The following is a 57,489-nucleotide window of genomic DNA, read 5'->3' on the forward strand; positions in this document are numbered from 1 at the left end:
ATCTCCAGCATCGCCCGGAGCAACCCCGCCGCATACGTCTCGGTCACCCTCCCCGACGCAGCGAAAACCCCCTTCATCGCCGCACCCGATCCAGCAGATGACCCACGATGTGATCCGCGACGTCCACCCGATCCGCGAGGGCGGACTGAAAACCGGAGAACTCGACCCGGTGATTGACCTCCAGGACCAGCAGGCGGCCGTCCCGGTCCTCGATGAGATCGACACCGGCGATGTCGGCGCCGACGGCCGTGGCCGCGGCGACGGAGAGCTTGCCGATCTCCGGAGTGACCTCGCAGGGCCGGGCCTGCCCGCCAAGGGCCACGTTCGTCCGCAGGGACTCACCCGTCCGGTACACGGCCCCCAGCACCTGACCACCGACCACGATCACCCGGATGTCCCGGCCGGGCTTGTCGATCAGCTCCTGCACGTACCCGAGATGGGACTGCGGGCCAGGCAGCGCGGCAACGTACTCGAGTACGGCCTCCGCACCGGCCCGGTCAGGCAGAGGAACGACCAGCCGGCCCCACGAACCGACCAGCGGCTTGATCAGAGCCGGATACCCGATCGAGTCCAGAGCGGCCAGCGCGGCCTGCGGCGTGAGAGCGAGCGCGGTACGCGGGGTCGGCACCCCCGCCGCCTCCAAGGCCACGGTGGAACGCCATTTGTCACCACACACCTCGGTGGCGTCCGCGCTGTTGACCACATCGACCCCCGCCGCGGCGAGGCAGCGGGCCGCGTACACCGCGCGGACCTGACCGATCTCCCGGTTCAACGCGAGATCCCAGGGCAGGCCACGCTCACCGGCCACGAACCACTGACGCCGGGTATCCACGTGCTCGAAAGGGATCCCGCGTCGGTCGAAGGCGTCGAACAACCTCTTCTCGTCCGCGCCGACCCTGCTGGCAAGCACCGCGATCCCGCAGTCACCCGGGCGCTCTGGTGTCGCTGACACGTGACCTCCGTACTAGGACCGCTGATAACCCCGGACGGCACAACCGACCTGCCGCATGGAAAGAAGCTACGAGCGGGACCGTCCCCCGGGCGTCCGCGACAAGTTCAGTGACCAGGACGCACTCCGCTGACCCGCCCGGGTACGGCTGCAAGCTCCGATTACCCGGCACGGTCCGGGCCGTCCGCCGACGGCGCTGACGTGGCTGACGCAGACGTGGAGGTAGGTGCACGTGGATCGCTCACCTGCGGCAGGGTGCGCACAACGCGAAAGGACCCGGTCAAATGATCTTGACCGGGCCCTCACGTGTACCGCCGTTGACCGGCGGGTTCATCGATGAGCCGCTTTCGGGATTCGAACCCGAGACCTACGCATTACGAGTGCGTTGCTCTGGCCATCTGAGCTAAAGCGGCACGTGCTGACCGCACCATGGTGCGACCGGCGACGACGGTAAGTCTACACAGTTTCCAGGGGTGCTCCGAACCGGCGATCGACAGGGCGTTCCGGGAGGTCAGAGGCAGCGCTTCCCCTCCGGGGGGACGGTGCCACGGAGCAGATAGGCGTCGACCGCCGCGTCGACGCAGTCGCTGCCGCGGCCGTAGGCGGTGTGGCCGTCGCCGTCGTGGGTCAGGAGCCGGCCGGAGGAGAGCTGACCGGCCAGGGCCTCGGCCCAGACGTACGGGGTGGCGGGGTCACGGGTGGTGCCGACCACCAGGATCGGGGCGGCGCCCTCGGCCTCGATGCGCCGGGCCTCGCCGGTGGGGGCGACGGGCCAGTAGGCGCAGTTCAGCGCGGACCAGGCCATGGTCTCGCCGAAGACCGGCGAGGCCTTCTCGAAGTCCCGCAGCGACGCGCGCACCTCCTCCGGCGAGGAGAACGCCGCGGGCAGGTCGAGGCAGTTCACCGCGCTGTTGGCGAACATCAGGTTGGAGTACCGGCCCTCGGTGTCCCGTTCGTAGTAGCTGTCGGAGAGCGCCAGCAACTGGGTGCCGTCCTTGTCCCGGCGGGCGGAGTCGAGCGCTTCCCGGAGCTGGGGCCAGGCGCCCTCGTCGTACATGGCGGCGATCACCCCGATGGTGGCCAGCGACTCCGTCAGCTCGCGTCCGTCCGGGTCCTCGGCCTTCAGCGGCTCGGCGTCCAGCTTCTCGAAGAACGCCTTCAGCCCCCGCCCCACCCCGGCGGGGGTGGCCTTCCGGCCGCCGATCGGACAGTCCGACTGCCGCACGCAGTCGCGGGCGAACGCCTGGAAGGCCGTCTCGAAGCCGGCCGTCTGGTCCAGGTTCAGCCGGCGGGCCGGCAGCGACGGGTCCATCGCGCCGTCCAGCACCAGGCGGCCCACCCGCGACGGGAACAGGCCGGCGTACGTGGCGCCCAGGAAGGTGCCGTACGAGGCCCCGACGTAGTGCAGCTCCTTGTCGCCGAGCACCGCCCGCACCACGTCCATGTCACGGGCCGTCTCCACCGTGGAGACGTGGCGCAGCACCTTCGCGGAACGGCCGCCGCAGCCCTCGGCGAAGGTCTTGAACGCCTCCACCAGGGAGTCCGCCTCGGCGCCCCCGTCCGGGGTGAAGTCGGTTCCGGTGTAGGCGTCCATGTGCGGTCCGTCGAGGCAGTCGACCGGCTCGCTGCGGGCGACCCCGCGCGGGTCGACGGCGACCATGTCGTACCGGGCCCGGACCTCGGCGGGGTAACCCAGCGCGGCGTAGCCCTGCAGGTAGTCGACGGCGGAGCCGCCCGGGCCTCCGGGATTGACGAACAGCGAGCCCAGCCTGCGGCCCGGCCCCGTGGCCCTGGTCCGCGACACCGCGAGCCGCACCTCGCCGGCCTCCGGCCGCGCGTAGTCGAGCGGCGCGCGCACCGTCGCGCACTGGAACCCGGGCGCGCCGCACGAACGCCAGGAGGGCTTCTGCTCGTAGAAGCGGGCCAGTTGCGGCGCCACCTCGGCGGGGAGGGCGGCGAGCGCGGGGCGGGTGCCCGGGTCGCCCGACTGCTCCTGCTTCGCGGCGCAGGCCGTCAGCAGGAGTGCGGAGGCGGTGACGACCGCTCCGGCCAGGCGCGCGGCCCGCCAGGGACGGGGCACGGAACGAGAGCTGCGGCTGATCTCCACCCGGCCACGGTAACTCTCCGCAGCCATGCTCACGCCCTGTGCCATGGATGTCGCCCGCACGGGCTAACCGTCACGCAGCGCCATGGTCATCGCCTCGACGGCCAGCAGCGGCGGCACGTTGCGGTCGAGTGCCTCGCCGCAGGCGCCGATCGCCTCTATCCGGCGCAGCGTCGACTCGGGGGTCCCGGACCGGGCCAGCCGCTGCAGCGCGTCCTCGGCGTCCGCGTTGGCGAGCGCCACCCGCGTGCCGAGCTGGAGGGCGAGCACGTCGCGGTAGAAGTTGGTCAGGTCGGTCAGCGCCAGGTCCAGGCTGTCGCGCTGGGTGCGGGTGCGGCGGCGCTTCTGCTTGTCCTCGAGGTCCTTCATCACGCCGGCCGTGCCCCGGGGGAGCCTGCCGCCCTGGGCCGCGCCGAGCGCCGCCTTGAGCTCCTCGGTCTCCTTGACGTCCAGCTCCTCGGCCAGCACCTTGGCGTCGGCGGCCGCCGCGTCCACCAGCTCCTGCGCGGCGCGCAGCGCCCCGCCCACGTCGCCCACCCGCAGCGGCAGCTTGAGCACGGCGGCCCGGCGCTCGCGGGCCGCCGGGTCCACGGCCAGCCTGCGGGCGCGGTCGACGTGGCCCTGGGTGGCGCGGGCCACCGCGTGGGCGGTGCCGGGCTCGATGCCGTCGCGGCGGATCAGCAGGTCGGCGACGGCCTCGACCGGCGGGGTGCGCAGGGTCAGCAGCCGGCAGCGGGAGCGGATGGTGGGCAGCACGTCGTCCACGGACGGCGCGCAGAGCATCCAGACGGTGCGCGAGGCCGGCTCCTCGACCGCCTTGAGGACGGCGTTGGCCGACTTCTCGTTGAGCCGCTCGGCGTCCTCGACGAGGATCACCTGCCAGCGGCCGCCCGCCGGGGCGGTGTACGACTTGCGCACGGTGTCGCGCATGTCGTCGACCAGGATCTGCGCGCCGGTCGCGACGACGGTGGAGACGTCGGCGTGGGTGCCGATGAGGGCCGTGTGGCAGCCGTCGCAGAAGCCGCAGCCGGGGGCGCCGCCGAGAGCACGGTCCGGGCTGACGCACTGGAGCGCGGCGGCGAAGGCGCGGGCCGCCGCCTCCCGTCCCGCGCCGGGCGGGCCGGTGAACAGCCAGGCGTGCGTCATCTTGGACGCGGCAGGGGCCGGAGCGCCCTCGCTCGCGGCCGTGACCAGCGCGTCGGCGTCGCGCGCCGCGGCGTCCAGTTCGGCGATGACCCGCTCCTGGCCCACCAGGTCGTCCCATACGGCCACGGGCACCGCCCTTTCGTTCACGTCGTACCGCCGCCTCCATTGTGCGGGTCGGCTAGGACAGCCGGTGCCCGGCCGGTGGGGGCGGCCTCCCGTCTCCCCGCCGGCCGCGCCCACGGCCGCGCCCGCCGCGGCGCCCCACCGCCCGCGCACGCCCCCCGCCTGCGGTGTCCCCTCCGCCTGCGCACGCCCTTCGCCTGCGGCGTCCCCTCCGCCTGCGCACGCCCTTCGCCCCTCGCCCGGGAGGAGCGCCGCCTCGCCTGCGGCAACCCGCCCGCACGCGTACGCCGCCCCGGCCGGGTGTCGGGCACCTGGCGAGGCGGCGTACCTGAGCGGGCGGGGGTCAGCGACGGCGGCCGCGACGGCCCTTGCCGTCGCCGCCGTCACGCTCGTCGTACGGGCCGAGCAGCTCGTCGGCGAGGCTGGGCAGGTCGTCCATCGGCGTCTCCTCCGCCCAGTCGGGGCGACGGCGGCCGTCCCTGGCACCGCCCTCCGCGCCGACCTGCGGCAGCTCACGGGTGACGTCCGCGTCGCGCGGGATCTCCCGGGTGACGTCCGGGTCCGGCTGCTCGATCCGGGGCAGCACCGCCGTCTCGTCGGCCGGCCGGCCCACCTGGGGGATCTCCATCGTCGCGTCGTTCTCGGCGACCCGCGGGATCACCGTGGTCTCCTCCTGCGGGGAGACCACCGGCGTCGGCACGGTCAGCGCCTCGTCGTCCGGCGCCTTCGACATGCTCACGCGGTCCTGCGGGCCCCGGTCGTCCTCACGGGCCTCGTCGCGGGCCTCGTCGCGGGACGGGGCCGGTGCGGGCTCGGGCGCCTTGGACATCCGCACCGCCTGCGAGGTCTTGGCGGCCTCGGCGGCCGTCGCCGCGGCCTCCGCGAGGCGGCGGGCCTCCTCGGCGCGCAGCAGGGCCTCCTCGGCCTGCCGCTGCTTCTCCATCCGCCGGGCCTCGGCCTCGGCGCGCAGCCGGGCCTGCTCCGCCTCGCGGTTGCGGCGCTCGACCTCCTCCTCGCGGCGGCGGGCCTCCTCGGCGGCCCGGGCCTCCTCCTCGGCGAGCAGCCTGGCGCGCTCCTCCTCGGCCTTGCGGCGGGCCTCGGCCTCCCGGCGACGGGCCTCCTCGGCCTGCCGCTCGGCCTCACGGCGGCGCGCCTCCTCCAGCTCGCGGCGCTGACGCTCCTCCTCCTCGGCGCGCAGGCGGGCGAGCTCCTCCTGACGCTCACGCTCCAGGCGCTCCTCCTCGGCCTTGCGGGCGGCCTCCTCCTCGGCCCTGCGCCGCGCCTCCTCCTCGGCCTTGCGACGGGCCTCCTCACGGGCCTTCTTCTCGGCCTCGGAGAGCGGCAGCATCTGGTCGAGACGGTGCCGGACGACCGTGGTGACCGCCTCCGGCTCCTGGCCGGCGTCGACGACGAGGTAGCGCCCCGGGTCGCTCGCGGCCAGCGTGAGGAAGCCGGACCGCACCCGGGCGTGGAACTCGGCGGGCTCCGACTCCAGCCGGTCGGGGGCCTCGGTGAAGCGCTCGCGGGCGGTCTCGGGGGACACGTCGAGCAGCACCGTCAGGTGCGGGACCAGCCCGTTGGTCGCCCAGCGGGAGATGCGGGCGACCTCGGCGGGCGACAGGTCGCGGCCGGCGCCCTGGTAGGCGACGGACGAGTCGATGTAGCGGTCGGAGATGACCACGGCGCCGCGCTCCAGCGCGGGACGGACCACGGTGTCGACGTGCTCGGCACGGTCGGCGGCGTACAGCAGCGCCTCGGCGCGGTGCGAGAGCCCGGCGCTGGAGACGTCCAGCAGGATCGAGCGCAGCCGCTTGCCGACCGGAGTGGCGCCCGGCTCACGGGTGAGCACCACCTCGTGGCCCTTGGCGCGGATCCACTCGGCGAGCGCCTCGGCCTGGGTGGACTTGCCGGCTCCGTCGCCGCCCTCCAGGGCGATGAAGAAACCGTTCACCGCCGGCGCGGCGGTGGGCTCGTCACCGCGGACGGCGTCGCGGAGGTCGTGGCGGAGCGGGATGCCGGACCGGTCGTCGGTCTTGGCCAGCACCAGCGCGGCGACCGGCAGCAGCAGCGCGCCGACCAGCATGAGGACGAACGAGGCGCAGCCGTGCGCGAAGACGAACTTGCCGCTCTCCATCCGGTGCGGGCCGATCGCCGCGGCCAGCAGCGGGGCGGCGACGGCGGCCAGGCCGATGGTGGCGCGGACCACGGCGTGCAGGTGGTCGGTGAGCCGTGGGCGGCGGTACTCCTCGGTCTCCTGGTCGAGCAGGGTGTGCCCGGTGTTGGCGGCGATGCCCGCGCCGACGCCGGCGAGGGCGGCGGTCAGCAGCATGGTCGCCATGTCGGGGACGAGGCCGGTGGCCAGCAGCGCGATGCCGGTGAAGGTCAGGGCGAGGGCCAGCAGACGGCGACGGGAGAGCGCGGGCAGCACCTTGGGGGCGAGGCGCACACCGGCCACGGTGCCCCCGGTGAGGGCGAGAACCAGCAGGCCGTAGGCGACCGGGCCGCCCCCCAGGTCTATGGCGTGCAGCACGGCGACGGCCACCGAGGCGGCGATCGCGGCGGCGACCGAGGCGCAGGCGACGATCAGCAGCGGGATGGCGCCGGTGCGGCCCTTGTCGGGGCCGGAGCCGCTCCGCGGGCGGCGCAGGCCCTCCAGCGGTGAGCGGGCCCGCGGAGTGCGGGTGGTGGGCAGCTCCAGCTGGACCAGGACCGAGACCGACGCGGCGAACAGCCCGGCCGCGACGAACGAGGCGAGCGCGGCCTGGTGCTGGGCGAACCAGTCGAGGCCGGCGCCGAGCAGGTTGCTGATCAGCGTGGCGAGCACCAGCGCCGCGGCGGCCAGCGGCAGGGCGCCGACGGTGGTGCGCAGCGAGAGACGGCGCAGGGCGTCCTGGTGGTCCGGCAGCGGCCGGATGCTGGCGCCCTCCGGGGGCGGGGGCGGCAGCAGCGCGGGGGCGGCGGAGGCGCGGCAGATCGTCCACAGCCGCTCGGCCACGCCGGTCAGGAAGACCGTCACCATCAGCGCGGCCACCGCGCCGCCGGGGGTCCAGTCGATCCACAGCGGGGCCAGGATCAGCAGGACCAGGCGGAAGCCGTCGGCGCCGACCATGGTCCAGCGCCGGTCCAGCGGCCCCTCGGCCGCGGTCAGAGCGGTGAGCGGTCCCAGCAGAACGGCGCCGAAGAGGAGGGTCGACAGCACGCGTGCGCCCAGCACGCAGGCGACCGTGAGGGCGACACCGCGGGATCCGCCGCCGAAGGTGCTCTCGGAGACCGCCGCCTGGAGTGCCAGCAGCACCAGGACCAGCAGGGCCAGGAGGTCACCGGTTCCGGAGACGAGGTGGGCGCTCCACAGTCGCTTCAGCTGCGGCCTGCCCAGCAGGGACCGCACGGCCCGTTCGCGTGAATCTGCGACCAGGGCGTCGTCGGGGTCCGGGGAGTGGGCCGTTGTCTGCTCGGCTCGCGTCATGCGTTCAGCCTATCGGGACGCGCCGACGCCACGGGCCCGGCCTCCGAACGCGTGCGGCGTCGCGCGCACGTGCGGAAACCGGGCCCCGGGCCGGCATGGTCGGTCGGGTCCGGGGGTTCTATCGGGGGTACCGGGCGTCGACGGCTCTGCGCCGTCCGCCCAGTTCCCTCGATTCCCGGTCCCGGGCGGGTCAGTCCTCGAGGGGCGGTTCTGCCGCCGTCTTCTTCGAGGCGGTGGACGCCGTGGTCTTCTTCGCCGCCGTCTTCCTGGCCGCGGAGGTGGTGGTCTTCTTGGCCGCCGTCTTCTTCGCGGCGGTCTTGGTGGCCGTCTTGGTGGCCGCCTTCTTCGCCGTGGTCTTCTTGGCGGTCTTCTTCGCCGTCTTCTTGGCGGGGGCCTTGGCCCGCTTCTCGGCGAGCAGCTCGAACCCGCGCTCCGGTGTGATCGTCTCGACGCTGTCGCCGGAGCGGAGGGTCGCGTTGGTCTCGCCGTCGGTGACGTAGGGACCGAAGCGGCCGTCCTTGATCACGGCCGGCTTGCCGCTGACCGGGTCGTCGCCCAGCTCCTTCAGCGGGGGCTTGGCCGCGGCCCGTCCACGCTGCTTGGGCTGGGCGTAGATCGCCAGCGCCTCCTCCAGCGTGATGGTGAAGAGCTGGTCCTCCGCCTGGAGGCTCCGCGAGTCCGTCCCCTTCTTCAGGTACGGGCCGTAGCGGCCGTTCTGCGCGGTGATCTCCACGCCCTCGGCGTCGGCGCCGACCACACGGGGCAGCGACATCAGCTTGAGCGCGTCGTCCAGGGTGACCGTGTCCAGGGTCATCGTCTTGAAGAGCGACGCCGTGCGCGGCTTGACCGCGTTCTTGCCGGTCTTCGGAGTGTCCTCGGGGAGCACCTCGGTGACGTAGGGGCCGTACCGGCCGGCCTTGGCGACGATGGGGCGGCCCGTCTCCGGGTCCTGACCCAGGTCGCGGTCCCCGCTGGGCTGGGCGAGCAGTTCCTCGGCCAGCTCGACGGTGAGCTCGTCCGGCGCGAGGTCCTCGGGGACGTCCGCGCGCTGGTGGCCCTCGGCGTCCTTCTCACCGCGCTCGACGTACGGGCCGTAGCGGCCCACCCGCAGCACGATGCCTTCGCCGACGGGGAACGAGGAGACCTCGCGGGCGTCGATGGCACCGAGGTCGGTGACGAGCTCCTTGAGCCCGCCGAGGTGGTCGCCGTCCCCGTTGCCCGCGTCCGCCGCCCCGCTGCCGCCGGCCGTCCCGCCGGTCTCGCCGAAGTAGAAGCGCCGCAGCCACGGCACCGACTCCGCCTCGCCGCGCGCGATGCGGTCGAGGTCGTCCTCCATGCGGGCGGTGAAGTCGTAGTCGACGAGGCGGCCGAAGTGCTTCTCCAGCAGGTTGACCACGGCGAAGGACAGGAAGGACGGCACCAGGGCCGTGCCCTTCTTGAAGACGTAGCCGCGGTCGAGGATGGTGCCGATGATCGACGCGTAGGTCGACGGACGGCCGATCTCGCGCTCCTCCAGCTCCTTGACCAGCGACGCCTCGGTGTAGCGGGCGGGCGGCTTGGTCGAGTGGCCGTCGGCGGTGATCTGCTCGGCGCTCAGCGGGTCGCCCTCGGAGACCTGCGGCAGCCGGCGCTCACGGTCGTCGAGCTCGGCGTTGGGGTCGTCGGCGCCCTCCACGTAGGCCTTCATGAAGCCGTGGAAGGTGATGGTCTTGCCGGAGGCGCTGAACTCGGCGTCGCGGCCGTCGGAGGCGGCGCCGCCGATCCGGACGGTGACGGAGTTGCCGGTCGCGTCCTTCATCTGGGAGGCGACGGTGCGCTTCCAGATCAGCTCGTAGAGCCGGAACTGGTCGCCGGTGAGACCGGTCTCGGCAGGGGTGCGGAAGCGGTCGCCGGAAGGGCGGATCGCCTCGTGCGCTTCCTGCGCGTTCTTGACCTTGCCGGCGTAGGTGCGCGGCTTGTCCGGCAGGTACTGGGCGCCGTACAGCTGGGTGACCTGCGCGCGGGCGGCGGCGACCGCGGTCTCCGACAGCGTGGTGGAGTCCGTACGCATGTAGGTGATGAAGCCGTTCTCGTACAGCTTCTGGGCGATCTGCATGGTCGCCTTGGCGCCGAAGCCGAGCTTGCGGCTGGCCTCCTGCTGCAGCGTCGTCGTCCGGAACGGGGCGTACGGCGAGCGGCGGTAGGGCTTGGACTCGACCGAGCGGACCTGGAAGCGCGTGTTCTCCAGCGCCGCCGCCAGGGCACGGGCGTTCGCCTCGTCGAGGTGGAGGACGTTCGCCGTCCTGGCCTGACCCCGGGAGTCGAAGTCGCGGCCCTGGGCGACCCGCAGGCCGTCGACCGCGGCGAGGCGGGCGACCAGCGAGGAGGGGTCGGACGAGTCCGAGGGTCCGGCCGCGCCGGAAGCCTGGGCGAAGGTGCCGGTGAGGTCCCAGTACTCGGCGGAGCGGAAGGCGATGCGCTCGCGCTCACGCTCGACGACCAGGCGCGTCGCCACCGACTGCACGCGGCCGGCCGACAGGCGCGGCATGACCTTCTTCCACAGCACGGGGGAGACCTCGTAGCCGTAGAGGCGGTCCAGGATGCGGCGGGTCTCCTGGGCGTCGACCAGCTTCTTGTTCAGCTCGCGCGGGTTGCGCACGGCCTGCTGGATGGCGTCCTTGGTGATCTCGTGGAAGACCATCCGCTTGACCGGGACCTTGGGCTTGAGCACTTCCTGCAGGTGCCAGGCGATGGCCTCGCCCTCGCGGTCCTCATCGGTGGCGAGGAAGAGCTCGTCGGACTCCCGCAGGAGGTCCTTGAGCTTCTTGACCTGGGCCTTCTTGTCGGCGTTGACGACGTAGACGGGCTGGAAGTCGTGATCGACGTCCACCCCGAGGCGCCGGACCTCGCCGGTGTACTTCTCGGGCACCTCCGCGGCGCCGTTGGGAAGGTCGCGGATGTGCCCGACGCTCGCCTCGACGATGTAGCCAGGGCCCAGATAGCCCTTGATCGTCTTCGCCTTGGCAGGCGACTCGACGATGACGAGTCGGCGGCCGCCCTGTGCGGTCTCGCTGGTCGGGGACAACTTCTGCTCTTCTCTCCGGTCGACGCGGGGTCTTCCCCGAGGTGCTCCGGCACCCCGGGTTCGGGTCATGTGACGCTGCGGAGTGTGACGGTACATGCCGCCCCCGTGTCAAACGGGAAAAGCCCGCAACGGCCACTCGAACGGTAACCCGACTACCGTCATTCCTGCCGCCCGGACTCCCGAGCCGGACCGGTAAGCGGCCGGGCGGCACGCGCCACCCGTCCTCCTGGCCTGCGGCGGCGCACGGATCCGGCGTCCCCCGCGGGCCGCGCCTCAAACACCATGCCGCCCGGGAACCGGCGTCACGCCGCGCCGGTCAGGAGGCCGGCTCGAGGAATCCCTGCTCGATCAGCAGCCGGATCTGCGCGGGCGTGCGGTCCCGCAGGAGCACCGGGTCCTCCCCCATGAGCTGGGCGATGGCGTCCAGGATCCGGCCCGCACTGAGCGATCCGTCACAGACGCCGGCGAATCCGGCGCCCACGGTGTCCACCTGGGCGGCCCGGCGCATGCCGCGGTTCTGGCGGAGCACCACGTGCTCGGGGTCCTCGGCCCCGGGCAGCCCGACCTGCTCCTGCAGCACTTCGCCGGCCAGCCGGAAGTGCGCCTCCAGCAGTGCCGCGTCGTCGTTGCTCCGCAGGTAGTCCACCCGGTCGAAGTGGGCCCGCACCGTCTCGCCGAGCGGCTGCTCGATCGGGTGCGGCCACTCCTCGACGGTGACCGACGGGTCGGCCTCGGCCGCCGCGCTCCGGCGCAGGGTGATCCAGCCGAAGCCGACCGACCGCACGTCACGGGCCTCGAACTCGTCGAGCCAGGCGTCGTACCGGGCCTGGTACTCGGCGAGATCGCCCTGGTGGTCCCCGGCGTCGCGCAGCCACAGCTCGGCGTACTGCGTGACGTCCTGCACCTCACGCTGGACGATCCAGGCGTCGCATCCCCACGGCACCCAGGAGGCCAGCCGACTCTGCCAGTCCTCCCCGTCGACGTGCTCCCAGTTGGCGAGGAACTGCGCGAAACCGCCCTCGTTCAGCCGGGGGCCGGACTGCTGGACCAGGGTGCGGCAGAGGTCGTCGCCGCTCATTCCGCCGTCCCGGTAGGTGAGGCGGGCTCCCGGGGAGATCACGAACGGCGGATTGGAGACGATCAGGTCGTATCTGTCCTGCTCAGGCAGCGGCTCGAAGAGCGAGCCCTCGTACAGCTCGGCAGCCGGCGCTCCCGAGAGCGCGAGGGTCAGCGCGGTCACGTGCAGGGCGCGCGGGTTGAGGTCGGTGGCCGTCACCCGGGTGGCGTGCCCGGTCGCGTGGAGTGCCTGGATCCCGGAACCGGTGCCGAGGTCGAGGGCGGTGGCGACCGGGGTGCGCACGGTGACACCGGCCAGGGTCGTGGAGGCGCCGCCCACGCCGAGGACCACGCCCTCCTCCTTGCTGCCGATGCCACCGGCCCCGCCCACGGCACAGCCGAGGTCGGACACGATGAACCAGTCCTCGCCGTCCGGCCCGCCGTACGGCCGCACGTCCACGGTGGCGGCGACCTCGTCGCCACCGGCCGGCCGCAGCCATCCGGCGTCCAGGCAGTCCTCCAGCGGCAGCACCTCGGCCGCCCGCCCGCCCGCGACGGGCTGCTGGAGGAGGAACAGGCGGACCAGTATCCGCAGCGCCGAGTCGCCGCGCGTGGCGCGCAGCGCGGGGACGGTCTCGGCCCGCGCCAGCGCCGCGTAGGCCGGGGCGCCGAGCAGCTCGAGCAGCCCGTCGGCGGTGAAGTCCGCCGCGAGGAGGGCTTCCCGAAGACGCGCCGTGGTGTCGGGACGGTCGGCGGCCGGCAGGGCGGACAGGGCCGAGGGCCTCGTGTCCGAGGGCTGGGGTGACTGGCTGGCGTTGCTCACCGTCCCATTGTCACCGCTCGGGCCCGACCGGCACGCCCGCCTGTGGACGACGGAGGGGCGGAAGAGGAGGCCGCTGGTGTCATCTGTGGACAGGGCGGCGTCCGCCCGACATCGCGTCACCCTCCCGAGTGAGCCCCCCGGATGGGTCGGGCTCACGGATCCACAGGGAACCGGAGCACCGGCGATCGGCGATCGGCGATCGGCGATCGGCGATCGGCGATCGGCGATCGGCGACCCGGGGTGCGGCAGCGGGTCAGGCGTCGGACTTCGACCCGGCGCCGCCTCCGGCCTCGCAGGTGGGCTGCTGGCGCATGGCCTCGCCGACCTCGCCCTCCTCCAGCCGCTTCAGGGCGTCGCTGCCGCTGCCGCTGAGCTTCTGCAGCTCGGCGCCGACCTCCTTGAGCCCGTCGGCGAACTCGGCCTGGTCGTCGGTCTTGAGCTTGTCGACCTGCTTCTTCAGGTCGGCGTAGGAATCGGCGATGGAGTTGAGCTCCTTCACCGCGTCCTTCTGCTTCTTCTCACCGTTCTCCACCGCCGGCGGACCGGCACGGTCGATCACGGAGCCGATCTTCCGGTAGGCGTCGGAGATGTCCTGGAAGGCCTTGGAGTCGGTCTCCTTGACGTCCTTGGGCGGCGCCTTGTCGGAACTGTCCTCCTGGATCGAGGCGTTGGCCGCCTGGATCTTCTTGGCCTGAGGCTGCACACCGTCACAGACCTTCTTGGCCCAGGCGTTGAGCTCTTCGCTGTTGTCGTCGCCGCAACCGGACAGCGCCAGCATCAGTGCCGCACCGCCGGCCAGGACGGTCGCGAGCTTCTTCTTCACCGGGTCGGTCCCTTCCGTCGCTCTCGGCCCCGGAACATACACGTCGGGGGAGGGCCACACGGAGTCCGAGCATCCGATTTATGGCTGATTGAATCCTTTTGCATCAGCGAGAGAAGATTCACGGCCGCTGTTGTGCAAGTTCGCACACAAGAAGGGCACAAGTGCTCGTTGAGACGCGGTGGAGACACGGTGGAGACGCAGGGGCCCGAGGGCCTGCGTCCAGCCGGCACGCCTGAACGATCCGTCAGCGCCCGACCGGCGCCCGCGCCTCGTCCGGGTCGCCCATGGCGATCCCCCTGCGCCGGGAGACCCACACGGCGGCCACGACGACGACCAGCGCGAGCACCGCGACCAGCGCCCGCAGGCCCGGGCTTGCACCCGAGCCGTAGCCGAGCTGGATCACCGCGGGCGCGATCAGCAGCGCCACCAGGTTCATCACCTTCAGCAGCGGGTTGATGGCGGGACCCGCGGTGTCCTTGAACGGGTCGCCCACGGTGTCGCCGATGACGGTGGCCTCGTGGGCCTCGCTGCCCTTGCCGCCGAAGTGACCGTCCTCCACCAGCTTCTTCGCGTTGTCCCAGGCTCCGCCGGAGTTGGCGAGGAACACCGCCATCAGGGTTCCGGCGCCGATGGCCCCGGCCAGGAAGGAGGCGAGCGCGCCGACCCCGAGCGTGAAGCCGACGGCGATGGGCGCGGTCACGGCCAGCAGGCCGGGCGTGGTCAGCTCGCGCAGGGCGTCCCGGGTGCAGATGTCGACGACCCGCCCGTACTCCGGCTTCTCGGTGCGGTCCATGATCCCGGGGTGCTCCCGGAACTGGCGGCGGACCTCGTGGACGACCGCGCCCGCCGACCGCGACACCGCGTTGACGGCAAGTCCGGCGAAGAGGAAGACCACCGCGGCGCCCATGATCAGCCCGACCAGGTTGTTGGGCTGGGTGATGTCCGTGATCAGCGTCAGCGGTGCGCCGGGGCCGGAGATCCTTTCCCCCACCTCACGCGCACCAGCGAGCACGGCGTCCCGGTAGGAACCGAAGAGCGCCGCCGCCGCGAGCACCGCGGTGGCGATGGCGATGCCCTTGGTGATCGCCTTGGTGGTGTTGCCCACCGCGTCGAGGTCGGTCAGCACCTGGGCGCCCGGGCCCTCCACGTCACCGGACATCTCGGCGATGCCCTGGGCGTTGTCGGAGACCGGGCCGAAGGTGTCCATGGCGACGATCACGCCGACGGTGGTCAGCAGGCCGGTGCCCGCGAGGGCCACCGCGAACAGCGCGAGCATCACCGAGGCGCCGCCCAGCAGGAAGGCCCCGTACACCCCGAGGGCGATCAGCAGGGCGGTGTAGACGGCCGATTCCAGCCCCATCGCGACACCGGCCAGGATCACGGTGGCCGGCCCGGTGAGCGAGGTCCGGCCGATGTCCCTCACCGGGCGCCGGCCGGTCTCGGTGAAATAACCGGTCAGCTGCTGGATCAGTGCGGCGAGCACGATGCCGATGGCCACCGCGACCAGCGCCAGCACCCGCGGGTCCCCCGAACGGCCGGCGACCGCCGGGTCGGTCACCCCGTCCAGTTCCGCGTAGGTGGAGGGCAGGTAGACGAACCCGGCGACGGCCACCAGGGCCAGGGAGACGGCCGCGGAGACGAAGAAGCCGCGGTTGATGGCGCTCATGCCGCTGCGGTCGGCTCGACGGGGGGCCACCGCGAGGATGCCGATCACCGCCGTGACCACACCGATCGCCGGAACCATCAGGGGAAACGCGAGCCCCGCGTCGCCGAACGCCGCCATGCCCAGGATCAGCGCGGCGACCAGCGTCACCGCGTAGGACTCGAAGAGGTCGGCCGCCATGCCCGCGCAGTCCCCCACGTTGTCCCCGACGTTGTCGGCGATGGTGGCGGCGTTGCGCGGGTCGTCCTCCGGGATGCCCTTCTCGATCTTCCCGACCAGGTCGGCGCCGACGTCGGCGGCCTTGGTGAAGATGCCACCGCCGACGCGCATGAACATGGCGATCAGCGCGGCGCCCAGGCCGAAGCCTTCGAGGACCTTCGGCGCGTCCGCGGCGTACACCAGCACCACGCAGGAGGCCCCGAGCAGGCCGAGGCCCACGGTGAACATGCCGACCACGCCGCCGGTCCGGAACGCGATGCGCATCGCCGTCCGCGTGGCGCCCGGCGTGGACGCCTCGTCGGCGGCGTCCCGCGCGGCCGCCGCGACCCGGACGTTGGTGCGGACGGCCAGCCACATGCCGGTGTAACCGGTGGCGGCCGAGAAGACCGCCCCGATCAGGAAGAAGACGGACCGGCCGATGCGCTGGCCCCAGTCGTCGGCGGGCAGCAGGAGCAGCAGCAGGAAGACCACGACGGCGAAGACGGCCAGGGTGCGCAACTGGCGGGCCAGATAGGCCCGCGCGCCTTCCTGCACCGCCGCGGCGATCTGCCGCATGCTCTCGGTGCCCTCGCCTGCCGCGAGCACCTGGCGGACCAGCACGCCGGCCACCGCGAGCGCGGCCAGCGCCACCACGGCGATCACGGCCACCACGATCCGGTTCCCGTCGGTGAGCACCACGGCGAGGTGCGCCTGGCCGGATACGGGGGAAAGCCCCGCCATTCGTCCTCCTCGACGCCTGGACCGAGCGCGAAGCGGAGGCCCAAGGGCCGCCACGCTCTTCAGAGCAGCGTCACACGAACGGGCCGAAGGCGCACATCAGGGAGGACTCGGGCAGGAAGGGCAGGGAGCGGCGCGTGAAGGAGCCGCGACGCTGACGGATGTCAGGCGCGGGCGGTGGGCCAGGTCATGCGGATCAGGCCGCCCCCGGCACCCGCACTGACCTCGAGGTCGTCCACCAGGCCGGAGATCACCGCGAGGCCCATCTGGTCCTCCTCGGTCTCCGCCGTGTCGAGCGCGGCGGGGGAATCCCCGGGCACCGCGTCGGCGGACGCCGATCGGGGCGCGTCGTCGGCCACCTCGATGGAGAAGAGTTTTTCCTCGTCGGTCAGCGCGATGCGCACCGGCGAGCCGAGGCCGCTGCCCCGGTGAAGACCGACCGCACGGGAACACGCCTCGCCGACGGCGAGACGCACCTCGTCGAGGACCGCCTCGTCCACTCCGGCCCGGCGCGCCACCGCGGCCGCCACCAGCCTGGCCGTCCGGACGTGCGCCGGAAGCGGGCTGATGAGGAGTTCAACGGTGGCCATGCACATCCCCCTCGGAACTACGGTCCTGCTGTCCGGAGGGCATGCCGAGGTGACGGCTCACCCTCCCGATGACGTCCGCCCCGGGCCGAGGCCCGGGGCGGCACTTGTCAGTCGGTGGCCGCGACCGCTTCCTCGACCGACGTGTGGATCGGGAAGACCTTGGTCAGGCCGGTGATCCGGAAAATCTTCAGAATGCGCTCCTGGTTGCACACCAGACGGAGCGAGCCCTCATGGGCGCGCACCCGCTTCAGGCCGCCGACCAGCACGCCGAGTCCGGTGGAGTCGAGGAAGTCCACGCCCTCCATGTCGACGACGAGGTGGAAGCTCCCGTCGTTCACCAGCTCGACCAGCTGCTCGCGCAGCTTGGGCGCGGTATATACGTCGATTTCGCCACCGACCTCGACGACCGTGCGATCGCCGACGGTACGGGTCGACAGGGACAGGTCCACGGATCCTCCAGCACCTTGCTATCGAGCGGTCGCCCCTCGGGACACCTGGCGGAATCCCCGGGACTGTTCGCCAGCCGCGATGGCATTCAATCACTTACCGGCAGGCGCGCACGACGCCTTGGGTCCATTGTCCTTCCAGCCGGTGACACACTCGGTGCCGATGGCTGAGAATCACCGATCCGGTCGAACCCGGACGGACACTGCTTCCCGCCCCTCGCCGGGCACGATTCTGGACCGGCTCGCCGGGGGCCAGGATCGTGCTGCGCGCATCACTCATACGGAGCACCTGCCCCCTCGGGAGGGTCGGCATGCCGTCTGGCCGCACGAGATCCGTGAAGAAGTTCTGGCGGCGGTCCGGGAGCGCGGCATCGAGCACCCCTGGGCCCACCAGGCACGAGTGGCCGAGCACGCCCTGGACGGCGAGTCGGTCGTGGTCGCCACCGGAACCGCGTCGGGCAAGTCGCTGGCCTATCTGGTGCCCGTCCTCTCCGCCCTCCTGGACGGCGCGGAGGCGCCCAACGGACGTGGTGCCACCGCCCTGTACCTGGCTCCCACCAAGGCCCTCGCCGCCGACCAGCACCGTGCCGTGAAGGAACTCGCCGGCCCGCTGGGAACGAAGGTCCGGCCGGCCGTGTACGACGGCGACACACCGGTCGAGGAACGCGAGTGGGTGCGGCAGTACGCCAATTACGTGCTGACCAATCCGGACATGCTGCACCGCGGTGTCCTCCCCTCCCACCCCCGCTGGTCCTCCTTCCTGCGGGCGCTGCGGTACGTGGTGATCGACGAATGCCACACCTACCGCGGAGTCTTCGGTTCGCACGTGGCCCAGGTGCTGCGCCGGCTGCGCAGGCTCTGCGCCCGGTACGGGTCCTTCCCGGTGTTCCTGCTGGCCAGCGCCACCGCGGCGGAGCCGGCCGAGGCGGCCCGGCGGCTCACCGGCCTGCCGGTGATCGAGGTCGCGGACGACGCCTCGCCCCGCGGTGAACTGGTGTTCGCGCTGTGGGAGCCGCCGCTGACCGATCTGCAGGGTGAGAAGGGCGCGCCCGTCCGCCGCACCGCAACCGCCGAGACGGCCGACCTGCTCACCTCCCTCACCCTCCAGGGTGTGCGCACCGTGGCCTTCGTCCGGTCGAGGCGCGGCGCGGAGCTGATCTCCGTGATCACGCAGGAGCGACTGGCCGAAAAAGATCGTTCTCTGGCCGGGCGTGTCGCGGCCTACCGGGGTGGCTATCTGCCCGAGGAACGGCGCGCGCTGGAGCGCGCGCTCCACTCCGGGGAGCTTCTGGGGCTCGCCGCGACCACCGCGCTGGAACTCGGCGTGGACGTCTCCGGCCTCGACGCCGTGGTCATCTGCGGCTACCCCGGCACCAGGGCCTCCCTCTGGCAGCAGGCCGGCCGGGCGGGCCGGACCGGCCAGGGCGCACTGGCCGTCCTGGTGGCCCGTGACGATCCGCTGGACACGTTCCTGGTGCACCATCCGGAGGCGCTGTTCGACCGTCCTGTGGAGTCCACCGTCCTCGACCCGGACAACCCGTACGTGCTCGCCCCGCACCTGTGTGCCGCGGCGGCCGAGCTTCCGCTGACCGACGAGGACCTCGCCCTCTTCGGCCCGGCGACCGGCGACCTGATGCCTCAGCTGGAGGCGGCGCAGTTGTTGCGCCGTCGCGCCCGGGCATGGCACTGGACCCGGCGGGAACGGGCGGCTGACCTCGCGGACATCCGGGGCGCGGGCGGACGGCCGGTGCAGGTGGTGGAGGCGGACACCGGCCGTCTCCTGGGCACCGTCGACGCGGGGGCCGCTCACACGGCGGTCCACGAGGGCGCGGTCCACCTCCACCGAGGGCTCACCTACCTGGTCCGCGAGCTCGACCTGGAGACGTCCGTCGCCCTGGTCGAGAGGGCCGACCCGCCGTACACGACGGTCGCCCGGGACACCACGGCGATCTCCGTCCTCTCCACCGACACCGAGATCCCCTGGGGCGACGGCCGCCTGTGCTTCGGATCGGTGGAGGTCACCAACCAGGTGGTCTCCTACCTGCGGCGCCGTCTGATCACCGGAGAGGTGCTGGGCGAGACCAAGCTGGACCTGCCGCCCCGCACGCTGCGGACCCGCGCCGTCTGGTGGACCGTGACGGAGGACCAGCTGGACGCGGCGCGCATCACGCCCGAGATCCTCGGCGGGTCCCTGCACGCCGCCGAACACGCCTCCATCGGCATGCTGCCGCTGTTCGCCACCTGCGACCGCTGGGACATCGGCGGCGTCTCGGTCCCGCTGCACCCCGACACGCTGCTGCCCACCGTGTTCGTCTACGACGGCCACCCCGGCGGTGCCGGGTTCGCCGAGCGGGCCTTCCACACGGCGCGGGAGTGGCTGCGGGCGACCCGCGAGGCGATCGGGTCCTGCGAGTGCGAGGCGGGGTGCCCGTCCTGCATCCAGTCCCCCAAGTGCGGCAACGGGAACGAACCGCTGCACAAGCGGGGCGCCGTACGGCTGCTGGGCGAACTGCTCCGCGGAGCGCCGGCCGAGGGCGACGCGGGCGACGCGGGCGACACGGCCGACACGGCCGACACGGCCGACGGGGACGACAGCGCGGCCGACCAGGCCGACGGGGGCGACAGCGCGGGCGACCGATCGGCGGCGACCACGGCCACGGACGCGGACACGGCCGTGGAGGACGGTGCGGGCGGCCGATCGGCCACGGCCACGGCCGGGGAGGACGGTGCGGAGACCGACCCGCACACCGGACCGGAAGCCTGACGCCACGCCCCGGACGCGCCGCCGAACAGCGGCGTGGCCGGCCGCGTCACCGCGCCCTCGCGGCCGCGACGGCGCCTACGACGGCGCCGGGAGCGGCGACGGAGCCGACGGCGGGCCAGGCACCTCCCCCGCGGGAGAGGCCGGGGAGGCGGGCGGGCCGGGTGCGCCGCCGGTGGGCGGCGGGTCCCGAGCCGGTGGTCCGGCTCTGGCCCGGGACTCCGCCGTGAAGGGACCGTGGCCGGCCTCCGCGACGACATCGGCCACCTCTCCCACGAGCTCGCACCTGACGAGCTGCACCCGCTGGGCCCGGACCACCCGGTCGGCCTGCGCGCAGGCGGCCGCGGTGCCGTCGGGCCAGTGCCGCGCCGCCGCCAGCGCCGCCAGATCGGCTGCCGCCGAGGCGCGGTGCCGCACCACCACCGCCTCGCTCATCGCGAGCACCGCCGCGAAGACCACGCAGAGGGCGCTCATGAATCCGCCCGTCCAGACCGTGGCCGACCCACGGTCGCCCCGGCCTCTCCCGCCCCCGCTCCTCGCGGCCCGGCTCCTCACGCACCGGCTCCTCACGCACCGGCTCGTCCCGCCCTGGCTCGTCCCGCCCTGGCTCCTCACGGTCCGGCCCCGACGGTCTCCTCGGCCGGCGTGACCGCCTCGTGCCGTACCTCGAACGGCAGGGCGCCGGCACCCGGAAGGCGGGCCACCACCCGTACCCGGACGAGGCCGTCGCTCCGGCCCACGGTCACACTCGCTCCTTCCGGGGCGGCTCGCCGGGCGACGGCCAGAACCGCGTCCTCGGGGTCCTGGCGGGCAGCGGCCCGGGCGCCGGCCCGGGCCGCGTCCACGCACTGGATCTGCGCGGCAGTCGCCATCAGGGCCCACACCAGCGCCACCCCGAAGAGGACCAGCAGCGGCAGGGTGACGGCGGTCTCGGCGGTCACCATCCCGCTCTGCCGGTCCCGTGTCGGCCGCCCGGCCTCATGGCCCTCCATCGAGCGCCTTCTTCACCAGTCCCTGCAGCTCGGCGTCGACCTGACCACTGGTCACCACCTTGTAGAGCACCGCCGCGAAGGCAACGGCTGCCACGATGCCCATCGCGTACTCGGACGTGACCATGCCCGCGTCCCGATGGGCCCTGTCGACCCTGCGGACCAGGTACAGCAGCCTGCCCCGCAGCCCACGCGCTCGTCGTGTCATGTTCCGCATTCCGACCTCCAGGTCGTTCGTTCCGTTGGTTTTCTCGATGTCCGCCGCATCCGTGCGGCGGAGTCCTTCGGGGAGCACGCCCACGGGTGGTGGTGCGTGCTCACGGGCCGCTGCCGAGCGCGCCGTCCGCCAGGCCGATGACCACCGGGAGCACCCCGATCGCGATGAAGGCCGGGAGAAAACAGAGGCCCACCGGTCCGGTGATCAGCACGCCCGCTCTGCGGGCCCGCGCGGTGGCCGCCCGGTCTCCCGCCGCGCGGGCCTCGGCGGCCAGACGGGCGGCGGGGGCGGCCGCCGGCAGACCCGACTCACCCGCCCGTTCGATGAGCCGGGCGAGGGGGTCCGCGCCCGGAACGGCGGCCAGACGCTGCCAGGCGCCGGCCGCGTCTCCCCCGAGCCGGACCTCGGCCGCACCCTGAGCCAGCCGCTCTCCCAGCGGCCCGCCGAGCGCCTCGCCGACGGCCCGCGCCGCGACCACGGGTTCGGCCCCGGCCTCGACGCACGCGGCCAGCAGGTCGGCGGCGAGCGGCAGCTGCTGGGCCGCCTGGGCCGCACCGCGGTCCGCACCGGCCTCCCGGGCGGCCTGTCGTCCGAGTCGTCGCTCCATGACGAGCCCGGACACCACGCCCACCGCCAGCCCGGGCAGCCCTCCGACGAGCAGCCAGCCCACGACGACCGCACCCAGGGCCGCTGCCCGACGCCTCGCCGTCCCACCGGGCGGCCACCGCCACCGCACGGCGGGCGGCGACCCGGCGGGTCGTCCCAGCAGCGCTGCCGCCCGCCGACGGCCACGTCCCGCACCCCGGCGCCCGGCGACCTCACCCGCCGCCCAGACCAGCCCGGCCGTCACCACCAGCGCCGTCACGGCACCCGGCCAGGTCATGCCTCCACCTCCGCCCCGCGGACGATGCGCGACGCCCACCACAGGCCAGCGGCCTCCAGTCCCCCGCCGACGGCCAGGCACCCCAGCCCAGGCCCGGTGTGCAGGAGGATCCGCAGCGGACCGGCTCCCATCGCCGTGCCCAGGAGCAGACCGAGGGCGGGCAGCCCGGCGAGCATCACGGTGGTGGCTCTGGCGCCCGCCAGCTGGGACCGGAGGTCGGCGCGCCGGTCCCGCTCCGACCGCAGAGCCGCGTCGAGCCGCTCCAGGCCGTCGGCGAGTCCCGCACCACGGTCCACCGCAACCCGCCAGCACGCCGCCAGTCCGCGCAGTCCTTCCGCTCCAGGGGCACACGCCGCACCCATCAGGGCCGTGGCGACGTCACCGCCGAAGCGCGCGGCCGCCACCGCCGGAGCGAGGGCCCGGTCGAGCACGCCGCCGCCCTCCTCGCTCAGCACCAGGGTCAGGGCCTCTCCCGGCTGACGGCCCGCGCGCACCTCGCCCGCCAGCGCACCGCACAGGGCGATCACCGCCTCTGCCCGCCGGTCGTGCTCCGCCCGCACGCCGGATGCGCGCCGCACCCTCCGCACCATGGGCACGGCCGCCATGCCCAACGCCAAGGGGAGGAGCGAGGAGCCCAGCAGCGCCACCACTCCCCCGGCCACCGGAGCCCACCACTCGGCTCCAGGCCGACGCCCACGGGCCCGGAGAACCGGATCGAGAAGCCGGGCCGACCCGCCCCACAGAACGCGCTCAAGGCCTCCGTCCGGCCCGCCGCACGGGCCTGTCTCCACGGTCACGGGACCGGATCGCGTCCGCGCCGCCCGCGCCATGGCTCGTGCCCGAGGAGCCTGCGACCTCGCTCCCGGCCACCACCAGAGGCCTGCCGCCGCGCACACCGCCGCCACCGCGACCGCCCCGCTCCCCGCCCCGACCGCTCCCGCGGCCCCGACGGTCACCACGCCTCCCCCGCACCGGCCCGCTCCGGCGCGGGCTCCTCGGCGCACCGCTCCGCCCGCTGCTCCGCACCGTCCGGAGTCCCGGCGTCCAGCAGCCGCACCAGGTGCTCCCACCCGGCCTGCGGCACGAAGGCCCGCTCGCCCCACCGCAGGGCGGGCACCGTCCGCACCAGCCCCGCCGCGTCGCGCTCCAGCACCCGCACCTCGGCGATCCGACGGCGTCCGCCGCGATCACGTACGAGGTGGATCACCACCGACAGCGCCGCGGCGAGCTGGCTGTGCAGTGCGGCCCGGTCGAGGCCGGCAGCCGTCCCCAGGGCCTCCAGCCGGGCCGGGACGTCCGCGGCCGCGTTGGCGTGCACCGTTCCGCACCCGCTGTGTCCGGTGTTGAGCGCGGCCAGCAGATGCACCACCTCGGCCCCGCGCACCTCGCCCACCACCAGCCGGTCGGGCCGCATCCGGAGCGCCTGCCGCACCAGGTCCTCGAGCGTCACCAGCCCGGCCCCCTCCTGGTTCGCCGGTCTGCTCTCCAGCCGGACGACGTGGGGGTGCTCCGGCCGCAGCTCCGCCGAGTCCTCGGCCAGCACGATGCGCTCGGCCGGGCCGGCCAGGCCCAGCAGCGCGCTGAGCAGCGTGGTCTTGCCGGTCCCGGTGCCTCCGCTGATCAGGAAGGACAGCCGGGCGTCCACCAGGGCCCGCAGCACCCCCTCCCCGCTGGGCGGCAGCATTCCGGCGCCGGTCAGCTCGCCGAGGGTGAAGGCACGCGGACGGACCACCCGCAGCGAGAGGCAGGCGCAGCCCACCGCGACCGGTGGGAGCACGGCGTGCAGCCGTGTCCCGTCGGGCAGCCGCGCGTCCACCCAGGGGCGGGCGTCGTCGAGGCGGCGTCCGGCCACGGAGGCCAGCCGCTGGGCCAGCCGGCGCACCGCCACGGCGTCCGGGAAGGCGATGCCGGTCAGTTCCAGCCCCGTGCCCCGGTCCACCCACACCCGGTCCGGCGCGGACACCAGGACGTCCGTCACCGCGGGGTCGGCGAGCAGCGGTTCCAGCGGTCCGCTTCCCACCAGTTCGGAACGCAGCCGCACCGCCGCGCCCAGCACCTCCTCGTCCCCGAGCACGCGGCCGCCTCGCTCGCGCAGCGCCTGGGCCACCCGGGCCGGTGTGGGGTCGGCTCCGCTCTCGGCCAGCCAGCGACGCACTCCGTCGATCAGCTCTCCCGTGGACCCGGCGTCCTGAGGGGCTCCGCTCCCCGCGCGGGCGTTCATGCTGCTCCTGCGGGCGTTCATGCTCCCCGTGCGGGCGTTCATCGCCCACCGGCCGAAGCCGTCGCGCGGTCCCAGAACTGACGGCAGAACCGGGTCAACGGGGCCCGGGGCGCCGCCCCGGGAGGCAGCGAGGCCGTCGCGGGTGGACGCAGGTCCGGATCGGCCGGGACCTCCCCGAGCAGGGGGAGGCCCAGCAGCCGGGCGACCTCCGTGCCGTCGAGACCCGGTGCGTGGGGCCCGCGGACGGCGACCCTGAGGTCCCGCAGCACCATCCCGGCCATCGAGGCCACCCGGCCTGCCGCGGCCACCGCCCTGATCTCCGCGGGCACCACCAGCACGGCCAGGTCCAGCTGCGCCAGGATCTCCGCGACGCCCTCGTCGACCCGCCGGGGCAGGTCCACGACCACCGCGCCGCCGCCGCGCCGGGCCGCCGCCAGCACGGCACGCACGGCGTCGGGGGGAACGCTCACGCAGTCACCGCGGTCCCAGCTCAGCACCCGTAGCGAGTGGAGGCTGGGCAGGGACTCCTCGAGCGCCCCGCCGCCCAGCCGGCCCCGCGAGGAGGCGAAGGCGGGCCAGCGCAGCCCTTCGGCGGCCTCGCCGCCCAGCAGGACGTCCAGCCCTCCCCCGAGGGGGTCGGCGTCCACCAGAAGCGTGCGCACCCCGCCACGGGCGGAGGTGACGGCCAGCGCGCAGGCCAGCGTGGAGGCTCCGGCCCCGCCCCGGCCGCCGATGACCCCGACCGTGAGGGCGGGGCGGCCCACGCCCTCCACGACGTCGGCGATCCGGTCCGTGAGCCATTGCTCGCCGTCCGGCAGCACCAGCACGTGGTCGGCGCCGATCTCGACGGCGTGACGCCACACCCCGGGATCGTCCGGGTCCCGCCCGACCAGGACGACGCCCGGTCTGCGCGGCGCGCCCCGTACCCGGCGGGCGGCGTCGTCCCCGATCAGGACGAGCGGCGCGCCCTCCCAGACGGAGCGCCTGCCGGGTGGCCCGGGATGCACCTCGGGGGTCGCCCCGGCCGCGGCGCACAGCCGCAGCAGATCGTCGAGGAGCAGCGGGTCCTCGGTCACGATGAGCGGTACGCCCGCTCCCCGGCCGGGACCGCCGGCGGGTGTTCTCGGGGTGTCGGGGGTACGTCCGGTCATGGCTGCTGCCTCCTGCCCGCGCGGGGAGGGCATGTCTCCCCGGCCGTCGGTGTCGGAACTGATGTCGGAACTCAGCGGCGCGGGCGGAAAACGGGACGGCGAAGACACGAACCGTCGACCTCCGGGCGCTTCGGAAACACCGTGTGGCACAACGGAAAAAGAAGTGGATCTTGGTGGAAAACGGGGGACAACCCGGCGAATGTGCATATCGGGTTCACCCCCACGAGCGATGCGCGAGGGCATGACTCACCGGCGCGCGGAGCCGCCGCGAAGAGGCAACCCGGCCGCATCCCCTCGATTACCGACAGTCACCACTCGCGGGCACGCAAAAGGCGGCCGGACCCTCTGCGAGAGAGGGTCCGACCGCCTGGCCCGGGGGGCGAAAACCCGTCCGGACATGCGACGACCCCCGCCGGGGGGGAGAGCGGGGGTCGTCATCCACGATCCGACTCGGGGGGGGAGGAGCCGGACCGGGTTAGCACGGTCGCGAACGATCCGTGACTTCCATGGTGTACCCGAGAGGCTTCTCAGGCAAACCCACGCGCCACACCTTACGCCGAATGGCTGCCCCCTATGCTCGCCTTGTGGAAAACCACTCCTTGCCCCGCACCGCGGCCTTCTTCGACCTGGACAAGACGGTCATCGCGAAGTCGAGCACGCTCACCTTCGGCAGGTCCTTCTACCAAGGCGGACTGATCAATCGCCGCGCCGCCCTGCGCACGGCGTACATCCAGTTCGTCTTCCTGGCGGGCGGCGCCGACCACGACCAGATGGAACGCATGCGGAAGCACATGTCCGCCATGTGCCGCGGCTGGGACGTCCAGCAGGTCAGGGACATCATCGCCGAGACCCTGCACGACCTCATCGACCCGATCATCTACGACGAGGCCGCCTCGCTGATCGAGGAGCACCACCTGGCCGGACGTGACGTGGTGATCGTCTCGACCTCCGGGTCGGTGATGGTCGAGCCGATCGGCGAGATGCTGGGCGCCGATCGGGTGGTGGCCACCCGGATGGTGGTCGGCGACGACGGCCGCTTCACCGGCGAGGTCGAGTACTACGCCTACGGCCCCACCAAGGCCGAGGCCATCCGCGAGCTGGCCGCGTCCGAGGGCTACGACCTGACCCGTTGCTACGCCTACAGCGACTCGGCGACGGACCTGCCCATGCTGGAGACGGTGGGCCACCCGCACGCCGTCAATCCGGACCGGTCGCTGCGCCGTGAGGCGCTGACCCGCGGCTGGCCGATCCTCGACTTCAGCCGACCGGTCCGCCTGAAGCAGCGGGTACCGAACTTCACGACCCCCTCCCGCCCGGTGCTGGTCGCCGCGGCCACGGTCGGCGCCGCGGCGGCGGCCGCCCTCGTCTGGTACGCCACCAGCCGCAGGCGGGCGGCCTCCGTCTGACAGCCCCCGGCGCCCCGCACGGCCGTCGCACGGCGCGGAGTGTTCGAGCGAATTATTTGAACGGCAAATCAAACGAATTCCGACAAGGGTTCACACAGGCCGCACAACAGGAGTACAAAGGACTTAACGGCCCGCGAGACCGGGGACATCCGACGGGATGACCTTCGCAACGCAATGGCCCCACGGACCGCAGCATGAACGACCGGGCACCCACGCGACGTCGACCCGTCGATTACGGGCCAGCCGCACCAGGCCACGGGAGAAAGTTCCCGGCCTGATGGGCGACTTACGAGGACGCTTGGTAACCCGGCGGCGACATGCGAGCGGCGGCACGAGAACTCGTGCCGCCGCAACCCTGTGCGAGCCCGTGGCGGGGCGGTCGGACCCCGACCCTCACCCGCCGGCCGCGCCTCAGGCGGCGCCGCGCTGCAGCGCCTCGCAGACAGCCGTCGACTCCCGGGCGCCCAGCTCGACCGCCTTGCCGCAGTGCGTGATCCAGGCGCTCATCCCCTCCGGAGTCCCGGAGACGTAACCGTCCAGGGCCGCCCGATAGGCGGCCCGGCCCAGTTCCGCGTGCCCCACCTCGGCCGGACAGATCGACTTGGGGTCCAGCCCGCTGCCCACCAGGACGATCCGCTCGGCGGCCCTGGCCACCAGACCGTTGTGCGAGCGGAACGGCCGCAGCGCGAGGATCTCGCCGTGCACCACCGCGGCCTTGACCAGGGCAGGCGCCGAGCCGCCGTCGATGACGAGCCGGGCGAGCCCGTCCAGCCGTCCGGCGACCTCGTCCGCGTCGGGCAGCGGCAGCTCGATCAGCGGCTCGTCGACCGTCTCGCCGGCCAGCCGAGGGCGCCCGATGTCGTCACCGCCGCCCGCGGCCGCCACCAGGTGCAGGCGGGCCAGCACCCGCAGCGGTGACTGACGCCAGATGGACAGCAGTTGGCCCGCCTCCGCGGTGAGCCGCAGCGCGGCGCCCACCACCCGGGCCTCGTCGTCACCGCTGAAGTCGGCCCTGCGGCGGACCTCCTCCAGCGCCCAGTCCGCGCCGGCGAGCGCGGCGGACCCACGCGCCCCACGCAGAGCGGCCTCGGACGTGATCTCGTTGCTGCGGCGACGCATGATGCGGTGGCCGTACACCCGGTCGACGTACTTGCGGACGGACTCCACGGAGTCGGCCACACCGGGAAGGGACCCCAGGGCCGCGAGCGGGTCGGCGGACGCGCCAGTCGTACTCATGAGTACGAGATTACGCGCCCTCACCCGGCCCCACATCGCCCGGTCCGGCGCCCCGCCCGGGGAGCACCGGAGCAAGTGACGGCGAGGGACGAGCCTTGACCGCCGTTCCGGCGAAGGCCCCACGATGGAGTGGTCGTCAGGACGATTACCGGCGGATCCGCCACACACAGCGATGATTCCACTACGCTAGGTGAACATGAAAATTGCTTTCGTCGGCAAGGGCGGCAGCGGCAAGACGACCTTGTCCTCGCTGTTCGTACGCCATCTCGCAGCCTCCGGGGCGCCGGTCATCGCCGTGGACGCGGACATCAACCAGCACCTGGGAGCCGCGCTCGGCCTCGACGAGACGGAGGCCGCCACCCTGCCCGCGATGGGCCGGCACCTCACCCTCATCAAGGACTATCTGCGCGGCGCCAACCCGCGGATCACCTCCGCCGAGGCGATGATCAAGACCACGCCGCCCGGCGAGGGCTCCCGCCTCCTGCGCGTACGGGAGCAGAACCCGGTGTACGAGGCATGCGCCCGCCCGGTCGAACTGGACGGCGGCGCGGTCCGCCTGATGGTCACCGGCCCCTTCACCGAGTCGGACCTGGGGGTGGCCTGCTACCACTCCAAGACCGGCGCCGTGGAGATGTGCCTGAACCACCTGGTCGACGGGCGCGACGAGTACGTCGTGGTGGACATGACGGCCGGCTCCGACTCGTTCGCCTCGGGCATGTTCACCCGATTCGACATGACCTTCCTGGTCGCCGAGCCCACCCGCAAGGGCGTCTCGGTCTACCGCCAGTACAAGGAGTACGCCCGGGACTTCGGGGTCGCTCTCAAGGTCGTGGGCAACAAGGTGCAGGGCCCCGAGGACATCGAGTTCCTGCGCGCCGAGGTCGGCGACGACCTGCTGGTGACGGTCGGCCACTCGGACTGGGTCCGGGCGATGGAGAAGGGCCGGCCCCCGTGCTTCGACCGACTGGACGCCGCCGACCGGGCCGCGCTGGAGGCGTTGCGCACCGCGGCCGACGCGCGCTACGAGGCGCGGGACTGGGAGCGGTACACCCGCCAGATGGTGCACTTCCACCTCAGGAACGCCGAGTCCTGGGGGAACGCGAGGACGGGGACCGACCTGGCACAGCAGGTGGACCCCGGCTTCGTCCTCGACGAGCGGGTGAGCGAGCCGGCCTGACCCTTCGGCGCCCGGCCTCTCGGGCGATGACGCCACGGGGTGCGGTCGGGGTTTCCGGCCGCACCCCGTGGCGAGCGGTGCCGCACGACGTCCGACGAGGGCGAGGTGCGGTCAGCGGCCGGGAGCCTGCGCGGCAGGAGCCGCGGGATCCACAGGAGCCGCAGGAGCCGCAAGGGCGGCGGGATCCGCAGGAGCAGCGGGATCCGCGGGAGCGGCGGGATCCGGGGGAGCTGCCGGGGACGTCATGAAGCGCTGCCAGCCTCCCTGGGGCGCCTGTCCGATGCCGAGCGTCCGCAGCTTGGCGATCGTCTGCGGATCCTGCGCGTCCAGCCAGTCCGCGAGCTGCCGGAACGAGACGCAGCGCACCTCGGGCTGAGTGCACACTCCCTTGACGACCTCCTCGACCGCCCGCATGTAGACACCGCCGTTCCACGACTCGAAGTGGTTGCCGATGATCACCGGCGCCCGGTTCCCGTCGTACGAGCGGCGGAAGGCGGTCATCAGGCCGTCCCGCATCTGGTCGCCCCACTGCTGGTGCATGGCCGGGTTGCCACGGGTGCTGCCCCCGGACTGGTTGACCATGAAGTTGTAGTCCATGGAGATGGTCTCGAAGGCGCGGCCGGGCACCGGGACCATGTGCATGGACAGGTCCCACAGCCCGTCCTTCCGCTCCGGCCAGACCTGCTCGCGGACACCGCTGGTGTCGTAGCGCAGGCCCAGTTCGCGGGCGGCCGCGCGGAAGTTCTGCTGCCCCTCCAGGCAGGGCGTCCGGCCGCCGACCAGTTCCTTCTCGTAGTCGAACGGCAGTGGCTGGGCGTTCTTGAGACCGGTGTTGGTCTTCCAGGTCTGCACGAAGCTCTTGGCCTGCGCGATCTCGCTCTTCCACTGCTCGACCGACCAGCTGCCGACGCCGTTGCCCCCGCAGAAGTGGCCGTTGAAGTGGGTGCCGATCTCGTTGCCCTCGAGCCATGCCTGGCGCAGCTGCTCGACGGTGGCGGCCACCCCCTGGACGTCGTTGAAGCCGATGTCGGAACTTCCCACGGAGTGCCCGGGAGGCTGATAGAGGGAACGTTTCTCCTCCGGCAGCATGTACACGCCGCTGAGGAAGTAGGTCATGGTGGCCTTGTTCTCCGCGGCCACCTTCCGGAAGTGGGAGAAGAGCTTCTGCCCGTCCTCGCCGGCGCCGTCCCAGGAGAAGACGACGAACTGCGGAGGACGCTGCCCGGGCTTGAGCCGCTCGGCCTTGGGCAGATGGGGCTGCGCCCCGGTATAGGCGGTGGACCCGTCCCCGATGAGACGGACCACCTGCGGCGCCTTCTTCTGCGCGCCCTTCTTGGGGCCCGCCGCACCCTGGGCGCCTGCCGCGCCGTCGGCCCCTGCTCCACAGCCGGCCAGTGACACGGCGCAGGCCGCCGCCGCCACGAGCACGGCGACAGTTCTCCGGTTGGCGGTCATCTCCCGCCCCACCTTCTTCCTTCGCTCAGACCGAGCGCCCACTGAGGCGCTCCCCGGTGGACCGCCGGAGGCCCGGCGGAGCCGTCACGGTCGCACGATGAAGCGAAAGAATTTATATGACAAGCCGATGAAAATGACCCTTCACCCTTTTGGATGACTTATCAGGCCATTTGCCCGTTTTCTCTGTACGAGCTCTTTACTCAGAATTACTGTTCGTTTACTGAGAGTTGGCACGCGCCGCATCCGCACGGTATGCGGTCGGCCCGGTGCCGCAGTCCAGTGCCGTCGTCCGCGGTCGCGGCGAGCCTTCGCGCGACCGCGCCGTCCCGGAGGAGAAACGCGCATCATGTCCACCAGCGTTCCCGACCGCGCCGAGGCCCACGAGGCCGGGCGCATCCACCGCCCCCACAGTCCGCCGCCCCGGTGGCGTCGCCTCAGGATCGCGCCCGCCGACCTGTCCGCCTCGGTCACGGTGTTCCTGATCTCCCTGCCGCTCTCGCTGGGCATCGCGCTGGCCACCGGCGCTCCCCTCCAGGCCGGCCTGGTGGCCGCCGCCGTGGGCAGCCTGGTCGCCGGCCGTCTGGGCGGCGCCCCGCTCACCGTCAGCGGGCCCACGGCCGGACTCACCGTGGTCACCGCGGACTTGATCCAGCAGTACGGATGGCGCACCACCTGCGCCGTCACCGTCCTCGCCGGCGTGACCCAGGTGGCCCTCGGCTGGCTCCGGGTGGCCCGCACCGCCCTCGCCGTCAGCCCGGCCATCGTGCACGGCATGCTGGCCGGCATCGGCGTCACCATCGCCGTGGCCCAGCTGCACATCGTCCTCGGCGGCACCCCGCAGAGCTCGGTCCCGGACAATCTCCGCGCGCTGCCCGCACAGTTGGCCGACCTGCACCCGGGCGCCGTCGCCGTCAGCGCCCTGACCCTGGCGGTGCTGCTCGGGTGGTCGCGGATCCCCGGCGCGGCCGGGCGGATCATGCGCCTCGTCCCCGCGGCGCTCGCCGCCATGCTGACGGCCACCGCCGTCGCCCTCGCCCTGGGGCTCAGCCTCCCCCGCGTCGACCTCCCCTCCTGGTCCAACCACGCGCTGGCCGGTTTCCCCGAGGGCCCCGCGCTGCCGCTGGCCGCGGCGGTGCTCACCATCACCCTGGTCGGCGGAGTGGAGACGCTGCTCTCCGCGGTGGCCGTGGACAAGATCGCCGCGACCCGTGGCGGCCCGCCGGTGCCGCGTGCCGACCTCGACCGGGAACTGCGCGGCCAGGGCTTCGCCAACATGGCCTCCGGCGCCCTGGGCGGCCTGCCGGTCACGGGCGTGGCGGTGCGCAGTTCGGCGAACGCCCGCTGCGGCGCGGTCAGCCGTGACTCGGCGATGCTGCACAGCCTGTGGATCGCCGCCGCGGCGCTGCTCCTGGTGCCCGTACTGGAGCTGATCCCGCTCGCGGCGCTCGCCGCCCTGGTGATGGCGATCGGCGTCCAGATGGTCTCCCTCCACCACATCCGCACGGTCAACCGCCACCGCGAGGCCTTGGTCTACGCGGTCACCGCCGTGGCCGTCACCTTCCTGGGGGTCCTGCAGGGCGTGGGCGTCGGCGTGCTCGCCGCGGTCGCGGTCGCCCTCCACCGCCTGACCCACACCCGGATCACCCACGAGGTGCTCGACGGCGTCCACCGCGTCCATGTCCGCGGCCAGCTGACCTTCCTCGCCGTTCCCCGGCTCAGCAGGGTGCTGCACCTCATCCCGGAGGGCGCCGACGCGGTGGTGGAGCTGCACGGCTCCTTCGTGGACCACGCCGCGTACGAGTCGCTCCAGGACTGGCGCACCTCCCACCGGGCGCACGGCGGCTCCGTCCGCCTCACCGGTCTGCGCACGGGCCTGACGGCCGTCGGCACACCGACCGCGGCCGAGCCCTGCCCGCCCGACCCACCGGACGCCTCCGGAGCGCCCGGCGGGCCGCCGCCCAGCGAGCACGAGCTGGTGCGCGGCATCAGCGCCTTCCAGCGGGACACCGCCCCGCTGGTGCGCAGCGAGCTGGCCAGGCTGGCGCGGGAGGGGCAACGGCCCGCGCAGCTCTTCCTCACCTGCGCCGACTCCCGGCTGGTGACGTCGATGATCACCACGAGCGGGCCGGGCGACCTCTTCGTCGTCCGCAACGTCGGGAACCTGGTGCCACCGCCGGGTGAGGAGTCGGGCGACGACTCGGTGGCCGCCGCCATCGAGTACGCGGTGGACGTCCTGCGGGTCCGCTCCATCACGGTCTGCGGCCACTCCGGGTGCGGCGCGATGCAGGCCCTGCTCGACTCGGAGCCGGGCGGCGACGGGACACCGCTGGAGCGGTGGCTGCGGCACGGGCTGCCCAGCCTGCGCCGCGTGGCCTCCGCGCGTCCTCCGGCGCGGCTGACCGCCAGGGAGCCGGCGGACGCGGTCGAGCTCCTGTGTCTCACCAACGTCGCGCAACAGCTGGAGCACCTGAAGGCTCACGAGTCGGTCGCCCGGGCCGTCGCGGAGGGGCGCCTGGAGCTCAACGGCATGTACTTCCACGTCGGCGAGGCTCAGGCCTACCTCCTGACCGAGTCGCGGGGCACGCCGGTCTTCGACGGCGTCCGGGAGACGGAGGCCGATCTGACCGGCGCGAGCTGACCGCCTGCCGTGCCGAGGCGCCCGGGCGGCGGGGCCGGTCAGGCCTCGCCGCCCGAGTGCCACCGACCTGAGCCGCCGACCCGCGCGGATCGCCGGCCGACCAGCTCGCGCGGACCGCCGGCCGACCGGCTCGCCGGGGGCCCGCCGACCGGCACGTGAGCCCGGTGAGGCGTCACCGCCGGGGGGACCGGGCGCCGATCGCCGCGGCGGAACTCGCACCGCACCACGGCCCGCCGTGCACCGCCACGGTGCCGCACCCGGCCCACCGCCACGGTCCCGCGCCGTGCCCCGAGTGCACTCCGCCACCCCGGCAGCCGCGGCCGCACCCCATCGCCTGTCCGGCCGGACGTCGCCGTCGGGCCCACCCATGGGTAGACGTCACCACCTGCGGGTAGTCCGTCCATCACGACGCGGACCGGCCCGCGCCCCGCGGGCGGCCCGGCAACGGCTCGGCGACGCCGGGCGTGCGTCGCGTCGTGGTGTCGCGCGTGGTGTCGTCCTAGAGGCGGGTCCCCCGCTGAACTCCGCCGCGCGGCCGTACGTGACAACGGATGACCGATCCGCGCAAGCCACCGCGAAGACCGAGGTCGCAGCCCCGGAGGAAACCCGCACAGGTCTACACCAATTTCCGGTCGACCCTTGTCAGTACTCCCTCCGGTCTGATGAGCTGTGGCTTGGGACACAGCGGACACCCTTGGAATGGGAGATGTCGTGAGCAACGAAAGCCTGGCCAACCTGCTCAAAGAGGAGCGCAGGTTCGCACCCCCCGCCGACCTGGCCGCCGCGGCCAACGTCACCGCGGAGGCGTATGAGCAGGCCAAGGCTGACAGGCTCGGCTTCTGGGCCGAGCAGGCCCGCCGGCTGACCTGGGCCACCGAGCCGAACGAGACGCTCGACTGGTCGAACCCGCCGTTCGCCAAGTGGTTCCAGGACGGCACCCTCAACGTGGCCTACAACTGCGTGGACCGTCACGTGGAGGCCGGCAACGGCGACCGGGTGGCCATCCACTTCGAGGGCGAGCCCGGCGACACGCGCGCCATCACCTACGCCGAGCTCAAGGACGAGGTCTCCCGCGCCGCCAACGCGCTGCTCGAACTGGGCGTCCGCCAGGGCGACCGGGTGGCCGTCTACATGCCGATGATCCCGGAGACGGCCGTCGCGATGCTGGCCTGCGCCCGTATCAGCGCCGCCCACTCGGTGGTCTTCGGCGGCTTCTCCGCCGACGCGCTCGCCACCCGCATCAAGGACGCCGACGCCAAGGTGGTCATCACCGCCGACGGCGGCTGGCGCCGCGGGAAGCCGTCCGCGCTCAAGCCCGCCGTGGACGAGGCGCTCACCAAGGTCGACGGCGTGGAGCACGTGCTGGTGGTCCGCCGCACGTCCCAGGAGGTCGACTGGACCGAGGGCCGCGACGTCTGGTGGCACGAGATCACCGAGCGCCAGTCGGCCGAGCACACCCCCGAGGCGTTCGAGGCCGAGCAGCCGCTGTTCATCCTCTACACCTCGGGCACCACGGGGAAGCCGAAGGGCATCCTGCACACCTCCGGCGGCTACCTGACCCAGGTCGCGTACACCCATCACGCGGTGTTCGACCTCAAGCCGGAGACCGACGTCTACTGGTGCACCGCCGACGTCGGCTGGGTGACCGGCCACTCGTACATCGTCTACGGCCCGCTGGCCAACGGCGCCACCCAGGTCATGTACGAGGGCACCCCCGACACCCCGCACCAGGGCCGCTTCTGGGAGATCGTCCAGAAGTACGGCGTGACCATCCTCTACACGGCCCCCACCGTGATCCGCATGTTCATGAAGTGGGGCGACGACATCCCCGCCAAGTTCGACCTGAGCTCGCTGCGGGTGCTCGGTTCGGTGGGCGAGCCGATCAACCCCGAGGCGTGGGTCTGGTACCGCGACCGCATCGGAGCGGGTTCCAAGCCGGTCGTGGACACCTGGTGGCAGACCGAGACCGGCGCGATCATGATCTCGCCGCTGCCCGGCGTCACGGAGACCAAGCCCGGCTCCGCCCAGGTCGCGCTGCCCGGCATCGCGGCCACCGTGGTGGACGACGAGGCCAACGAGGTGCCCGACGGGGGCGGCGGCTACCTGGTGCTGACCGAGCCGTGGCCCTCGATGCTGCGCACCATCTGGGGCGACGACCAGCGGTTCATCGACACCTATTGGTCCCGCTTCCCCGGCAGGTACTTCGCGGGCGACGGCGCCAAGAAGGACGACGACGGCGACATCTGGCTGCTCGGCCGGGTGGACGACGTGATGCTGGTGTCCGGCCACAACATCTCCACCACCGAGGTCGAGTCCGCGCTGGTCTCGCACCCGAAGGTCGCCGAGGCGGCCGTGGTGGGCGCGGCCGACGAGACGACCGGCCAGGCGATCGTCGCCTTCGTCATCCTGCGCGGAACCGCCTCCGAGGACGACGGTCTGGTCGACGAGCTGCGCAACCACGTGGGCGCGACGCTCGGCCCGATCGCCAAGCCCAAGCGCGTCCTGCCGGTCGCGGAGCTGCCCAAGACCCGCTCCGGCAAGATCATGCGCCGCCTGCTGCGGGACGTGGCGGAGAACAGGGCCCTGGGTGACGTGACCACGCTGACCGACGCGGGCGTCATGCAGCTCATCCAGGACAAGCTGCCGTCGGCGCAGAGCGACTCCGACTGAGGCGACAGGACCCCGACACAGCCGGGAGCGGGCCGCCGGGGCGGCCCGGGCTCCGTGTGAGAACGCGACGGAGCCCGGGCCGCCCTGCCACTTCCCCGCCCCATTGGGTAGGCTGATGATCGCGTCTTGTGTCTCCGTGCTCTCAGCGTGGTGACGAAAAGACCTCAGGTGCGCCGGGAAGTCTGGTCGGCATGAGTACAGCCGTGCCCCGACCACCCTGGAGAGCGCCCTCATGGCGAAGCCCGAGCGCACCACCGGCTCCGCGCCGAACCAGGCCTTCCGCAGGGTCTCGTTGCGCGAACGCGGTTTCCTGGCCGACGCCCTGCGTACCGAGACGGTCGGCGGCGTCCTGCTCCTCCTCGCCGCGGTCGCCGCGCTGGTGTGGGCGAACGCACCGGGCATCAGCGGCAGCTACGAGTCCTTCAGCAACATCCACATCGGGCCCTCCGCCCTCGGTCTCGACCTGTCGATCGAGCACTGGGCCTCGGAGGGCCTGCTGGCGGTCTTCTTCTTCGTGGCCGGCATCGAGCTCAAGCGTGAGCTGGTGGCCGGCGATCTCAAGGACCCCAAGGCGGCCGCCCTCCCGGTGATCGCGGCGGTCTGCGGCATGGTCGCGCCCGCGCTGGTGTACCTCGCGGTCAACGGCGCCATGGGCGGGTCGGCGTCCGGCTGGGCTGTCCCGACCGCCACGGACATCGCCTTCGCGCTGGCCGTCCTCGCGGTGATCGGCACGTCGCTGCCCTCGGCGCTGCGCGCCTTCCTGCTGACCCTCGCGGTGGTCGACGACCTGCTCGCCATCGTGGTCATCGCGATCTTCTTCACCCACCACCTGAACTTCGCCGCCCTGGGCGGGGCTGCGGCCGGGCTGGCGGTCTTCTGGTTCCTGCTCCGCAAGGGCGTCCGCGGCTGGTGGATCTACGTGCCGCTCGGCCTGGTGATCTGGGGCCTGATGTACAACAGCGGCGTCCACGCGACGATCGCCGGCGTGGCCATGGGCCTGATGCTGCGCTGCTCGCGCCGCGAGGGCGAGGACGTCTCGCCCGGCGAGCGGATCGAGCACTTGGTCCGGCCGCTCTCCGCGGGCCTGGCCGTGCCGCTGTTCGCGCTGTTCGCGGCGGGGGTGCCGGTGGCGGCGGGCGACCTCGCCGCGGTGTTCACCCAGCCGGAGACGCTGGGCGTGACGCTGGGCCTCGTCGTCGGCAAGACGGTCGGCATCTTCGGCGGCACCTGGCTGGCCGCCCGCTTCACCCGCGCCGCCCTCAGCGACGACCTGGCCTGGGCCGACGTGTTCGCCCTGGCCACCCTCGCGGGCATCGGGTTCACCGTGTCGCTGCTGATCGGGGAGCTGGCCTTCGAAGGCGACGCCGAGCTCACCGAGCACGTGAAGGCCGCCGTCCTGGTCGGCTCGCTCCTGGCGGCCCTGCTCGCCGGCGTGCTGCTGCGGCTGCGCAACGCCACGTACCGGCGGCTGACCGAGGAGGAGGAGCGGGACGAGGACAGCGACGGGATCCCGGACGTCTACACCCAGGACGACCCGGAGTACCACCTGCGGATGGCACGGATCCTGGAGCGCAAGGCCGCCGAGCACCGTCGCCTGGCCGAGACGATGGCGGCCGAGCGACGCGAGTGAGGGCGCGCACCGTCCTGCCGGGCTCCGCGGCTTCTGCCGTGACTCTTCTTCAGGTCTTCGCCCGGGGCGACGTACACCGGAGGTGATCGCGGGTACCTCTACTACCGGCCGGTGCGCGCAAGGTTCGTGCGGGTCCGGCATGATCTGACTGGACGGTACAGAACTCGGCAGGAAAGGGAGTCCGCGATGAGCGCACCCGACGGCAACCCGGTCGGCACCGAACGCAGCATGGGTCAGCTGTTCGCCACGGCGTCGACCGAGATGTCCGCTCTGGTCCAGGACCAGATCGCCTACGCGCGGGCGTTGCTCAAGCAGGACGTCAAACGAGGCGCAACCGGCTCGGCCCTCTTCACCGTGGCGCTGGCCCTGCTGGTGTTCTCCCTGCCGATGCTCAGCTTCGCCCTGGCCTACGGCATCCACACCTGGTCGGAGTGGAACCTGGCGATCTGCTTCCTGCTCTCCTTCGCCGCCTCCCTCGTCGTCGCCCTCGTGCTGGTGCTGATCGGCATGGTCTTCGTCAAGAAGGCCAAGAAGAGCCGCGGCCCGCAGCAGGTGAGCGAGGAGATGAAGCGGACCGCCGAGGTGCTGCAGAACGCCAAGCCGCACCCCCGCCCCGCCGTGGCGCCCGCCGCCCCCGCCGACCTGTACGCCAAGCAGCTCGACTCTGTGGCACGCTCGTCGTCATGACCGAACCGGCCACTCCCTCGGCGCAGCCCGCCTCGGCGGTGCGGATCGACCTGCCCGACGGCAGGAAGGTGATCCACCGCGACGTCGCCGCCAACGGCGCCCGCTTCCACATCGCCGAGCTGGGCGACGGCCCGCTGGTCCTGCTGCTGCACGGCTTCCCGCAGTTCTGGTGGACCTGGCGCCACCAGATGAGCGCCCTCGCCGACGCCGGCTTCCGCGCCGTGGCGATGGACCTGCGGGGCGTCGGCGGCAGTGACCGCACCCCCCGCGGCTACGACCCCGCCAACCTGGCGCTCGACATCACCGGCGTGGTCCGGTCGCTGGGCGAGCCCGACGCCGCCCTGGTCGGTCACGACCTGGGCGGCTACCTGGCGTGGACGGCGGCGGCGATGCGGCCCAAGCTGGTGCGCCGACTGGTGGTCTCCTCGATGGCCCACCCCCGCCGGTGGCGCTCGTCGATGCTGTCCGATCCCCGGCAGTCCTCGGCCGGCTCCCACATCTGGGGGTTCCAGCGGCCCTGGGTCCCCGAGCGGCAGCTCACCGCCGACGGTGGGGAGCTGGTCGGCCGTCTGATCCGCGAGTGGTCTGGGCCGGGCGGCGGGCCCGACGAGCAGGCTCTCGAGGTCTACCGGCGGGCGATGTGCATCCCGTCCACGGCCCACTGCTCGGTCGAGCCGTACCGGTGGATGGTGCGGTCCCTGCTGCGCCCCGACGGCCTGCAGTTCAACCGGCGCATGAAGCGTCCGGTGCGGGTGCCGACACTGCACCTGCACGGTTCGCTGGACCCGGTGATGCGCACCCGCACGGCCGCGGGCTCCGGGGAGTACGTCGAGGCGCCCTACCGGTGGCGGCTCTTCGACGGCCTCGGTCACTTCCCCCACGAGGAGGACCCGGCGGCGTTCTCCACCGAGCTCGTGAACTGGCTGAAGGACCCCGAGCCGGACCGCTGAGCGGGCTGCCGGGTGGACGGCTGGACGGACCGCGGGGCGGACGGCTGAGCGGGCTGCTGGGCGGACGACAGGACGGGACAGGCGCACGGGCGCACACCGGCGCGCCCGCGGCGCACGCGCGCCCCCTGCCCCGGAGCCGTCCGAGCAGGTGACCGACCGATATCCGGACCCGGCTTCCTGTCCTACGAACAGCCCATGCCCGGCGCATAGGCCAATTGGGGACGTCCGACGCGGTTATCGACCTTGGGCCAGGGGCACACGTCGGGGTATGGGCTGGACGTACGACTTCAGTGACGCAGCACGTGACCGCCGCTCGGCCGACGGGCCGGGCGGCCGCCGCCGTGGGGCCTCACGGCCACCGGCAACCGACCTCGGCGTAGGCATCGGCGGCATACTGCGCCGGCGCGCCCGGTGGGTCTCCGTGCGCCTGCGCCAGCAGCGCGCCTGACCTGCCTCGCACCGTCTTTCCTCAGACCGACTTCTTCGTCTGCTTCGCACCGACGACCGGCGCCGTCCGGCGCGCGATCTCCCGACGGGGAGCTCCCGGCAACGGGGTCTCCCGGCCGGGTGACCCCGCGCGCCGGGCGGTGTCACCGGGGCGGCGCGGGCCTCGTCACAGGGCGCACTGGTCGCTGTCCACCTGCTGGTCGGCGCGACGGCCCTGCTCGATGTCGTCCTCGATCTCGTCGACGGTGAGCGCGTAGCCGGTGTCCGGGTCGTCCAGCGACTTGGCGAACACCACGCCGGCGACCTCGCCGCGCGGCGTCAGCAGCGGCCCGCCGGAGTTGCCCTGCCGCACCGTCGCGTAGAGCGAGTAGACCTGGCGCTGCACGGTGGAGCGGCGGTAGATGTCCGGCCCGTTGGCCGGGATCTGCCCGCGCACGCGGGCCGCGCGGACGTCGTAGCCGCCGTTCTCCGGGAAGCCGGCGACGATGGCGTCGTCGCCGCTCCGCGCCGGCTGGGAGGCGAACCGCAGCGGTTTGGCCGTCAGGGCCGGGACGTCGAGGACGGCGATGTCGCGCCGCCAGTCGTAGAGCACCACCGTGGCGTCGTAGCGGCGGCCCTCGCCGCCGATCTGCACGGTCGGCTCGTCGACCCCGCCGACGACGTGCGCGTTGGTCATCACCCGCTGCCCGGCGAAGACGAAGCCGGTGCCCTCCAGCACCTTGCTGCATCCGGACGCGGTGCCCATGACCTTGACGATGGAGCGCTTGGCCCGCACCGCCACCTCGCTCTCGACGAGCGCCGCGTCCGGCGGGGCGACCTCGCGGATCGGCTCGTTGGCGAAGGGGCTGAAGACCTGCGGGAAGCCGTTCTGGGCGAGCACGGAGGAGAAGTCCGCGAACCAGGTGTCGGCCTGCTCCGGCAGCGTCTGCGAGACCCCCTGGAGCACCTGGGAGGTGCGGACCTGCTTGCCGACGGTCGGCAGCGTCGTCCCGGCCAGCGCCGAGCCGATCAGCCAGGCCACCAGCAGCATGGCCACCACGTTGACCAGCGCGCCGCCGGTCGCGTCGAGCGCGCGGGCCGGCGACCAGGTGATGCGGCGGCGCAGCTTGCCGCCCCAGTGCGTGGTCAGCGCCTGCCCGACGGAGGCGCAGACGATCACGACGATCACCGCGACCACCGCCGCGACCGTGCTGACCTGCGAGTTGTCCGTGAGCGCGTCCCAGACCACCGGGAGCAGGTAGACCGCGATCAGACCGCCGCCCAGGAAGCCGATCACCGACAGGATGCCGACCACGAAGCCCTGGCGGTATCCGACGACCGCGAACCAGCCGGCGGCGATCAGCAAAAGAATGTCCAGCACGTTCAACGCTTCACGCCTCGCCTCGTCCTCTCCCGGCCACCGCACCTCGTCCGCCGGGGCCCACCTCGTCCCTTCCCGTCGGGGTCCCCGTCACGACCTGCGGTCGAGGGACACCTCGCGGTCGCGGTCCCAGGGCAGTTCCCATCCCGCGAAATGCAGCAGACGGTCGATGATCCCGGCGGTGAACCCCCAGACGAGGGCGGACCGCACCAGGAAGGCGGGACCACGGTAACCGCTCGGGTGAACCGCCATCGCCCGGTTCCCGGCGTCGGCGAGTTCGTCGATCGGGACGGTGAAGACGCGGGCCGTCTCGGCCGGGTCGACCACCCGCACCGCGCTGGGCTCCCGCCACCAGCCCAGAACCGGCGTGACGACGAAGCCGCTGACCGGGATGTAGAGCTTGGGGAGCGCGCCGAAGAGCTGCACGCCGGCCGGGTCGAGGCCGGTCTCCTCCTCGGCCTCGCGCAGCGCGGCGCGCAGCGGACCGTCGGTGTGCGGATCGCCGTCCTCGGGATCGAGGGAGCCGCCGGGGAACGAGGGCTGACCGGCGTGCGAGCGCAGCGATCCGGCCCGCTCGGTCAGAAGGATCTCGGGGCCGTCCTTCCCGTCGCCGAACAGGACGAGTACGGCGGACTGCCGCCCGCGCCCGTCCTCGGGCGGCAGGAAGCGGCTCAGCTGGCGCGGCTCGACCCTCTCGACGGCCTCGGCCACCGGTTCGAGCCAGGAGGGCAGCCCCCGGGCGGACAGGCCGATGCCGCCGCCGGACACGGTCGTCGCACCGCGGTCCGCGTCGCTCGCACGTGTCATCGCCACCCCGGTTCCGTGTCGCACGCCCCGCCGTTCAACGTCTCGTGATCCGCCCATCGTTCCCCACGCCGGGTGCCGCCCGGCGGTTCCCTCATTCCTTGCCCAGCGGCGGGGCGGGGATGCCGCCGTGGTCCAGGTACGACTGCGGGGGCTTCAGCCGCTGGCCGGGGAAGCCGCCCTTCTCGTACTTCAGCAGCTTCTTCGCCTTCTCCGGGTCCGTCTCGCCCTCCCCGTACGCGGGGCAGAGGTCGGCGATCGGGCAGGCGCCGCAGGCGGGCTTGCGGGCGTGGCAGATGCGGCGGCCGTGGAAGATCACGTAGTGCGACAGCATCGTCCAGTCCCGCTTGGGGAAGAGCGTGCTCATCTCGGCCTCGATCTTCTCCGGCTCGGAGGCCTCGGTCCACCTCCAGCGGCGCACCAGACGCATGAAGTGCGTGTCGACGGTGATGCCGGGGCGGCCGAAGGCGTTGCCCAGCACCACGAAGGCGGTCTTGCGGCCCACGCCGGGCAGCTTGACCAGCTCCTCGAGCTTCCCGGGCACCTCGCCGCCGAACTGCCCCACCAGGGCCTTGGACAGGCCCATCACCGACCGGGTCTTGGCGCGGAAGAAACCGGTGGGGCGGAGGATCTCCTCCACCTCCTCCGGGTTCGCCGCAGCGAGGTCCTCGGGGGTGGGGTACTTGGCGAACAGCGCGGGGGTGGTCTGGTTGACCCGCAGGTCGGTGGTCTGGGCGGACAGCACGGTGGCCACGAGCAGCTGGTAGGGGTTCTCGAAGTCCAGCTCGGGGTGGGCGTACGGGTACACCTCCGCCAGCTCGCGGTAGATACGGCGGGCCCGGCGCACCAGGGCGACGCGGGTCTCCGGCTTGGCGGCCCGTCGCGCCGCGGGCTTTCCGCCCGCGCCCTGCTTGGCGTCCGCCTTCGCGGCCCTCGCGCCCGCCTTCGCGGTGGCGCCGGCCGGCTCGCGGGTCTCGTCGTCCGCCACGTTCGTCGCTCCATTCGTGGTCTGTTCGCCGACGGCGGAATCACCCGGTCCGATCACCCGGTCGGACCGCCTGGGCCGTGTAGTCGTCGGCGTTTCGGACACCCGGCCAGCCTAAGGCTCCGCATGGACATCCGCCGCGTACCCCGGGGATCACGGCTCAATTGGGCCCCTGGCGCGATGTCTGGCACACCAGTGCGGCATCCTTGTGACAGATCACACTGTTTGGACCCTCCGGCAAAATGGGGAACCAGGACCCCTGGACGACCGGTGGTACGGACGGTAACCGGGGGGACAGGATTCCCTGAGCAGGTCGAATAGGAGAGATCTCGTGGACGACGTTCTGCGGCGCGCCCCGCTCTTCGCGGCGCTCGATGACGAGCAGGCCGCGGAGCTCCGCGCGTCGATGAGTGAGGTGACCCTCGCACGCGGCGACGCGCTGTTCCACGAGGGCGACCCGGGTGACCGCCTGTACGTGGTCACCGAGGGCAAGGTGAAGCTCCACCGGACGTCTCCGGACGGCCGCGAGAACATGCTGGCGGTGCTCGGCCCCGGTGAGCTGATCGGTGAGCTGTCGCTCTTCGACCCGGGCCCGCGTACGGCGACCGCCACCGCGCTGACCGAGGTGAAGCTGCTGGGCCTCGGCCACAGCGACCTCCAGCCCTGGCTGAACGCCCGCCCGGAGGTGGCCGCCGCCCTGCTGCGCGCCGTCGCCCGGCGCCTGCGCAAGACCAACGACCAGATGTCCGACCTGGTGTTCTCGGACGTGCCCGGCCGCGTCGCGCGCGCCCTGCTCGACCTGTCGCGCCGCTTCGGCGTGCAGTCCGAGGAAGGCATCCACGTCGTCCACGACCTCACGCAGGAGGAGCTGGCCCAGCTGGTGGGCGCCTCCCGCGAGACGGTGAACAAGGCGCTGGCCGACTTCGCCGGGCGCGGCTGGCTGCGCCTGGAGGCCCGTGCGGTGATCCTGCTGGACGTCGAGCGGCTGGCGAAGCGCAGCCGCTGAGCCGCGCTTGCGCCGCGCGGACGTCGTGCGGTCGGAGTGCGGCCGTCGCGCGGCCGTCGCGCGGACGAAGCAACCCCGAGGGAGCACGGGCCGGTCAGACCAGCCCGTGCTCCCTCAGGTATTCCAGCTGGGCGCGGACCGACAGTTCGGCCGCGGGCCACAGCCCGCGGTCCACGTCCGCGTAGACGAGCGCCACGACCTCCTCGGCGCTCCGGCAGCCGCTCTCCACGGCCGTCTCCACCTGGGCCAGCCGGTGGGCCCGGTGCGCCAGGTAGTACTCGACCGCGCCCTGGGCGTCGTCCAGGACCGGGCCGTGGCCCGGGAGCACGGTGTGCACGCCGTCGTCGACGGTGAGGGAGCGCAGTCGCCGGAGCGAGTCCAGGTAGTCGCCGAGCCGCCCGTCGGGGTGGGCCACCATCGTGGTGCCGCGGCCCAGGACGGTGTCGCCGGTGAGGACCGCGCGGTCGGCGGGCAGGTGGAACGAGAGCGAGTCCGAGGTGTGGCCGGGGGTGGGCACCACGCGCAGCTCCAGCCCCTCCAGCTCCACCACGTCGCCCGCCGCCAGGCCCTCGTCACCGAGGCGCAGCGACGGGTCCAGGGCGCGGACCTTGGTGCCGGTCAGCTCGGAGAAACGTTTCGCTCCCTCGGCGTGGTCCGCGTGGCCGTGCGTGAGCAGGGTCAGCGCGACCCGGCGTCCGGAGCGCTCCACGGTGTCGATCACGTCGGCCAGGTGGCTCTCGTCCAGCGGACCCGGGTCGACGACCACGGCGAGCCGGGAGTCCGGCTCGGCGAGCACCCAGGTGTTGGTGCCGTCGAGGGTCATCGGGGACGGGTTGGGCGCGAGCACGTTGACGGCACGGGCGGTGGCGCGCCCGGAGGCGACGACGCCGCGGGGCTGTCCGGGCAGGGCGGCGGCGTCCGTCATGCGGCCGGTCCCTCCGCGGCGCCGGCGGTCACCCGCTTGGTGAACTCCTCGTGCCCGGGCCAGACCAGCTCGACCACGCCGTCCACCAGCCGTGCCTCGGCCAGCACCGGGGTCATGTCCCGCCCGGAGGCGGCGGCCAGCGCGTCGGCGGCCGTGGGGTGGGTCTCCAGGGTGCGGAGGGTGGAGATGGTGGGCGGCATCATCAGCAGCTCGCCCTTGTCGTACCCGGCGGCGGCGTCCGCGGGGCGGGTCCACACGGTGCGGTCGGCCTCGGTGGAGACGTTGCGGGCGCGCTGACCCTCGGGGAGCACGGCGACGAAGAAGAAGGTGTCGTAGCGGCGGGTCTCGAACTCCGGGGTGATCCAGCGGGCCCAGGCCCCCAGGAGGTCCGAGCGCAGCACGAGGCCGCGGCGGTCGAGGAACTCGGCGAAGGAGAGTTCGTGCCCGGCCAGGGCGGCACGGTCCGTCTCCCAGTCCTCGCCGGTGGTGTCGCCGACCACGGTGTCCTCCGTGGGGCCCGCCAGCAGGACGCCGGCCTCCTCGAAGGTCTCCCGCACGGCGGCGCAGACGATGGCCTGGGCGGCGGGCTCGTCGACGCCGAGGCGGTCGGCCCACGCCGCGAGGGAGGGGCCCGCCCAGCGGACCTGGCGGTCGTCGTCACGGGGGTCCACGCCACCGCCGGGGTAGGCGTACGCGCCGCCGGCGAAGGCCATGGAGGCGCGGCGGCGGAGCATGTGCACCGCGGGGCCCTGGTCGGTGTCGCGCAGCAGCATCACCGTCGCGGCGCGGCGGGGGGTCACGGGGGTGAGGGTGCCGGCCGCGAGGGCGCGTATGCGCTCGGGCCACTCCGGGGGGTACCACTGACCATTCGCCATGCGGGGAGGCTATCCGCCGCGGGACGAATCTTCGAGGGGGGACCTTCGCCCGGGGGGCCAGGTCACGGGGCCAGGTCAGGGGGACGGGCCCGTGCGGGCGGAGTGCGGCCCCCGTGCGGGCGGAGTGCGGCCCCCGTGCGGACGGAAAGCGCCCTGCCCACGCGGGTCCGGTGGGCGTGGGCCGGAGTGGCCGGGGGTCGGAGAGGCTGCGCGGACCGGGCGGACGCCGGTCCCGAGGGGGGCGGCGCGGACCGGGCGGGCGCGGGCCCGCGGGCGGGACGGCATGGGCAGCGTGCCGTCCCGCCCGGCGGACGCCCCGTCGGCGGGTGTCGCCTCGGCGGGCGCCCCGTCAACAGGTGCCCTATCGGCGGGCGCCCCGTCGACGGGGCGGAGGCGGTGGCGTCAGTCGGTGAGCTCGACCTGGATCTCGACCTCGACGGGGGCGTCGAGGGGCAGGACGGCCACGCCCACGGCGCTGCGGGCGTGGACGCCCTTGTCGCCGAAGACCTCGCCGAGCAGCTCGCTCGCGCCGTTGACCACGGCGGGCTGCCCCGTGAAGTCGGGGGCGGAGGCGACGAACCCGACGACCTTGACGACCCGCGCGACGCGGTCCAGGTCCCCGGCCACGGACCTGACCGCCGCCAGCGCGTTGAGCGCGCAGACGCGGGCCAGCTCCTTGGCCTCCTCCGGCGTGACCTCGGCGCCCACCTTGCCGGTGACCTGGAGCTTGCCCTCGACCATCGGGAGCTGCCCGCTGGTGTACACGTACGCACCCGAACGGACCGCGGGCTGGTAGGAGGCGAGCGGCGCCGCCACCTCCGGCAGCGTCACCCCGAGCTCGGCGAGGCGCGCCTCGACGCTGCTCACGCCTGCTTCTCCCGCTTCAGGTAGGCCACCAGCTGCTCGGGGTTCGGCCCGGGCACCACCTGGACGAGCTCCCAGCCGTCCTCACCCCAGGTGTCGAGGATCTGCTTCGTGGCGTGCACGAGGAGCGGAACGGTCGCGTATTCCCATTTCTTCATGGGGGCGACTTTACCGTCGGCCCCACCCGACCCCGGAGTTGTCCACAGGCCCCCGGTCCCGAGTTGTCCACAGGCCCCGGCGTGAGGCGGCCGGCAATGGTTAGGCTCGACGACGTGAGCAGGCTCCAGGTTGTCAGCGGCAAGGGCGGGACCGGGAAGACCACGGTCGCCGCCGCTCTCGCGCTCGCCCTCGCCACCGGTGGAAAACGCACCCTGCTGGTGGAGGTGGAGGGCCGTCAGGGCATAGCGCAGCTCTTCGGCACGGAGCCGCTGCCCTACGAGGAACGGAAGATCGCCGTCGCTCCCGGCGGCGGCGAGGTCCACGCCCTCGCGATCGACCCCGAACTGGCGCTGCTGGACTACCTCCAGATGTTCTACAAGCTGGGCGGCGCGGGCCGGGCCCTGAAGAAGCTCGGCGCCATCGACTTCGCCACGACCGTCGCCCCGGGGCTGCGGGACGTCCTGCTGACCGGCAAGGCCTGCGAGGCGGTGCGCCGCAAGGACAAGGCGGGCCGCTTCGTCTACGACCACGTGGTGATGGACGCCCCGCCGACCGGCCGGGTCACCCGCTTCCTCAATGTCAACGACGAGGTGGCCGGGCTGGCCCGGGTGGGGCCGATACATCACCAGGCGCAGGCGGTGATGGGCGTCCTGAAGTCCCCGCAGACGCAGGTCCACCTGGTGACGCTGCTGGAGGAGATGCCGGTGCAGGAGACGGCGGACGGCATCGCCGAGCTCCGCGCGGCCGACCTGCCGGTGGGCCGGGTGGTCGTCAACATGGTCCGCCCCGTCCTCCTCGACGGCGACGACCTGGAGCTCGCCGGATCGGTGTCCCGCACCGCGGTGGCCCGGTCGCTCGCCGCGGCCGGGCTGGGCGGGGCCCGGCGCGGCGGGAGCGCGGAAGCTCTGGTGGAGCCGCTGCTGCGGGAGGCCGGGGAGTACGCGGAGCGGTACACCCTGGAGCGCCGCCAGCGGGAGGTCCTGGGAGGCGTCGGGCTGCCGCTCGCCGAGCTGCCCCTGCTGACCGACGGAGTCGACCTGGCCGGCCTGTACGGCCTGGCCGCCCTGCTGCGGAACCAAGGGGTGTCATGAGCCTGGAACCCGAGCGCGAACTCGCCCTCGACCCGCTGCTCGACGATCCGGGGACCCGTATCGTCGTCTGCTGCGGCTCCGGAGGCGTCGGCAAGACGACCACCGCCGCGGCCCTCGGGCTGCGGGCCGCGGAGCGCGGCCGCAAGGTGGTCGTGCTGACCATCGACCCCGCCCGCCGTCTCGCCCAGTCGATGGGCATCGACCAGCTCGACAACACGCCCCGCCGGGTGCCCGGCATCGACGACTCCGCGGGCGGCGAGCTGCACGCGATGATGCTCGACATGAAGCGCACCTTCGACGAGATCGTCGAGGCGCACGCGGACCCCGAGCGGGCCGTCGCCATCCTGGCCAACCCCTTCTACCAGTCGCTCTCCGCGGGCTTCGCCGGCACGCAGGAGTACATGGCGATGGAGAAGCTGGGCCAGCTGCGGGCCCGGGACGAGTGGGACCTGATCGTGGTGGACACCCCGCCGTCCCGCTCCGCCCTGGACTTCCTGGACGCCCCCGAGCGCCTCGGCTCGTTCCTCGACGGCCGGCTGATCCGGCTGCTCACCGCCCCGGCCAAGCTGGGCGGCCGGGCGGGCATGAAGTTCCTCAACGTCGGCATGTCCGTGATGACCGGCACCCTGGGCAAGCTGCTCGGCGGCTCGCTGCTGAAGGACGTGCAGACCTTCGTGGCCGCCATGGACACCACCCTGGGTGGCTTCCGGGGCCGCGCGGAGGCCACCTACAAGCTGCTGCAGGCCCCCGGCACCGCCTTCCTGGTGGTGGCCGCCCCCGAGCGGGACGCACTGCGCGAGGCGGCGTACTTCGTGGAGCGGCTGGCCGCAGAACGCATGCCGCTGGCCGGCCTGGTCCTCAACCGGGTCCACGGCAGCGACGCCGCCCACCTCTCGGCCGAACGGGCGACGGCGGCGGCGGAAACCCTGCTCGCGGAAAAATTGTCGTCCGACCGGATTGTTGATCACACGAGCGGGAAGGCTGCGGGTAACTCGCCCGACACACACAGCAGTTCAACGCTTCCTGCTCCCGACGGACCACCGGATCCAGGCTCCCCCGCCTCACCCCGGTCCGCGGCGCAGGCCCCCGAGGCACAGGTGGCCGAGGCGCCGACTCCCGAGGCGCAGGCCCCGACCGAGGTCGACCGGCTCGCCGCCGGTCTGCTGCGCCTGCACGCCGAGCGCATGCGGCTGACAGCCCGCGAGCGGCGCACCCGGGAGGATTTCACGACGCTCCATCCGGAGGTGCCGGTGACCGAGGTGCCCGCGCTGGCCGGCGACGTGCACGACCTCACGGGGTTGCGGGGCATCGGCGCACGACTGGCCGCGCCCCGTACGGACTCCGCCGGCACGTCCACGACCGCACACGGCGACGCGACGCCCGAGCATGCGGACGTCCCGGGGCAGGGCGATGCTCCCGAGCCGGAGCAGGCGAGGTCGAGGGCGACGACGCCCGAGGACAGCTCCGCACAGCAGGACGCGCCCGCGCAGACCTGAGCGTCCGGACCCCCGCGGCGCCGCGCGGCCCGAACAGCCACCCGGGCACGACAAGCCGCACCGGGACGGCGGAAACGGCGAAGCGGCGGCCCGGGGTCACTGTCCGACCCCGGTTCCCGCCCTCCACTGCCGCCGACAGCGGCGGCTCACCGCGACGCGGCCGTCAGCTCACCGCACCACGGTGCTTCGACCGCACCACGGCGGTCACACCACCGCCGCGTAGCTCTCGTAGGCCTCTTCCGCCTCGTCGAGCGGCAGGATTCCCGCCTCCCGCTCGTACTCCATGCGTGCCGTCTCCAGCAGGCGACGCCAGGAGGTCACGGTCGGCCGGCGGCGCAGCAGCGCTCGGCGCTCCCGCTCCGTCATGCCTCCCCACACGCCGAATTCGACGCGGTTGTCCAGCGCGTCGGCCAGGCACTCCGTCCGCACCGGGCATCCGGTGCACACCGCCTTGGCCCTGTTCTGCGCTGCTCCTTGAACGAACAGTTCATCCGGATCGGTAGTGCGGCAGGCCGCCTGCGCACTCCAGTCGGTAACCCAGCCCATACCGGCGCCGTCCTCTCCCGAATCGAGGCTCCCCCACGGCGGCAGCGGCATATTCACCGCCGCCAGTTGAGGACGTTACGGAAGGCGGACAGAGTGCAACACCCCCGACGGGCCCAATCTTGAATGGCCCGAACGGACTATGGGTAAGCGGCAGATCACCCGGAGGAGTGGCCTGGCGACAAAAACCGCCATCGCGACAGATGCGGACAGACCACTCGTCACGCAAGGGGCATCGATTGACACCGGAGGATGATTCGGGCATCCCCGGGAAGGAGTTCACGCGGTTCCGGAACGATCCGGAGCCGTAGGACGTCCCGACATACGGATCTACAGCTCGCACCGCTGTCGTGACAGCCGGGAGCAGCTTAGGCCAAGGCATTTACCTCTGTCCGGCAAACGAGAACGTAGGCTGCCCTCATGCCAAACAAGCGCTCGGGTGGAGGCCTCTCGCCAGTCCAGCAGGCCGCGAAGTTCCTCGGGATCAGCGTCCTCGCCGGCGGCGTGCTGGCCGGCATCGCCCTGCCCGCCTTCGGGACACTGGGCCTGGCGGCGAAGGGATCGGTCGAGAGCTTCGACGAGATCCCGGCGAACCTGAAGACGCCTCCGCTCAGCCAGCGCACCACCATCCTCGACTCCGAGGGCGGCAAGATCGCGACGGTGTACTTCCGCGACCGCACCGTGGTGCCGCTGAAGAAGATGTCGCCGCAGCTGCGGAAGGCGATCGTCGCCATCGAGGACGCCCGCTTCTACGACCACGGCGCGGTCGACCTGAAGGGCGTGCTGCGCGCGCTCAACAGCAACGCGCGCAGCGGCGAGGTCACCCAGGGCGCGTCCACGCTGACCCAGCAGTACGTGAAGAACGTCTTCGTGGAGATGGCGGGCGACGACCCGGACAAGGTCGCGCAGGCCACCCAGCAGACCCTGGGCCGCAAGATCCAGGAGCTGAAGTACGCGATCCAGGTGGAGGAGGAGCTCGGGAAGAAGAAGATTCTCGAGAACTACCTCAACATCACGTACTTCGGCCAGTCCGCCTACGGCGTCGAGGCCGCCTCGCAGCGCTACTTCTCGAAGTCCGCGGAGGACCTGGAGCTCCAGGAGGCCGCCCTGCTGGCCGGCCTGGTCCAGTCGCCCACGCACTACGACCCGATCGACAACCCCAAGACGGCCGAGAGGCGGCGCAACGTCGTCATCGACCGGATGGCCCAGGTCGGGGACATCACCGAGGCACAGGCCACGGCGGCGAAGAAGAAGCCGCTGGGACTGAAGATCCGCGAGCCGCGCAACGGCTGCATCACCTCCGCCAAGGGCGCCGGCTTCTTCTGCGACTACGTGCGCCGCGTCTTCCTCGACGACCCCGCCTTCGGCAAGGACCGCGAGACCCGCGCCAAGCTGTGGGCGCAGGGCGGCATGACGATCCGCACCACGCTGGACCCACAGGCGCAGGAGTCCGTGCAGGCGTCGCTGAAGAGCCACGTCTACAAGGACGACAAGGTGGCCGCCGCGGCCACGATGGTCGAGCCCGGCACGGGGAAGATCCTGGCCATGGGCCAGTCCCAGCCCTACGGCTCGGACGCCAAGAAGCACCAGACGGTGATCAACTACTCGGTCGACCAGGCCATGGGCGACAGCGGCGGTTTCCCGACCGGATCCACCTTCAAGCCGTTCCTCGCCGCCGCCGCGATAGAGGGCGGCCTGCCGTTGAACAAGGTCTACCCCTCGCCCAACAAGATGCCGTACCCCAAGGTCCAGGGCTGCAAGAGCACCTACAACCAGGGCGAGATGACGCAGAACGAGATCGAGTCGGAAGTCGGCCCGTACTCGCTGCAGGAGGCGATGAAGCTCTCCATCAACACCTACTTCGTGCAGATGGTCGGCGACCTCGGCCTCTGCCCGACGTTGGAGATGGTGGAGAAGATGGGCGTGCGCACCGGCGCGGGCAAGAAGCTGCCTGACGCGCAGCCCTCCGTCATCCTGGGCACGCAGTCGATCTCCCCGCTGACCATGGCCTCCGCCTACGCCACCTTCGCCTCGCGCGGCATGTACTGCACGCCGATCGCCATCGAGTCGGTCACGCAGAAGATCGGTGAGAAGAAGAAGACCATCGGCGTGCCGAAGTCGACCTGCGAACGGGCCATGGAGGAGCGGACCGCGGACGCGGTCAACACCCTGCTCTCCGGGGTCACCGACTCCGGCACCGGCGCCCGCGCGGGCCTCTCCGACCGCGACAACGCGGGCAAGACCGGCACCACGGACGCCCGCAAGAACGCCTGGTTCGTGGGGTACACCCCGAACCTGTCCTCGGCGGTGTGGCTGGGCGACCCGATGCAGCAGCAGTCGATGGTCCGCATCACCATCGGCGGCACCTACTTCGACAAGGTCTCCGGTGGCGCGGGCCCCGGCCCGATATGGCGGCAGGCCATGACCGGCGCGCTGCAGGGCAAGGACGCCCCGGCCTTCAACAAGGTCCACATCCCGGCCGACAAGCCGAAGGACAAGGACAAGGGCCGCGACGGCAAGCCCGGTGGCGGCCTCTTCGGCGGCATGTTCGGCGGCGGCAACGGCAACGGTGGAAACGGTGGGACCGACGGCGGCCTGACGACGAACGGCGGGACCACGACGGACGGCGCGCTGACCCTCGGCGGTGTGACCGGCGGCGACCTCACCGGAGGCGCCACGGGCACCGACCCGACCACCACCGGCGGCTTCGTCCAGGGCAACGACAACGGCGGCGGCAACGGCCCCTGAGGCCCGCGCCCCGCCGCTCCCCGACGGCCTCAGGCCCCCGGCGCAGGCGGCGTGACAGCACTCGGCCCCTCACCGCACGACGCGGTGAGGGGCCGAGTGTCGTTGTGGAGCGCGGACGCGGGCCCGCGCGGCGCGGGCGTCAGCCCAGGAGACGCGACTTCACCGCGGCGGCCACCCGGCCGCCCTCGGCACGCCCGGCCACCTTCGGGTTCACGATCTTCATGACCTGGCCCATGGCCCTGGGGCCCTCGGCGCCGGCCGCCCTGGCCTCCTCGACCGCCTGGTCCACCAGCCCGTTCAGCTCGTCGTCGCTCAGCTGCTGGGGCAGGTACTCGGCGAGGAACTCGCCCTCGGCCTTCTCCCGCTCGGCGCTCTCGGGACGGCCGCCCTGCGCGAACGCCTCCGCGGCCTCACGCCGCTTCTTCGCCTCACGGGTGATCACCTTGAGGACCTCGTCGTCGGAGAGCTCGCGCTTCTCCGTACCCGACACCTCCTCCTTGGTGATCGCGGTCAGGGTGAGGCGGAGCGTCGAGGAGCGCAGCTCGTCGCGCCCCTTGATCGCCGCGTTGAGGTCTTCCTGCAGCTTCGACTTGAGCGTGGTCATGGCTTGATTGTCGCAGGTGTGTCGCAGCGAACGCCCCTTGATTTACGGTCCTGCGGGCACCCTGAGACGATGGACGGCATGCGCGCGCTCTACAAGGTCCCCCTCGGCATCACCGCGGCGGCTGCCGCCGGTCTCGTCTACTCCGCCGGGTTCGAGGCCCGTGCGTTCCGGCTGCGGCGGGTGACCGTTCCGGTCCTGCCCGCCGGGATGCGCCCGCTGCGCGTCCTGCAGATCTCCGACATCCACATGGTCAGCGGGCAGCGCAAGAAGCAGCGCTGGCTGCGGTCGCTGGCCGGGCTGCGGCCCGACTTCGTCATCAACACCGGCGACAACCTCTCCGACACCGAGGGCGTGCCGGAGGTGCTGGACGCGCTGGAGCCGCTGATGGAGTTCCCGGGGGCGTACGTCTTCGGCTCCAACGACTACTACGGTCCCAAGCTGCGCAACCCGGCCAAGTACCTGGTCGAGAAGGTGCAGGGCAAGCACGGCCTCAACGGCAACGAGCCCGCCACCGGTGCGATCCACAACCCCTGGGAGGGGCTGCGGGACGCGTTCGACGAGGCGGGCTGGCTGAACCTCACCAACACCCGCGGCACGCTGAAGGTCGAGGGCGTCTCGGTCGAGCTGACCGGGCTGGACGACCCGCACATCAAGCGGGACCGGTACGACGAGGTCGCGGGCGGCCCGTCCGGCGCCGGTGACTTCGCCATGGGCGTCGTGCACGCGCCCTACCTGCGCTCGCTGGACGCGTTCACCGAGGACGGCTACCCGCTGGTCCTCGCGGGCCACACGCACGGCGGGCAGCTGTGCATCCCGTTCTACGGCGCCCTGGTCACCAACTGCGACCTCGACACCGACCGGGTGAAGGGCCTGTCCACCCACACCGCCGGCGGCAACACGTCCTTCCTGCACGTCTCGGCGGGCTGCGGGGCCAACCGGTACACGCCGTTCCGGTTCGCCTGCCCGCCGGAGGCGACGCTGCTGACGCTGGTCGCGGAGGACTGGGCGCGCTGACCCGAGGCGGAGGTCCGTCCGCGCGACAGCGCCCGTCGACCCGATCCCCGCACCCCCGCGCCTCCGCACCCCCGCGCCTCCGCAGCTCCACTTCCGCGAGCCGCCTCGACCGTGGCCGCCGCAGTCTCGACCGTGGCCGCCGCAGTACCGCACGACCGGGACGCCGCATCACTTCCGTGGTGCGGCGTCCCTCGTTCGGCCGCACGGAATCGCCCGATATGCCCAGTAACGCCTAGCGTGAGGGCATGACCGCTCCCATACCGAGGGACATACCGGACCTCCCCGCCGTTCCGGGCTGGGCCAAGATCATGCCGTCGTACGTCCCGCCCACAGCCGTCATACCTCCGGCCCGCCGACCCCTGACCGCCCTGTTCCGCCTGGGTACCGCGCTGGCCGCGGCGGGCGGCGTGACCGTCTGCATGGTGCTGGGCCGCCCGCTCCAGGCGCTCACCCACTTCACCGTGCAGGCCAACATCCTGCTGGCCCTGGTCCTCGCCGTCTCCGCCCAGCGCGCCTGGAGCGCCGGCCGCCCGGTGCGCCCCGGCCTCACCGGCGCCGCGCTGCTCTACGTCCTGCTGGCCGCCCTGGTGCACGCCTTCGCCGTCCCGGGCCGCCCCGCCTTCTCCGACCCCGGCCCCGGCGGCCGCTGGGGCCTCGCGGCGGCCCTGCTGCTCACCGTGGTCACGCCGCTCGCCGCCCTGCTGGACTGGCTGCTGCTGAGCGCCCCCCGCACCCTGCGGCTCCGCCACGCCACCGCCTGGCTGCTCTACCCCCTCGTCTACCTGGGCCTCGCCCTGGTCCGGAGCACCCTGCTCCCGGCCGACGCGCCCGGCCGCGCCCCCTACCCCTTCCTCGACGCCGCCCACAACGGCACCCTCGCCCTGGTCGGCAACGCCCTGCTGTTCGGCCTCACCTGCTACGGCCTGGGCGTCCTGCTGGTCGCGGTCGACCACCTGTGCCCCGGCTTCGTCCGCTGCCGCCCGAAAACCGGATTTCGCCTCAGGCCGCCGGTGGGCTAAAGTAAACGTCGTCGCCGCGGGAACGCGGAGACGATCGGGGTGTAGCGCAGCTTGGCAGCGCGCTTCGTTCGGGACGAAGAGGTCGTGGGTTCAAATCCCGCCACCCCGACAGTGAAATACCAGTTCAGGGGCCTGATCCGCGAAAGCGGGTCGGGCCCCTGAGTGGTTTGCGGGGTGCGCTTGGGAGCCATTGGGGAACCGCGCATCTCCGAGCTTGTCGATGCATCTGGCCTCGGCCAAGGCACTCGGCCCCCTCGCCGGCACGCTCCTGTCGGACGCGGGTTGAACGATCCGACGCCGAGGCCCGCGGCCTGTTGTGGACAAGCGCGCCCGAGGGTGCGCGCTGACGAAGAAGGTCGGGCCGACGGTGGGTCGGCCGGGAAACCGGTGGGAGACAGTACTCTGAATCCGGCGGGACCGGGCCTGCCGCACAGTGCCTGGGAGGTGCGTCATGACTGCCGAGATGGTGGCTCCCTCATGGATGCATGAGCAGATCACGGCGGAGGAGTACGACTCCTGGTCCGAGGAGCAGTGCGCCGGGATCGAGGTCGTGGACGGGATGGTCGTCGTGAGTCCGAGCGCGTCCAAGCGGCACAACCGGCTGGCCCGGATCCTGGCGAACGCCCTGGACGCCGCCGCCGGTCCGGACTGGAACGCCGACACGGACTTCGACGTGCGTCTGCAGGACGTACCTCTCACCAACCGGCGTCCCGACGTGGTCGTCTACCGCGCGGACACGATCGACGTCACGCCCACCCGTCCCGAGCACGTGCTGTTGGTGGCGGAAGTGGTCTCGCCGGGCTCCGAGACCACTGACCGGATCGTCAAGGTCGACCAGTACGCCAAGGCCGGCATCGCCTTCTACTGGCGGATCGAGCAGGCCGTGACGGGCGTCCCTCTCGTGTACACGTACCTTCTCGATCCCGCGACCAGGACCTACCGGGAGGGTGACGTGTTCGCCGGCGTCCTCAAGGTCGAGGCCCCCTTCCCGTTGGAGACCGACCTCGGTCAGATCTGACCGGCGAGCCCGCTCCTCAGCGGACCGGCATGCGTGAGCCATGCTGGAGCGGATGGGACAGCACGTACTCCGGGGACGGGGCCGGGCGCTCCCGTCGGAGGAGATCGAGCCAGCGATCGATGTACCGGGCCTCGGCCTCGCGGTCACCCTCGACGGCCAGCCACTCATGGGCGGCAGTGATCATGTGCGTCTCGGCCTGATGCGCCTCCGCAGGCCGGAGTTCGACCCGATCGGTCAGTTCGCCCCAGAGGTTCGCGAGCCGGTACAGGGCCTGGTCCCCTGCGTCCACCGGGAACCCGCTGACGAGGCCCAGGAGCTCCAAGGCCGACTCGTACGGCGCTGCATCGCTGCTCAGCATGCCGGTGGCACACACCCTGACCGCTGTGCGAAAGGCCTCCGAGTCCGTCATGGCGTAGAGAGTAGGCGACGTAGCAGGCGTGCGATGTGAGTCGCTCACGACTCCGGCCGCCGAAGAGGTAGTCGCCCGTCAGCTCCGCGGGGTCACCTCCCCCTCCGCCCCTGGAGACCGATTTCGCGGGTGCGATCCTTTGTGGATGGCAGACGCGCGGCTACCCGAGGGCTGGACCCTTCGGCGGATCCGGGAGGTGTCGGGGGATCGGGAGGCTGTCGCCCTGGATCCCGGCCGGACGGTGCGGTGGGTGGCGGGCGTCGGAGATCCGGAAGCGCTGCGCCCGGAGATCGTTCTCGGGTTCCACGGCCTGTGTCTGGTGAAGCCCGTCGGCGACGACGACTGGTACATGGGCAGCCTGTACGACGACGGCAAGCGTCGACTGCTGGACCGCCTACGACGACCTGTACGAGGCACTGCGGGGCCTCTGAGGGCTCCGGGCAGGGCCAAGGGGCCGAGGGGACGGTGCGCGGTCGGCTCTGGCAGGTGGTGTCGCTGGCCATCGACGAAGCCCGGTCGTCGGTTGGGTCCCGGACGCGTTCTCCGGGCCGCCCCCGTACAGGCCGGGGATGCAACCATTCTCTTCAGAGCTGGAACCCCCGGTAAGCCGACCGCGCGGTCGCGAGGTTAGCGGGAGGCACTGACAACGGGGCTGTGCGGCAGGCGTGTTCGGGAAAGGTCATGACCCTGTCACCGCAGCGCCCGCTGGGGGCCGGCTGCCGCACTCTGGTCCTCCACGTACTCGCGTCCACCTCGGGGGAAACCATGCGCATCCGTATCGCCACTGCGGCCGTCGCCGCCGTACTCGCCGTCACCGCTGTGGGCTGCGACAGCGGCGGTGACGGCAAGGACGACATGGGCG

The 57,489-nt window shown here is 72.7% G+C and carries 46 protein-coding genes and 2 tRNA genes (1 of these 48 only partly in view); 18 read left to right on the plus strand and 30 right to left on the minus strand.

What is annotated here, in order from left to right:
- Positions 1–73: 73 nt before the first annotated feature.
- From lysX to bldG, 11 genes are all read right to left on the minus strand, one after another.
- Positions 74–952 carry a lysine biosynthesis protein LysX gene (gene lysX / locus ACFRAV_RS07775; RefSeq protein ID WP_382552529.1) on the minus strand — a complete coding sequence of 293 codons (879 nt, stop codon included), beginning with the start codon at positions 950–952 and terminating at the stop codon, positions 74–76.
- 336 nt (positions 953–1,288) lie between these two features.
- A tRNA-Thr gene (locus ACFRAV_RS07780) sits at positions 1,289–1,362 on the minus strand.
- Between the two features lie 98 nt (positions 1,363–1,460).
- On the minus strand, positions 1,461–3,083 hold the full coding sequence (locus tag ACFRAV_RS07785) for an alpha/beta hydrolase (protein WP_382552530.1): 1,623 nt from the start codon (positions 3,081–3,083) through the stop codon (positions 1,461–1,463).
- A 36-nt stretch (positions 3,084–3,119) separates the two neighbouring features.
- A complete protein-coding gene (locus tag ACFRAV_RS07790) occupies positions 3,120–4,325 on the minus strand; it encodes a DNA polymerase III subunit delta' (RefSeq protein ID WP_382552697.1) in 1,206 nt (401 codons plus the stop codon).
- A gap of 340 nt (positions 4,326–4,665) precedes the next feature.
- A complete protein-coding gene (gene tmk, locus ACFRAV_RS07795) occupies positions 4,666–7,788 on the minus strand; it encodes a dTMP kinase (protein ID WP_382552531.1) in 3,123 nt (1,040 codons plus the stop codon).
- Positions 7,789–7,978: 190 nt separating this feature from the next.
- Entirely contained in the window at positions 7,979–10,852 is a 2,874-nt protein-coding gene (gene topA / locus ACFRAV_RS07800; protein WP_382552533.1) for a type I DNA topoisomerase, read from the minus strand.
- Positions 10,853–11,168: 316 nt separating this feature from the next.
- The gene (locus tag ACFRAV_RS07805; protein ID WP_382552534.1) at positions 11,169–12,731 is read right to left on the minus strand and encodes a methyltransferase; all 1,563 of its coding nucleotides are present in this window, start codon (positions 12,729–12,731) and stop codon (positions 11,169–11,171) included.
- 253 nt (positions 12,732–12,984) lie between these two features.
- On the minus strand, positions 12,985–13,554 hold the full coding sequence (locus ACFRAV_RS07810) for a small secreted protein (RefSeq protein WP_382552536.1): 570 nt from the start codon (positions 13,552–13,554) through the stop codon (positions 12,985–12,987).
- Between the two features lie 244 nt (positions 13,555–13,798).
- Entirely contained in the window at positions 13,799–16,156 is a 2,358-nt protein-coding gene (locus tag ACFRAV_RS07815; protein ID WP_382552537.1) for a sodium-translocating pyrophosphatase, read from the minus strand.
- Between the two features lie 161 nt (positions 16,157–16,317).
- On the minus strand, positions 16,318–16,743 hold the full coding sequence (locus ACFRAV_RS07820) for an ATP-binding protein (protein WP_382552539.1): 426 nt from the start codon (positions 16,741–16,743) through the stop codon (positions 16,318–16,320).
- A gap of 107 nt (positions 16,744–16,850) precedes the next feature.
- A complete protein-coding gene (bldG, locus tag ACFRAV_RS07825) occupies positions 16,851–17,192 on the minus strand; it encodes an anti-sigma factor antagonist BldG (protein ID WP_003975386.1) in 342 nt (113 codons plus the stop codon).
- 79 nt (positions 17,193–17,271) lie between these two features.
- Here bldG and ACFRAV_RS07830 point away from each other — a divergent pair, with 79 nt between their 5' ends.
- Positions 17,272–19,953: a DEAD/DEAH box helicase gene (locus ACFRAV_RS07830; protein ID WP_382552541.1), complete on the plus strand. Its 2,682-nt coding sequence runs from the start codon at positions 17,272–17,274 to the stop codon at positions 19,951–19,953.
- Positions 19,954–20,028: 75 nt separating this feature from the next.
- Here ACFRAV_RS07830 and ACFRAV_RS07835 read toward each other — a convergent pair whose 3' ends face one another.
- The 7 genes from ACFRAV_RS07835 to ssd form a co-directional block, all read right to left on the minus strand.
- The gene (locus ACFRAV_RS07835) at positions 20,029–20,520 is read right to left on the minus strand and encodes an Rv3654c family TadE-like protein (RefSeq protein ID WP_382552543.1); all 492 of its coding nucleotides are present in this window, start codon (positions 20,518–20,520) and stop codon (positions 20,029–20,031) included.
- A 41-nt stretch (positions 20,521–20,561) separates the two neighbouring features.
- Positions 20,562–20,942, minus strand: a complete 381-nt coding sequence (locus ACFRAV_RS07840; protein WP_382552545.1) for a TadE family type IV pilus minor pilin — start codon at positions 20,940–20,942, stop codon at positions 20,562–20,564.
- Positions 20,929–21,156, minus strand: coding sequence for a DUF4244 domain-containing protein (locus ACFRAV_RS07845; protein WP_382552547.1), 228 nt, complete (start codon positions 21,154–21,156; stop codon positions 20,929–20,931). The genes ACFRAV_RS07840 and ACFRAV_RS07845 overlap by 14 nt, the downstream gene beginning before the upstream one ends.
- Before the next feature lie 100 nt (positions 21,157–21,256).
- A complete protein-coding gene (locus ACFRAV_RS07850) occupies positions 21,257–22,039 on the minus strand; it encodes a type II secretion system F family protein (RefSeq protein ID WP_382552549.1) in 783 nt (260 codons plus the stop codon).
- Positions 22,036–22,701: a type II secretion system F family protein gene (locus tag ACFRAV_RS07855; RefSeq protein WP_382552551.1), complete on the minus strand. Its 666-nt coding sequence runs from the start codon at positions 22,699–22,701 to the stop codon at positions 22,036–22,038. The genes ACFRAV_RS07850 and ACFRAV_RS07855 overlap by 4 nt, the downstream gene beginning before the upstream one ends.
- A gap of 290 nt (positions 22,702–22,991) precedes the next feature.
- Positions 22,992–24,260, minus strand: a complete 1,269-nt coding sequence (locus ACFRAV_RS07860) for a TadA family conjugal transfer-associated ATPase (protein WP_382552552.1) — start codon at positions 24,258–24,260, stop codon at positions 22,992–22,994.
- Positions 24,261–24,298: 38 nt separating this feature from the next.
- A complete protein-coding gene (ssd, locus tag ACFRAV_RS07865; protein WP_382552554.1) occupies positions 24,299–25,411 on the minus strand; it encodes a septum site-determining protein Ssd in 1,113 nt (370 codons plus the stop codon).
- Between the two features lie 560 nt (positions 25,412–25,971).
- Here ssd and ACFRAV_RS07870 point away from each other — a divergent pair.
- Positions 25,972–26,817, plus strand: a complete 846-nt coding sequence (locus ACFRAV_RS07870) for an HAD family hydrolase (RefSeq protein WP_382552556.1) — start codon at positions 25,972–25,974, stop codon at positions 26,815–26,817.
- 411 nt (positions 26,818–27,228) lie between these two features.
- On the opposite strand, the gene ACFRAV_RS07875 is transcribed toward ACFRAV_RS07870, so the two are convergent.
- Positions 27,229–28,053: an oxidoreductase gene (locus tag ACFRAV_RS07875; RefSeq protein WP_382552558.1), complete on the minus strand. Its 825-nt coding sequence runs from the start codon at positions 28,051–28,053 to the stop codon at positions 27,229–27,231.
- Between the two features lie 196 nt (positions 28,054–28,249).
- On the opposite strand from ACFRAV_RS07875, the gene ACFRAV_RS07880 reads away from it, so the two are divergent.
- The gene (locus ACFRAV_RS07880) at positions 28,250–29,230 is read left to right on the plus strand and encodes an ATP-binding protein (protein WP_382552560.1); all 981 of its coding nucleotides are present in this window, start codon (positions 28,250–28,252) and stop codon (positions 29,228–29,230) included.
- Between the two features lie 111 nt (positions 29,231–29,341).
- On the opposite strand, the gene ACFRAV_RS07885 is transcribed toward ACFRAV_RS07880, so the two are convergent.
- Entirely contained in the window at positions 29,342–30,685 is a 1,344-nt protein-coding gene (locus ACFRAV_RS07885; RefSeq protein ID WP_382552561.1) for a hypothetical protein, read from the minus strand.
- Positions 30,686–31,031: 346 nt separating this feature from the next.
- Here ACFRAV_RS07885 and ACFRAV_RS07890 point away from each other — a divergent pair, with 346 nt between their 5' ends.
- The 6 genes from ACFRAV_RS07890 to ACFRAV_RS07915 all read left to right on the plus strand — a co-directional run bounded on the left by ACFRAV_RS07890 (position 31,032) and on the right by ACFRAV_RS07915 (position 39,708).
- Positions 31,032–33,323, plus strand: a complete 2,292-nt coding sequence (locus ACFRAV_RS07890; protein ID WP_382552562.1) for a SulP family inorganic anion transporter — start codon at positions 31,032–31,034, stop codon at positions 33,321–33,323.
- Positions 33,324–33,992: 669 nt separating this feature from the next.
- Positions 33,993–35,993, plus strand: a complete 2,001-nt coding sequence (gene acs / locus ACFRAV_RS07895; protein ID WP_382552564.1) for an acetate--CoA ligase — start codon at positions 33,993–33,995, stop codon at positions 35,991–35,993.
- A 232-nt stretch (positions 35,994–36,225) separates the two neighbouring features.
- Entirely contained in the window at positions 36,226–37,623 is a 1,398-nt protein-coding gene (nhaA, locus tag ACFRAV_RS07900) for a Na+/H+ antiporter NhaA (RefSeq protein WP_382552566.1), read from the plus strand.
- Between the two features lie 186 nt (positions 37,624–37,809).
- Positions 37,810–38,310: a phage holin family protein gene (locus tag ACFRAV_RS07905; protein WP_351113615.1), complete on the plus strand. Its 501-nt coding sequence runs from the start codon at positions 37,810–37,812 to the stop codon at positions 38,308–38,310.
- Positions 38,307–39,260: an alpha/beta fold hydrolase gene (locus tag ACFRAV_RS07910; protein ID WP_382552567.1), complete on the plus strand. Its 954-nt coding sequence runs from the start codon at positions 38,307–38,309 to the stop codon at positions 39,258–39,260. The genes ACFRAV_RS07905 and ACFRAV_RS07910 overlap by 4 nt, the downstream gene beginning before the upstream one ends.
- 268 nt (positions 39,261–39,528) lie before the next feature.
- The gene (locus ACFRAV_RS07915) at positions 39,529–39,708 is read left to right on the plus strand and encodes a hypothetical protein (protein ID WP_382552568.1); all 180 of its coding nucleotides are present in this window, start codon (positions 39,529–39,531) and stop codon (positions 39,706–39,708) included.
- 165 nt (positions 39,709–39,873) lie between these two features.
- On the opposite strand, the gene ACFRAV_RS07920 is transcribed toward ACFRAV_RS07915, so the two are convergent.
- From ACFRAV_RS07920 to nth, 3 genes are all read right to left on the minus strand, one after another.
- Entirely contained in the window at positions 39,874–41,073 is a 1,200-nt protein-coding gene (locus tag ACFRAV_RS07920) for a MarP family serine protease (RefSeq protein ID WP_382552569.1), read from the minus strand.
- 84 nt (positions 41,074–41,157) lie between these two features.
- Positions 41,158–41,874: an NUDIX hydrolase gene (locus tag ACFRAV_RS07925; protein WP_382552570.1), complete on the minus strand. Its 717-nt coding sequence runs from the start codon at positions 41,872–41,874 to the stop codon at positions 41,158–41,160.
- Between the two features lie 91 nt (positions 41,875–41,965).
- Positions 41,966–42,859 (minus strand): endonuclease III, encoded by an 894-nt coding sequence (gene nth, locus ACFRAV_RS07930; protein WP_382552572.1) that lies wholly within the window; start codon positions 42,857–42,859, stop codon positions 41,966–41,968.
- A gap of 328 nt (positions 42,860–43,187) precedes the next feature.
- Here nth and ACFRAV_RS07935 point away from each other — a divergent pair, with 328 nt between their 5' ends.
- A complete protein-coding gene (locus tag ACFRAV_RS07935; protein ID WP_108956964.1) occupies positions 43,188–43,862 on the plus strand; it encodes a Crp/Fnr family transcriptional regulator in 675 nt (224 codons plus the stop codon).
- A 94-nt stretch (positions 43,863–43,956) separates the two neighbouring features.
- On the opposite strand, the gene ACFRAV_RS07940 is transcribed toward ACFRAV_RS07935, so the two are convergent.
- The 4 genes from ACFRAV_RS07940 to ACFRAV_RS07955 form a co-directional block, all read right to left on the minus strand.
- Complete coding sequence (locus ACFRAV_RS07940; RefSeq protein WP_382552574.1) at positions 43,957–44,787, minus strand: MBL fold metallo-hydrolase; 831 nt, start codon at positions 44,785–44,787, stop codon at positions 43,957–43,959.
- Positions 44,784–45,662 carry an NUDIX hydrolase gene (locus tag ACFRAV_RS07945; RefSeq protein WP_382552575.1) on the minus strand — a complete coding sequence of 293 codons (879 nt, stop codon included), beginning with the start codon at positions 45,660–45,662 and terminating at the stop codon, positions 44,784–44,786. Before ACFRAV_RS07945 ends, ACFRAV_RS07940 begins: the two co-directional genes overlap by 4 nt.
- A 402-nt stretch (positions 45,663–46,064) precedes the next feature.
- Positions 46,065–46,529 carry a RidA family protein gene (locus ACFRAV_RS07950; protein ID WP_351113625.1) on the minus strand — a complete coding sequence of 155 codons (465 nt, stop codon included), beginning with the start codon at positions 46,527–46,529 and terminating at the stop codon, positions 46,065–46,067.
- Positions 46,526–46,684, minus strand: coding sequence for a DUF4177 domain-containing protein (locus ACFRAV_RS07955; protein ID WP_107473408.1), 159 nt, complete (start codon positions 46,682–46,684; stop codon positions 46,526–46,528). Before ACFRAV_RS07955 ends, ACFRAV_RS07950 begins: the two co-directional genes overlap by 4 nt.
- Before the next feature lie 114 nt (positions 46,685–46,798).
- On the opposite strand from ACFRAV_RS07955, the gene ACFRAV_RS07960 reads away from it, so the two are divergent.
- Both ACFRAV_RS07960 and ACFRAV_RS07965 read left to right on the plus strand, forming a co-directional pair.
- Positions 46,799–47,776, plus strand: a complete 978-nt coding sequence (locus ACFRAV_RS07960; protein WP_382552577.1) for an ArsA family ATPase — start codon at positions 46,799–46,801, stop codon at positions 47,774–47,776.
- On the plus strand, positions 47,773–49,272 hold the full coding sequence (locus ACFRAV_RS07965; protein ID WP_382552579.1) for an ArsA family ATPase: 1,500 nt from the start codon (positions 47,773–47,775) through the stop codon (positions 49,270–49,272). The genes ACFRAV_RS07960 and ACFRAV_RS07965 overlap by 4 nt, the downstream gene beginning before the upstream one ends.
- 204 nt (positions 49,273–49,476) lie before the next feature.
- On the opposite strand, the gene ACFRAV_RS07970 is transcribed toward ACFRAV_RS07965, so the two are convergent.
- Positions 49,477–49,818, minus strand: a complete 342-nt coding sequence (locus ACFRAV_RS07970; RefSeq protein WP_382552698.1) for a WhiB family transcriptional regulator — start codon at positions 49,816–49,818, stop codon at positions 49,477–49,479.
- Between the two features lie 417 nt (positions 49,819–50,235).
- On the opposite strand from ACFRAV_RS07970, the gene ACFRAV_RS07975 reads away from it, so the two are divergent.
- Positions 50,236–52,563 carry a transglycosylase domain-containing protein gene (locus tag ACFRAV_RS07975; protein ID WP_382552580.1) on the plus strand — a complete coding sequence of 776 codons (2,328 nt, stop codon included), beginning with the start codon at positions 50,236–50,238 and terminating at the stop codon, positions 52,561–52,563.
- Between the two features lie 139 nt (positions 52,564–52,702).
- On the opposite strand, the gene ACFRAV_RS07980 is transcribed toward ACFRAV_RS07975, so the two are convergent.
- Positions 52,703–53,167, minus strand: a complete 465-nt coding sequence (locus ACFRAV_RS07980; protein ID WP_382552581.1) for a GatB/YqeY domain-containing protein — start codon at positions 53,165–53,167, stop codon at positions 52,703–52,705.
- 78 nt (positions 53,168–53,245) lie between these two features.
- Between ACFRAV_RS07980 and ACFRAV_RS07985 the strand changes: the two genes are divergently transcribed.
- From ACFRAV_RS07985 to ACFRAV_RS08000, 4 genes are all read left to right on the plus strand, one after another.
- A complete protein-coding gene (locus tag ACFRAV_RS07985) occupies positions 53,246–54,181 on the plus strand; it encodes a metallophosphoesterase (RefSeq protein WP_382552700.1) in 936 nt (311 codons plus the stop codon).
- A gap of 245 nt (positions 54,182–54,426) precedes the next feature.
- Complete coding sequence (locus tag ACFRAV_RS07990; RefSeq protein ID WP_382552583.1) at positions 54,427–55,200, plus strand: Pr6Pr family membrane protein; 774 nt, start codon at positions 54,427–54,429, stop codon at positions 55,198–55,200.
- 35 nt (positions 55,201–55,235) lie between these two features.
- Positions 55,236–55,309, plus strand: a tRNA-Pro gene (locus ACFRAV_RS07995).
- Positions 55,310–55,651: 342 nt separating this feature from the next.
- Entirely contained in the window at positions 55,652–56,218 is a 567-nt protein-coding gene (locus ACFRAV_RS08000; protein WP_382552585.1) for a Uma2 family endonuclease, read from the plus strand.
- A 16-nt stretch (positions 56,219–56,234) separates the two neighbouring features.
- Here the strand turns inward: ACFRAV_RS08000 and ACFRAV_RS08005 are convergent, their stop codons facing one another.
- The gene (locus ACFRAV_RS08005) at positions 56,235–56,627 is read right to left on the minus strand and encodes a hypothetical protein (RefSeq protein ID WP_382552586.1); all 393 of its coding nucleotides are present in this window, start codon (positions 56,625–56,627) and stop codon (positions 56,235–56,237) included.
- 681 nt (positions 56,628–57,308) lie between these two features.
- Between ACFRAV_RS08005 and ACFRAV_RS08010 the strand changes: the two genes are divergently transcribed.
- On the plus strand, positions 57,309–57,489 hold the start of the coding sequence (locus ACFRAV_RS08010; RefSeq protein ID WP_382552587.1) for a hypothetical protein. 386 nt of this gene lie beyond the right edge of the window; 181 of the gene's 567 nt are visible here — the first part of the coding sequence; it begins with the start codon at positions 57,309–57,311; its stop codon lies off the right edge, out of view.

It is taken from the genome of Streptomyces sp. NPDC056600, from assembly GCF_042792855.1.
Classification (GTDB): domain Bacteria; phylum Actinomycetota; class Actinomycetes; order Streptomycetales; family Streptomycetaceae; genus Streptomyces.

Excerpts from the sequence above, each read along its gene's own strand:
- ACFRAV_RS07870 (WP_382552556.1), top strand. The coding sequence starts at position 25,972 with ATGGCTGCCCCCTATGCTCGCCTTGTGGAAAACCACTCCTTGCCCCGC.
- ACFRAV_RS07980 (WP_382552581.1), bottom strand. The coding sequence starts at position 53,167 with ATGACCACGCTCAAGTCGAAGCTGCAGGAAGACCTCAACGCGGCGATC.
- ACFRAV_RS07840 (WP_382552545.1), bottom strand. The coding sequence starts at position 20,942 with ATGGAGGGCCATGAGGCCGGGCGGCCGACACGGGACCGGCAGAGCGGG.
- ACFRAV_RS07890 (WP_382552562.1), top strand. The coding sequence starts at position 31,032 with ATGTCCACCAGCGTTCCCGACCGCGCCGAGGCCCACGAGGCCGGGCGC.
- ACFRAV_RS07820 (WP_382552539.1), bottom strand. The coding sequence starts at position 16,743 with ATGGCCACCGTTGAACTCCTCATCAGCCCGCTTCCGGCGCACGTCCGG.
- ACFRAV_RS07945 (WP_382552575.1), bottom strand. The coding sequence starts at position 45,662 with ATGGCGAATGGTCAGTGGTACCCCCCGGAGTGGCCCGAGCGCATACGC.
- ACFRAV_RS07970 (WP_382552698.1), bottom strand. The coding sequence starts at position 49,818 with ATGGGCTGGGTTACCGACTGGAGTGCGCAGGCGGCCTGCCGCACTACC.
- ACFRAV_RS07905 (WP_351113615.1), top strand. The coding sequence starts at position 37,810 with ATGAGCGCACCCGACGGCAACCCGGTCGGCACCGAACGCAGCATGGGT.
- ACFRAV_RS07955 (WP_107473408.1), bottom strand. The coding sequence starts at position 46,684 with ATGAAGAAATGGGAATACGCGACCGTTCCGCTCCTCGTGCACGCCACG.
- nhaA (WP_382552566.1), top strand. The coding sequence starts at position 36,226 with ATGGCGAAGCCCGAGCGCACCACCGGCTCCGCGCCGAACCAGGCCTTC.
- ACFRAV_RS07910 (WP_382552567.1), top strand. The coding sequence starts at position 38,307 with ATGACCGAACCGGCCACTCCCTCGGCGCAGCCCGCCTCGGCGGTGCGG.
- ACFRAV_RS07830 (WP_382552541.1), top strand. The coding sequence starts at position 17,272 with ATGGCATTCAATCACTTACCGGCAGGCGCGCACGACGCCTTGGGTCCA.
- ACFRAV_RS07915 (WP_382552568.1), top strand. The coding sequence starts at position 39,529 with ATGGGCTGGACGTACGACTTCAGTGACGCAGCACGTGACCGCCGCTCG.
- ACFRAV_RS07885 (WP_382552561.1), bottom strand. The coding sequence starts at position 30,685 with ATGACCGCCAACCGGAGAACTGTCGCCGTGCTCGTGGCGGCGGCGGCC.
- ACFRAV_RS07875 (WP_382552558.1), bottom strand. The coding sequence starts at position 28,053 with ATGAGTACGACTGGCGCGTCCGCCGACCCGCTCGCGGCCCTGGGGTCC.
- ACFRAV_RS07860 (WP_382552552.1), bottom strand. The coding sequence starts at position 24,260 with ATGAACGCCCGCGCGGGGAGCGGAGCCCCTCAGGACGCCGGGTCCACG.
- ACFRAV_RS07975 (WP_382552580.1), top strand. The coding sequence starts at position 50,236 with ATGCCAAACAAGCGCTCGGGTGGAGGCCTCTCGCCAGTCCAGCAGGCC.
- ACFRAV_RS07985 (WP_382552700.1), top strand. The coding sequence starts at position 53,246 with ATGCGCGCGCTCTACAAGGTCCCCCTCGGCATCACCGCGGCGGCTGCC.
- ACFRAV_RS07965 (WP_382552579.1), top strand. The coding sequence starts at position 47,773 with ATGAGCCTGGAACCCGAGCGCGAACTCGCCCTCGACCCGCTGCTCGAC.
- ACFRAV_RS08000 (WP_382552585.1), top strand. The coding sequence starts at position 55,652 with ATGACTGCCGAGATGGTGGCTCCCTCATGGATGCATGAGCAGATCACG.
- ACFRAV_RS07785 (WP_382552530.1), bottom strand. The coding sequence starts at position 3,083 with ATGGCTGCGGAGAGTTACCGTGGCCGGGTGGAGATCAGCCGCAGCTCT.
- ACFRAV_RS08005 (WP_382552586.1), bottom strand. The coding sequence starts at position 56,627 with ATGACGGACTCGGAGGCCTTTCGCACAGCGGTCAGGGTGTGTGCCACC.
- ACFRAV_RS07925 (WP_382552570.1), bottom strand. The coding sequence starts at position 41,874 with ATGACACGTGCGAGCGACGCGGACCGCGGTGCGACGACCGTGTCCGGC.
- ACFRAV_RS07990 (WP_382552583.1), top strand. The coding sequence starts at position 54,427 with ATGACCGCTCCCATACCGAGGGACATACCGGACCTCCCCGCCGTTCCG.
- ACFRAV_RS07940 (WP_382552574.1), bottom strand. The coding sequence starts at position 44,787 with ATGACGGACGCCGCCGCCCTGCCCGGACAGCCCCGCGGCGTCGTCGCC.
- tmk (WP_382552531.1), bottom strand. The coding sequence starts at position 7,788 with ATGACGCGAGCCGAGCAGACAACGGCCCACTCCCCGGACCCCGACGAC.
- ssd (WP_382552554.1), bottom strand. The coding sequence starts at position 25,411 with ATGACCGGACGTACCCCCGACACCCCGAGAACACCCGCCGGCGGTCCC.
- ACFRAV_RS07815 (WP_382552537.1), bottom strand. The coding sequence starts at position 16,156 with ATGGCGGGGCTTTCCCCCGTATCCGGCCAGGCGCACCTCGCCGTGGTG.
- ACFRAV_RS07850 (WP_382552549.1), bottom strand. The coding sequence starts at position 22,039 with ATGACCTGGCCGGGTGCCGTGACGGCGCTGGTGGTGACGGCCGGGCTG.
- ACFRAV_RS07845 (WP_382552547.1), bottom strand. The coding sequence starts at position 21,156 with ATGCGGAACATGACACGACGAGCGCGTGGGCTGCGGGGCAGGCTGCTG.
- ACFRAV_RS07880 (WP_382552560.1), top strand. The coding sequence starts at position 28,250 with ATGAAAATTGCTTTCGTCGGCAAGGGCGGCAGCGGCAAGACGACCTTG.